This window comes from Deltaproteobacteria bacterium, from assembly GCA_022340465.1.
Taxonomy (GTDB): Bacteria; Desulfobacterota; Desulfobacteria; order Desulfobacterales; family B30-G6; genus JAJDNW01.
In genome coordinates this window covers 1-46,468 of record JAJDNW010000013.1, presented here as the reverse complement: position 1 = coordinate 46,468, position 46,468 = coordinate 1, and the positions used below count along the sequence as shown (strand labels likewise).

Annotated in this window: 42 protein-coding genes and 1 pseudogene; 23 read left to right on the top strand and 20 right to left on the bottom strand. The window is 54.5% G+C overall.

Translation table 11 applies throughout. From position 1 onward, the window contains the following. The 5 genes and pseudogenes from LJE94_02385 to LJE94_02365 form a co-directional block, all read left to right on the top strand. Positions 1-124 (top strand): acetyl-CoA C-acyltransferase (locus tag LJE94_02385; protein MCG6908954.1); only part of this gene is annotated, 124 nt, incomplete at its 5' end. Positions 125-313: 189 nt separating this feature from the next. Then, positions 314-2,137: a hypothetical protein gene (locus LJE94_02380; protein ID MCG6908953.1), complete on the top strand. Its 1,824-nt coding sequence runs from the start codon at positions 314-316 to the stop codon at positions 2,135-2,137. 223 nt (positions 2,138-2,360) lie between these two features. Then, a pseudogene (locus LJE94_02375) lies at positions 2,361-2,519 on the top strand (3-hydroxyacyl-CoA dehydrogenase). Positions 2,520-2,583: 64 nt separating this feature from the next. Then, entirely contained in the window at positions 2,584-3,777 is a 1,194-nt protein-coding gene (locus LJE94_02370) for an acyl-CoA dehydrogenase family protein (protein ID MCG6908952.1), read from the top strand. Between the two features lie 12 nt (positions 3,778-3,789). Further along, complete coding sequence (locus tag LJE94_02365; GenBank protein MCG6908951.1) at positions 3,790-4,947, top strand: acyl-CoA/acyl-ACP dehydrogenase; 1,158 nt, start codon at positions 3,790-3,792, stop codon at positions 4,945-4,947. A 234-nt stretch (positions 4,948-5,181) separates the two neighbouring features. Here the strand turns inward: LJE94_02365 and LJE94_02360 are convergent, their stop codons facing one another. From LJE94_02360 to LJE94_02345, 4 genes are all read right to left on the bottom strand, one after another. Beyond that, positions 5,182-5,739, bottom strand: a complete 558-nt coding sequence (locus LJE94_02360; protein MCG6908950.1) for a nitroreductase family protein — start codon at positions 5,737-5,739, stop codon at positions 5,182-5,184. Between the two features lie 274 nt (positions 5,740-6,013). Beyond that, on the bottom strand, positions 6,014-7,162 hold the full coding sequence (locus LJE94_02355; GenBank protein ID MCG6908949.1) for an acyl-CoA/acyl-ACP dehydrogenase: 1,149 nt from the start codon (positions 7,160-7,162) through the stop codon (positions 6,014-6,016). Between the two features lie 42 nt (positions 7,163-7,204). Next, positions 7,205-8,371, bottom strand: a complete 1,167-nt coding sequence (locus tag LJE94_02350; protein ID MCG6908948.1) for an acyl-CoA dehydrogenase family protein — start codon at positions 8,369-8,371, stop codon at positions 7,205-7,207. 30 nt (positions 8,372-8,401) lie between these two features. Continuing rightward, complete coding sequence (locus LJE94_02345; GenBank protein MCG6908947.1) at positions 8,402-8,716, bottom strand: AMP-binding protein; 315 nt, start codon at positions 8,714-8,716, stop codon at positions 8,402-8,404. Between the two features lie 712 nt (positions 8,717-9,428). Here LJE94_02345 and LJE94_02340 point away from each other — a divergent pair. From LJE94_02340 to LJE94_02310, 7 genes are all read left to right on the top strand, one after another. Next, positions 9,429-10,208, top strand: a complete 780-nt coding sequence (locus LJE94_02340) for an enoyl-CoA hydratase/isomerase family protein (protein MCG6908946.1) — start codon at positions 9,429-9,431, stop codon at positions 10,206-10,208. Between the two features lie 171 nt (positions 10,209-10,379). Beyond that, on the top strand, positions 10,380-10,574 hold the full coding sequence (locus LJE94_02335) for a hypothetical protein (GenBank protein MCG6908945.1): 195 nt from the start codon (positions 10,380-10,382) through the stop codon (positions 10,572-10,574). Between the two features lie 49 nt (positions 10,575-10,623). Then, positions 10,624-11,211, top strand: a complete 588-nt coding sequence (locus LJE94_02330; protein MCG6908944.1) for a metal-dependent transcriptional regulator — start codon at positions 10,624-10,626, stop codon at positions 11,209-11,211. A 148-nt stretch (positions 11,212-11,359) separates the two neighbouring features. Then, the gene (locus LJE94_02325; protein ID MCG6908943.1) at positions 11,360-11,593 is read left to right on the top strand and encodes a ferrous iron transport protein A; all 234 of its coding nucleotides are present in this window, start codon (positions 11,360-11,362) and stop codon (positions 11,591-11,593) included. A gap of 1 nt (position 11,594) precedes the next feature. Beyond that, positions 11,595-13,808, top strand: coding sequence for a ferrous iron transport protein B (gene feoB, locus LJE94_02320; protein MCG6908942.1), 2,214 nt, complete (start codon positions 11,595-11,597; stop codon positions 13,806-13,808). Positions 13,809-13,819: 11 nt separating this feature from the next. Then, complete coding sequence (locus LJE94_02315; GenBank protein MCG6908941.1) at positions 13,820-14,014, top strand: FeoB-associated Cys-rich membrane protein; 195 nt, start codon at positions 13,820-13,822, stop codon at positions 14,012-14,014. Between the two features lie 187 nt (positions 14,015-14,201). Further along, entirely contained in the window at positions 14,202-14,975 is a 774-nt protein-coding gene (locus LJE94_02310; protein ID MCG6908940.1) for a DUF4198 domain-containing protein, read from the top strand. Positions 14,976-15,137: 162 nt separating this feature from the next. Here LJE94_02310 and LJE94_02305 read toward each other — a convergent pair whose 3' ends face one another. Continuing rightward, positions 15,138-15,377 carry a ferrous iron transport protein A gene (locus LJE94_02305; GenBank protein MCG6908939.1) on the bottom strand — a complete coding sequence of 80 codons (240 nt, stop codon included), beginning with the start codon at positions 15,375-15,377 and terminating at the stop codon, positions 15,138-15,140. Between the two features lie 272 nt (positions 15,378-15,649). Between LJE94_02305 and selD the strand changes: the two genes are divergently transcribed. Together selD and LJE94_02295 are read left to right on the top strand one after the other, a co-directional pair. Further along, entirely contained in the window at positions 15,650-16,699 is a 1,050-nt protein-coding gene (selD, locus tag LJE94_02300; protein MCG6908938.1) for a selenide, water dikinase SelD, read from the top strand. 38 nt (positions 16,700-16,737) lie between these two features. Continuing rightward, positions 16,738-17,379 (top strand): HAD-IA family hydrolase, encoded by a 642-nt coding sequence (locus tag LJE94_02295; GenBank protein MCG6908937.1) that lies wholly within the window; start codon positions 16,738-16,740, stop codon positions 17,377-17,379. Positions 17,380-17,688: 309 nt separating this feature from the next. Here LJE94_02295 and gdhA read toward each other — a convergent pair whose 3' ends face one another. The 10 genes from gdhA to LJE94_02245 all read right to left on the bottom strand — a co-directional run bounded on the left by gdhA (position 17,689) and on the right by LJE94_02245 (position 30,500). Then, on the bottom strand, positions 17,689-19,038 hold the full coding sequence (gdhA, locus tag LJE94_02290; protein ID MCG6908936.1) for an NADP-specific glutamate dehydrogenase: 1,350 nt from the start codon (positions 19,036-19,038) through the stop codon (positions 17,689-17,691). A gap of 191 nt (positions 19,039-19,229) precedes the next feature. Then, on the bottom strand, positions 19,230-22,196 hold the full coding sequence (locus LJE94_02285) for a hypothetical protein (protein MCG6908935.1): 2,967 nt from the start codon (positions 22,194-22,196) through the stop codon (positions 19,230-19,232). A 222-nt stretch (positions 22,197-22,418) separates the two neighbouring features. Continuing rightward, positions 22,419-23,798, bottom strand: coding sequence for an aminotransferase class III-fold pyridoxal phosphate-dependent enzyme (locus LJE94_02280; GenBank protein ID MCG6908934.1), 1,380 nt, complete (start codon positions 23,796-23,798; stop codon positions 22,419-22,421). A 17-nt stretch (positions 23,799-23,815) separates the two neighbouring features. Next, on the bottom strand, positions 23,816-24,244 hold the full coding sequence (locus LJE94_02275) for a hypothetical protein (GenBank protein ID MCG6908933.1): 429 nt from the start codon (positions 24,242-24,244) through the stop codon (positions 23,816-23,818). A 130-nt stretch (positions 24,245-24,374) separates the two neighbouring features. Then, positions 24,375-25,829, bottom strand: coding sequence for a CoA-acylating methylmalonate-semialdehyde dehydrogenase (locus tag LJE94_02270; protein ID MCG6908932.1), 1,455 nt, complete (start codon positions 25,827-25,829; stop codon positions 24,375-24,377). Positions 25,830-25,871: 42 nt separating this feature from the next. Next, the gene (locus LJE94_02265; GenBank protein MCG6908931.1) at positions 25,872-26,612 is read right to left on the bottom strand and encodes a FadR family transcriptional regulator; all 741 of its coding nucleotides are present in this window, start codon (positions 26,610-26,612) and stop codon (positions 25,872-25,874) included. A gap of 297 nt (positions 26,613-26,909) precedes the next feature. After that, the gene (locus LJE94_02260) at positions 26,910-27,377 is read right to left on the bottom strand and encodes a hypothetical protein (protein ID MCG6908930.1); all 468 of its coding nucleotides are present in this window, start codon (positions 27,375-27,377) and stop codon (positions 26,910-26,912) included. Positions 27,378-27,398: 21 nt separating this feature from the next. Continuing rightward, positions 27,399-27,764 carry a hypothetical protein gene (locus LJE94_02255; protein MCG6908929.1) on the bottom strand — a complete coding sequence of 122 codons (366 nt, stop codon included), beginning with the start codon at positions 27,762-27,764 and terminating at the stop codon, positions 27,399-27,401. A gap of 135 nt (positions 27,765-27,899) precedes the next feature. Next, on the bottom strand, positions 27,900-29,468 hold the full coding sequence (locus LJE94_02250; protein ID MCG6908928.1) for a purine/pyrimidine permease: 1,569 nt from the start codon (positions 29,466-29,468) through the stop codon (positions 27,900-27,902). 162 nt (positions 29,469-29,630) lie between these two features. Then, the gene (locus LJE94_02245; protein MCG6908927.1) at positions 29,631-30,500 is read right to left on the bottom strand and encodes an acyltransferase; all 870 of its coding nucleotides are present in this window, start codon (positions 30,498-30,500) and stop codon (positions 29,631-29,633) included. Positions 30,501-31,023: 523 nt separating this feature from the next. Between LJE94_02245 and LJE94_02240 the strand changes: the two genes are divergently transcribed. The 3 genes from LJE94_02240 (at position 31,024) to hydA (ending at position 35,214) form a co-directional block, all read left to right on the top strand. Continuing rightward, complete coding sequence (locus LJE94_02240; GenBank protein ID MCG6908926.1) at positions 31,024-32,361, top strand: NAD(P)-dependent oxidoreductase; 1,338 nt, start codon at positions 31,024-31,026, stop codon at positions 32,359-32,361. Between the two features lie 164 nt (positions 32,362-32,525). Continuing rightward, entirely contained in the window at positions 32,526-33,839 is a 1,314-nt protein-coding gene (gene preA, locus LJE94_02235; GenBank protein MCG6908925.1) for an NAD-dependent dihydropyrimidine dehydrogenase subunit PreA, read from the top strand. Beyond that, positions 33,823-35,214 (top strand): dihydropyrimidinase, encoded by a 1,392-nt coding sequence (hydA, locus tag LJE94_02230; GenBank protein ID MCG6908924.1) that lies wholly within the window; start codon positions 33,823-33,825, stop codon positions 35,212-35,214. The genes preA and hydA overlap by 17 nt, the downstream gene beginning before the upstream one ends. A 39-nt stretch (positions 35,215-35,253) precedes the next feature. On the opposite strand, the gene LJE94_02225 is transcribed toward hydA, so the two are convergent. Beyond that, positions 35,254-35,703 (bottom strand): DMT family transporter, encoded by a 450-nt coding sequence (locus tag LJE94_02225; GenBank protein MCG6908923.1) that lies wholly within the window; start codon positions 35,701-35,703, stop codon positions 35,254-35,256. A gap of 92 nt (positions 35,704-35,795) precedes the next feature. Here LJE94_02225 and LJE94_02220 point away from each other — a divergent pair, with 92 nt between their 5' ends. Then, the gene (locus tag LJE94_02220; GenBank protein ID MCG6908922.1) at positions 35,796-36,563 is read left to right on the top strand and encodes an amidinotransferase; all 768 of its coding nucleotides are present in this window, start codon (positions 35,796-35,798) and stop codon (positions 36,561-36,563) included. 106 nt (positions 36,564-36,669) lie between these two features. Here LJE94_02220 and LJE94_02215 read toward each other — a convergent pair whose 3' ends face one another. From LJE94_02215 to gtfA, 4 genes are all read right to left on the bottom strand, one after another. Continuing rightward, complete coding sequence (locus LJE94_02215) at positions 36,670-37,458, bottom strand: sensor histidine kinase (protein MCG6908921.1); 789 nt, start codon at positions 37,456-37,458, stop codon at positions 36,670-36,672. A 122-nt stretch (positions 37,459-37,580) separates the two neighbouring features. Continuing rightward, entirely contained in the window at positions 37,581-38,243 is a 663-nt protein-coding gene (locus LJE94_02210; protein MCG6908920.1) for a response regulator transcription factor, read from the bottom strand. Between the two features lie 180 nt (positions 38,244-38,423). Continuing rightward, positions 38,424-38,813 carry a response regulator gene (locus tag LJE94_02205; GenBank protein ID MCG6908919.1) on the bottom strand — a complete coding sequence of 130 codons (390 nt, stop codon included), beginning with the start codon at positions 38,811-38,813 and terminating at the stop codon, positions 38,424-38,426. 45 nt (positions 38,814-38,858) lie between these two features. Then, on the bottom strand, positions 38,859-40,307 hold the full coding sequence (gene gtfA, locus LJE94_02200) for a sucrose phosphorylase (GenBank protein MCG6908918.1): 1,449 nt from the start codon (positions 40,305-40,307) through the stop codon (positions 38,859-38,861). A gap of 595 nt (positions 40,308-40,902) precedes the next feature. Here gtfA and LJE94_02195 point away from each other — a divergent pair. The 5 genes from LJE94_02195 to LJE94_02175 all read left to right on the top strand — a co-directional run bounded on the left by LJE94_02195 (position 40,903) and on the right by LJE94_02175 (position 46,175). Further along, positions 40,903-41,097 (top strand): hypothetical protein, encoded by a 195-nt coding sequence (locus tag LJE94_02195; protein MCG6908917.1) that lies wholly within the window; start codon positions 40,903-40,905, stop codon positions 41,095-41,097. A 47-nt stretch (positions 41,098-41,144) separates the two neighbouring features. Further along, positions 41,145-41,435, top strand: coding sequence for a hypothetical protein (locus tag LJE94_02190; GenBank protein ID MCG6908916.1), 291 nt, complete (start codon positions 41,145-41,147; stop codon positions 41,433-41,435). Positions 41,436-41,476: 41 nt separating this feature from the next. Further along, positions 41,477-41,920, top strand: coding sequence for a universal stress protein (locus LJE94_02185; protein MCG6908915.1), 444 nt, complete (start codon positions 41,477-41,479; stop codon positions 41,918-41,920). 510 nt (positions 41,921-42,430) lie between these two features. Further along, positions 42,431-43,732: a glycosyltransferase gene (locus tag LJE94_02180; protein MCG6908914.1), complete on the top strand. Its 1,302-nt coding sequence runs from the start codon at positions 42,431-42,433 to the stop codon at positions 43,730-43,732. A 178-nt stretch (positions 43,733-43,910) separates the two neighbouring features. After that, positions 43,911-46,175, top strand: a complete 2,265-nt coding sequence (locus LJE94_02175; protein MCG6908913.1) for a hypothetical protein — start codon at positions 43,911-43,913, stop codon at positions 46,173-46,175. Positions 46,176-46,468: the final 293 nt, after the last annotated feature.

Genomic DNA, 46,468 nt, shown 5'->3' with positions numbered 1-46,468 from the left:
AACCGGCGTCATGCGCATGGTAACGCTGCTGCACGAGATGAAGCGGCGCGAGGCGGCCTACGGGCTGGAGACGATATGCGGCGGCGGCGGCCAAGGCATTGCCGCTATCGTAGGCAGAGGGTAGCGGCGGGAACATTTCAACTACGAATTCCGAAATCCTATATTGGGGTTGGCGGGTTACTTGGGTTAGTTGGTTACTCGGGCTAGCTGTTTTTTTCGGTTAGTGGTGTAACGCAAGGAACCCAACAAACCCAACAAACCCAATAAACCCAATAAACCCAACAAACCCAACAAACTCAATAAAGAGGCACTTATGGATCCTGCTTATCGAGAGATACTGGAACGACGGTTTTTAAGCGATTTGCCCGAGTGCGGGCAGGACAAGCGAACGTCTCTGTCCGAAGCGATTCGTGAGCACGTGCGCCCGGGCCAAAAGATCTACATGGCCCACACCAATTCCAGGCCCTATGCCCTCATGCACGAGCTGATCCGGCAGCACTGGCAGAAGAAGTCCCAATTTGAAATCGCACTCCTTTCGTTTTGCGATTCCTGTGTGGCCCTGTTCGTCGGCGGCATGATGAAGAAAGCGGTCACGACGATCGCCGGGGATTTGTGGCCGTCGCCTTCGCCGAACCCTTTCGTCAATAAGGCCTGGCGTTCCGGAGAAGTCGAGATCGAGCACTGGAGCATTCTTTCCCTGTACCAGCGGTTGCTGGCCGGCGCCATGCGCCTGCCTTTCATGGCGACCACCTCTCTGGTGGGGTCCACCATGGCCGAGGACAACACGGCCGCGGGCGTATACAAGGAGATCGACGACCCCTTCGGTTCCGGACGGAAGATCGGGCTGGTATCGGCCTACCGGCCGGATGTGAGCTTTCTCCATGTGGCCGCCTGCGACCGTGCGGGCAATGCCATTTTGACGACCCCCATGGGCGAGGGCGCCGTGGGCGCCTATGCGGCCAGGGAGGGCGTGATCCTGTCCGCCGAGAAGATCGTTTCCACAGAATACCTGCGACAGCACAACCATCTGGTAAAAATTCCGGCGAGCATCGTCGAGGCCGTGGTCGAGCTTCCCATGGGCAGCCATCCCCGGGGCCTGACCAACGTGGGGGTAACGGAGCTGACCCAGTACGCGGAAGACTACCACGCCATGTACGAGGTGAACAGGGCCGCCCGGGCGGGCAAAGAGGCGCTGATGGCGTGGATCGATGAGTGGATCCTGTCCTGCAAAACCCACGATGAATATGTCGAGAAGCTCGGGGCGGACCGGATCAAACGGCTGCGGGGCAAGGCCCAGGGGTCGGTGTGGTTTGAAGAGACGCTGGCAGCTTCGAGCGGAGAGGTCGGGGAAAACGATCGCCCCGGCAGCCTGAAGACCGAGAGCGACGATTTCCTGGGATCCGAGATGATGCTGGTGGCTGCCGCACGCACGCAGGCCGACATCATTCGGAGGCTGGGTATTAAAAACGTTCTGGCCGGGGTCGGCGTGGCCAACCTTTCGGCCTGGCTGGCGGTACAGAAGGTTCGCGACGAGGGTGGTGAGGTGGCGGTGATGGCCGAAGTGGGCTATTTCGGGTATCAGCCCAGGCCGGGCGATCCCTACATCTTCAACTTCAAGAACACGCCGACCTGTCTGCAGACGACGGACATCCTCACCATTCTGGGCCAGTTTGTCCCCAACGGTAGGAATCTGGGCTCTCTGGGTGCGGCCCAGGTGGATCGATACGGCAATTTCAACGCCACCTGCATTCCCGGAAAGCTGCACCTGCTGGGGTCGGGGGGCGGCAATGACGTGGCCACGAGCTCCAAGGCGGTGGTGGTGACGGCCTACCTGGGGAAGGAAAAATTCAAACGCGAGATCGACTATATCACCTCGCCGGGAACGAATGTGGTCTGCGTGGTCACCGATTGCGGCATTTTCGAGAAAAAACCGGGCTGCAGCGAGCTGGTGCTGACGGCTTACTACACGGCCGGCCCCACCGCTTTTGACAGCGCCGAAGCGGCCGTGGAGGGGATCCGGGCCAATGTGGCGTGGGATCTCAAGGTCAGCGACCAGCTGACGGCCATCGATGCGCCCACCCAGGAAGAGCTGTACATCCTGAGGTTGTACGACCCGTTCGGGCAGTTCCTACGGTGAAGACAGTCAATGTCATTTTTAATCATACACATTAGAAACATGTACACGCACAGAGGGCGTTAATAACCCAGGTTTGAGGGAAAAGAAACCTGCATCTAAATAGAACTAACTGTTTCTAATGAAAGGAAGGTTGCAATGGAAATCAAGGAAATTCGTGCCGTGGTCACCGGCGGAGCCTCGGGGCTGGGTGCAGCAACGACAAGGGCCATTGCCGCCGGCGCCGGTAATCGAGCGGCTGGCCAAACAGGTTCCCTTTCCGCCGCGCCTGGGAAAAGCCGGCGAGTTTGCCAAGCTGGCCTGCCACATCATCGAGAACACCTACCTCAATGGTGAATCGATCCGTCTGGACGGCGGTCTGCGCATGGGGTTTGGGCGCAAGTAATAGCAACGGATACAACGAGGCAGGCGGAACAATTGCCGCATAAAACAGATGGAGATATGGCTGTATGGATTTTCAATTCAGTGAAAAGGCAATGCAATTGCGTAAGGAGATCCGGCAATTCGTAAAAGAGAACATCCCGCCGGATCAGGTGCCCTACCTCGAGGAGCATGACGACGAAGAGTGGAAATTTGCCCTGGAGACGTCCAGGAAGCTGGCCGAAAAAGGGTGGCTCACGATATCCTGGCCCAAAGAATACGGCGGCATGGGCGCGCCGGAGTGGGAGCGGGCCGTCTATCTCGAAGAGGTGGGATACTGGGGGATCCCCGGATACGGCATGGGTGTCAGCGGCGTCCGCTGGGTGGGGCCCTCTCTGATCCTGTTCGGTTCCGAGGAATTGAAGAAAAAGCATTTGCCGCTGATCTCCTCGGGCAGTGGGGACGGTGTGTGGTGCACCGGCTACAGCGAACCGGATGCGGGCAGTGATTTCGCCAACCTGCAGACCCGGGCCGAAAGGAAAGGCGACGAGTATATCGTCAACGGTCAGAAAGTCTGGATGAGCGCGGCACACCGGGCGCGCTGGTGCTGGCTGGCGGTGCGCACAAACCCGAATGCCGCCCGCAAGCATGACGGGATCAGCATTCTGATCGTGGACATGCAAAGCAAAGGGGTGACCGTCCGCCCCCTGATCAGCTTCTACGGCCACCACATCTTCAACGAGGTCTTTTTCGATGACGTGCATGTCCCGGCGGGCAATCTGGTCGGTATTGAAAACAAGGGTTGGGGCCAGTTGATGAGGTCCCTGGCCTTCGAACGGGGTAACGGCGCCCTGGTCTGCTATGGGGAAAACAAGCGGTTGCTGGATGAGCTGATTCAGTATGCCAAGGAGACCGGCAGCATCGAAAGTCCCCCCATCCGCCAGAAGTTGGCCGATGTCGCCATGGATCTCGAAGCCCTCAAGGTGCTGGCCTACGAATCGGTGTGGAAGATGAGCAAGGGCATTCGCCTCGTCTGGGAACCGTCCAGGGAAAAGGCCCTTCGCGACATGTGCAACGATCAGCTGTCCCGGGTGGGGAGTGAAATCCTGGGGGCCTATGCCCAGGTGGACCCCGTTGAAACCGACAGCAAGTGGTCCAAGCTGCGCGGCATGGTCGAGCGGCTTTACTACCGTTGGACCGGCTATGCCAGTGCCGGGGGCACCACGGACAACCAGCGCAACATTATCGGACAATTCGGCCTGCATTTGCCGAAAGCATATTGATGGGGAGGCGAGATGGTGGATTTTGGATATTCAAAAGACCAGGAGATGATTCGAAAGTCGGTACGGAAGTTCCTCGAAAAGGAGTGCCCCATGGACAATGTACGGGCCCTGAAAACCGATGCCAAGGGATACGATGTCAAGGTGTGGAAGAAGATGGTCGATTTGGGTTTTGTGGGCATGGCCGTATCCGAAGCCTACGACGGCATGGGCGGTGAGTACCTCGAACTGATGATTTTCATGGAAGAGGCCGGGCGCAACCTGCTTCCTTCCCCCTATTTTACCAGTGTCGTCCTGTGCGGCCTTCCCATCGAGCGCTTCGGCAGCGCTGCCCAGAAGGAAAGCTGTCTGCCGGCGATTGCCGACGGCCAGATATGGAGCCTGGCGCTCATGGAGGAGGCCGCCGACTACGAAGCACAGCACATCAATTTGGCGGCCGTTCGAGAGGGGGACGTCTACACGCTGAACGGGACCAAACTGTTCGTTCCTTTTGCCGCCGCGGCCGAAAAGCTGCTGGTGGCCGCCAGAACACAGGCCGGAGAGGATTTGCAGGCGGGAATCACCTTCTTCATCGTCGATAGCGACGCAGACGGCGTTTCCATGGAAATGATTCCCACGGCCGCCGGGGACCAGCGTTACGAAATTCGGTTTGACAAGGTCGTGGTGCCTGCTGAAAACATCATCGGCCGGGCGGACGGCGGATGGGAAATCGTCGAGTACCTCCTGTTGTACGCCGCGGTTCTCAAGTGTGCGGAAATGTCCGGCGGCGCCCAGGCTGTTCTGGAAATGACGCGGCGCTATGCCGCGGAACGCATTCAGTTCGACAAGCCCATCGGATCGATGCAGGCCATTCAGCACCGCCTGTCCAACGCTTTCATCGGGGTTCAGGCTTTGAAGAACCTGGTCTACGAGGCCGCCTGGTACCTGAATGCCGGTTTACCGCGTCCCGATCTGGTCTCCATGGCCAAGGTCAAGGCCAATACCGTTTTTCAGAACACGTGTATCGAGGGGATCACCATCCACGGCGCCATCGGCTTCACCGAAGAGATGGACGTGGGCATGTATCATCTGCGCACCAAGGCGATGGAATTCGACCTCGGCGGTTCGGAATTTCATCGTGAACGCATCATGCGGGAACTGGAGCAACAGGTACCGGATTATCTGAGCTTGTGATGGATGAAGACATGAAATACGAAACGATTCTGTTTGAAAAAGAACAGGGCATCGGCACACTCTGCTTGAACGAACACAATTAGTATCGGAACATAGTTGTGACAACCGGTATAAATTTCCCGTAAGGGCCGGATATAAAAATTCCTAACCCTTCAGTTTGCTGCAGGGTTAGGAATTTTAGTCTTTTGTATAGGAGCGACGTAGTCGCGTTTCATAAAATCGTGGAACACGATTTTATCCTTTGTTGCCGAAACGATCCAGGTGTACAAAATCGGCGATTTCCTTGCGCTTGGGCGCCTTGGGGGACTGATCCGGATAGCCCAAGGGGATGAGGGCCACCTGCTGATATCCATCAGGAACACCCAGAACATCGGCGGCTTTGGCTATGTCGTAGAGCCCCACGATGACCGTTCCGAGCCCAAGGGCCCGGGCGGACAGGCAGAGCGTCTGAACGGCGATGCCGAGATCGAACATATACCAGTCGCCCAGCACGGTGGAAGCCTTGTCTTTGTAAAAGCCGGATGCCTTGAGCTTCGCCGCCACCGCCAGCACTACCGGCGCGTTTCCCACGGCTTTAACCGCCGGGTTGCCTTTGGGGGGCAGGGTCTCCTGAAGGCGCTTTTTTATCTCGGGATCCCGGACGGCGACAATTTCCCAACACTGCAAGTTTGTCCACGAGGGTGACCAGCGCACGGCTTCCAGGATGCGGTTTAGGTCGCTTGTGGATACATCCTTGTCTTGAAATTTTCGAATACTTCTTCTGCCTTCGACGATGTCGAAAAATGATTCCATAAAAAAAGTCTCCTATATTTGTTTGCGTTCATCACCTTATTATTCCGGCAATTAAATATCTCAAATCCGTCATTCCTGCGAAGGCAGGGATCCAGAAAACGATTAGCTATATACCCTGGATCCCCGCCTGCGAGGATGTGTCATTATTCACCACATACTGTTACCAGGAATAATTTTCAGGGCTAAAGCCCTGGCCTACATTGGTACCAGTTTGGTTCTATCCGTCTGTTTACCCCATCATGTAACGCAGGGTTTTAACCCTGCCAAGCTTTTTTTACTTTTTTCCAATCAAAGCCTGGAAAATCAGGTCTTTTTGGGTGTGGCGATTGCCGTCAAGGATATCGGCCGTTTTGGAATCCCGGAAGAAGCGCTCGACGTCGTACTCCTGCATGTAGCCGTAGCCGCCCAGCAGTTGGATGGCCTCATCGGAAACCGCCACGGCCGTTCGTGCGGCATGCAGTTTGGCCATGGCGCACATCCGGGCGTCGGCACTGCCGTTGTCGATGGCCCAGGCCGCCTGATAGGTCAGCAGACGGGCCGCCTCGATCTCGGTGGCCATGTCGGCCAGCTTGTGACGGGTTACTTGAAAGTCAACGATTTTTCTCTTGAACTGTTCCCGCTCCCGGACATAAGCAAAGGCGCGCTCGAAGGCGCCCCGGGCCATGCCCAGGGATTGGGCGGCCGACATCAGGCGGGCGTGGTCCATAAAGGCATTGAACTGACGAAGTCCCCGGTTTTCTTTGCCGATCAGATTGGCGAGGGGAACACGGACCGATTCGAAGCGTACTTCCCCCACAGGGACTTGCCGCTGCCCCAGCCTGGCCCCGCTGTCGGACAGCTGCACGCCCGAGCGTTCGGCTTCCACCAGAATCATGCTGAGCCCCTTTTCCGGCGCGTCCGCATCGGCATCGGTCCGGCAAAGAACGATGTAGATTCCCGCCAGGGGCCCGGCATTGCGCACATAGGTCTTGTGACCGTCGATCGCCCACTGATCGCCATCCTTTACCGCCCGGGTTTCAATGGCCGAGGGACCGGTTCCGCCGGCCTCGGCAGCGGCTACACTGGAGAGCGTCCGGGCATTGGCGATTTTCGGCAGCCAGGTTTCTTTTTGCTTTTGGCTACCGTACTGCAGCAGAATATCGGCACCGTAGCCGGCCTGCGTCAGGCACGCGCCAATCGAAGCATCGCCTTTGCACAACTCCTCGGCAATGATGGTTTTTTCGATGGTCCCCAAGCCTTCGCCCTCATATTTCTCCGGGAAAGCGATCCCCGGAAAACCCAGGTCGCTCGATTTTTTCCATATGGATTCTGGATATCTGTTTTCGCGGATCAGATCGTCGATATTTTCCTTTTTCAATTCTCCGCGGACAAAATCCACCACGGCCTTTTTTATCTGTCGCTGCATGGCATTGAATTGGAACATAAAGCGCTCACTCCTCTTGATCAAGTATTGAAATTCTGGTCCTTATCCGGTCTTTTTGCGATTAAGCAGGCTCCTGGAAATGATCAGCCGCTGGATTTCGTTTGTGCCTTCATAAATTCGATACAGCCGGGAATCGCGCAGGTACATCTCGATGAGGTGCCGGGTCAGAAGACCGTCGGTCTCGAACAGGTCCAGGGCCTTTCCGGCGATCTTGCTGGCCATTTCGGTGGCGAACACCTTGAGCATGGACGCCTCGTGGGTGACATTTTCCCCCTGGTCCCGTTTGACGGCTGCATGGTAGAGCATCTGCCGGGCCGCGTGAATCTGGATGGCCATGTCCGCCAGGTCAAAATTCGCGGACTGCAGGTCATTCGCCGTCTCGCCTCGGTCCATGCGCTGATGCACCCGGTCGATGCAGAGTTCCAGAATTCTCTGGGAACCCCCCAGCGCACAGGCTCCCATGGACAGGCGTCCCTTGTCCAGCACCCGCATGGCCGTGTGAAAGCCCTTGCCCACCATGGATTCTCCACCGATGACGTTCTCTTTGGGAATCCGGCAGTTGGTGAAAATCAACTCATGGGTATGCGACCCTCGCAATCCCATCTTAACATCGGCCGGCCCCACCACCAGGCCGGGCATCTCTTTTTCGACGATGAAGGCGGTTACGCCGCCGCGGGCGCGCTTGACTTCGTCCGTCACTGCGATGGTGGTGAACAACTGGGCACAATCGGCATTGGTGATGAACTGCTTGGTTCCGTTGAGAATCCAGCAATCTCCCTCCAGGACCGCGCTGGTGCGGATGCTGGCTGCGTCGGAACCGGCATCCGGCTCGGTCAGGGCAAAGGCCGTCGTCCACTCACCGCTGGCGATGCGCGGCAGGTATTTTCGTTTCTGGGCGTCGGTGCCGTCGTAGAGGATTCCCACGGAACCGATGCCGTTGCTGGTTCCGATACGCGACCGAATGGATGCGTTGGTCCAGGTCAGGAGCTCGTAGGTCATGACTTCTTCGAGGGTCGTCAGCCCCAGGCCGCCGTATTCCCTGGGGATCGGCATGCCGAAGAGGCCGAGTTTGCGGAGCCGGTCCAAAATAGCTTCCGGAATCTCCCCGTTTCGTTCGATCTGCATCGAAAGGGGCTCCATTTCGTTTTCCATTAAATCGCGGATGGTGCCTCTGAGGGCGGTGTAGGCGTCTGATACGTGATAATTCATTCATTGTCTCCCAATAGTTATTGAGCGGGCTTATAAAAGGTTGACGAGTTCTTTTTTCATGATTTTTCTGAACATGGCGATCATAAATTCCGGGTAGTTTCGGGAAAAGATCGCTATCCGGTCCCCCTTGCGGATGTTGAATCGCTGCACGAGGCCGGCGGCAAATCGTCGGCAAAGGCCGTAGCGATGCTCGTAGGACACGATAAAATTGGCCGACTGGTATACCACGGCCGTCGATTCCGGATAAAACCTGACGCCGGACGCCAGCAGGCGGTGAAGCGGGATTTGCGGCGGCGTGTAATCTTCCAGCGCCGAACGAATGGCTGGGGGTAAAATTGAAACCATGGTTTCCGTTTGAGGACGTTGCGATCGGTGATGCATGCCATGGGTATACGTCCTGTCTTTATCGTTTAATTCCAGAGAGAAAATGTATCGCTTTTAATCACGTCGGAGTCAACAGGCTTTGTCCGAATCGGCGCATAAACGCAATAAACACAACGGTAGATTATTTTCTTCAAGAAGAAAATAATCTACACCCAGACGACAACCGGACGCCTCGTCCTTTAGTTCGGCTGTCGCTGCTTGAAGAATTGGCTGCAGTTGATTAAAACTACATGAATTAATAATTAATAATGTATTAATCCCTCATGGGCTCATGGCGCACGCGTATCGTGATCTGAGATGGCTTGTGGGATAAGATCGACCGGATAGATGGCCCCACGCTCCCCTCGTGGCCTTCATTCCGGCATCAATAGTTTATTATCCAATGAATATAAGATGTTAGGTGTTAACTGGCCGGGCGTGTAGAAAATTGTAAACAATCCATTATAAGATTTTCCGTAGAAAAATCCGTTGAATAGCGGGTGTCATGGTATTCGGATACCTTATGTTGGACAGTGTTTGTACCGGAACATATATATGACAACCGGTATAGAGGTTCGATATTGGAGTTTCCGGTTTATCCGGGTTAGGGTATGGAAGCCGGCGGAAAAAATGTTTCGATCAGTTTAAAATGATAATTAGGTAACCTTTGACAAGACAGAAGATGGAGGTAGCAATGACGTATGAAAATTTACTAGTCGAAGAACAGGAGGGGAATTGTACCATCACCCTCAACCGTCCGGAAACGCGCAATGCTCTGGATATGCAGACATTGTCCGAAATTCGAGAGGCGTTTCGTTTTGTCCGCGCCAATGCCGCTGTAACCACCGTGATCATAACCGGTGCGGGCGGCAAGGCGTTTGCTTCCGGCGCCGATATCCGCGCCCTGAAGCAGCGGGGGGTTCTGGAAACCTTTCACAGTGAAACCCAGACGATATTCAACGAGATCGAATCCACGGGCAAACCCGTGATTGCGGCCATCGACGGATTCGCTTTGGGCGGCGGCTGTGAACTGTCCATGGCCTGTGATATCCGCATTGCCACCGCCCGCTCCAAGCTGGGCCTGCCCGAAGTCAATCTGGGCCTCATTCCCGGCGCCGGCGGCACCCAGCGGCTGCAGCGGTATGTGGGCTTTGGAAAGGCCAAGGAACTGATTTTTACCGGCGCCATTATCGGTGCCGAGGAAGCCGAGCGAATCGGCCTGGTCAACCAAGTGGTGGGCACCCCCGAGGCGTTGATGCCGGCCGCCCTGAAGATGGCCGAGACCATTCGATCCAAGGGACCGGTGGCCGTTGCCATGGCGAAGACGACGATCAATTACGGGGCCGGCACCGATCTCAACTCGGGCCTGATCATAGAGAAGCTGGCTCAGACGGTTCTGTTCGGGACGGAAGACCGCATGGAGGGCCTCGATGCCTTCCTGGAGAAAAGGGCCGCCAAATTCAAGGGACGTTAAGGCGTTTTTTGGGTTTATTGAGCTACTTGAATTGATTGAGTTAGCGAGTAGGGGAGCAAGCACAGCAAACAAGCTGAGCAGCACCCTTCCAGGGTGAAACCAGTGCCGGGCCCTACGGGCCCAGATATCTGCTTGGCAACAATTTTAACATACGGAGAACCTCATGCAAGAATGCTATTTAATCGACGCGATTCGAACCCCCGCGGGCGTTTGAGCCGTCCCAAGAAGAATTTTGTCGGCGAACTGGCCAACGTTCACCCCACCACCCTGGGAGCCACGCTGCTTAACGCCATGCTGGACAGGAACCCCTGTCGCCACCAGCCGCACGTGGGTAAAGAATGCTTGACAGATGATGAAAAGAGATGATAGTTAGGTATATCTAATATGTTTTTATCAAGCTAACAAAAGGGGGCGTATGGCAGCAACCCAAACAAGCGCAAGCGTCGCAAAAAAGCCGCTGACGAGCGTCATGGAGGACTACCTGGAAGCGATATTCAACCTGGACCGGGAGAAGAAATTTGTCCGCGTCAGGGACATTGCCAAACGCATGGACGTCAAGATGCCCACGGTGTCCAGCATGCTCAAAACCCTGAACAGCAAAGGGCTGGTCAATTACGAAAAGTATGAATACGTGGAATTGACCAAAAAAGGGGCGGATATCGGCAAAGAGATGCGGCGCAGGCATGGTATTCTATTGAAATTCTTAATGGAAGTGTTAAAGGCCGAGTTCGATACCGCCGATGAAGAGGCCTGTAAAATGGAGCATGCCCTTGGCCCGGACACCCTGGAAAGCCTCGTCGATTTCATGGAGTTTATCCAGACGTGCCCGCGGACCGGGGAAAATTGGCTGGATTATTTCGAAGAATATCGAAAGCATGGCCATGTCCCCGAAAAATGCCAGGCCCGCAGCGAAGCTTTTTCCTGCGGGTTCAAGGACCAGATCGAAGCTCGCCGGGACACCCGTTCGGAGGCGCAGGCGGACGATGGGAACAAGACGTGCTGACCGGTGAAAGTTGATGGACGGACAGGTAATGGTACGATAACCGCCCTTTGGCCGTGACAGGCAGGGCGGTCGTTTTATGAGCTATAAGTTAGAAATGTCTAACAGTACGTTTGAGGACATAAAGGATATTTGGAGGAACGAATATACCATGAGGCTCAACATGCGTCATATGCAAAAGAATCAGCACGGCATGATCGTGCAGGTAAAAGCCGAAGGGGAGTTGGGTCGGCGCATCCGGGACATGGGTCTGGTTCCGGGTACCGAGATCAAGGTTCAGGGCCGGGCCCCGCTAAAGGATCCGGTGGCCCTGCGCGTCAGGGGCTTTACCCTCACCCTTCGCAACCGGGAGGCCGATTTCATTGACGTAGAGGTGGACGGGTAAAATGGAAGCGACAATCGCTTTGGCCGGCAATCCCAATGCGGGAAAGACGACCCTGTTCAACGCCCTGACCGGCGCCCGCCAGCATGTGGGGAATTATCCAGGGGTCACCGTGGAAAAAAAAGAGGGGATCTATCTGCAGGACGGGGCAAGGATGCACATCGTCGACCTGCCCGGCACCTATTCGCTGACGGCCTACTCCACGGAAGAGGTGGTGGCTCGTGATTTCCTGGTGGATGAAAAGCCCGAGGTGGTCATCAACATCGTGGACGCTTCCAACCTGGAGCGCAACCTGTACCTGACGCTTCAGTTCATGGAAATGGGGCTTCCGGTGGTTCTGGCGCTGAACATGGTGGATGTGGCCAAAGGCAGGGGCATCCAGGTGGACGCGGACAAACTGTCGGCATTGCTGGGCGTGCCGGTGGTGCCGACCATCGCCCGCAGCGGCAAAGGCAAAAAGGAATTGATGGCGGCGGCAGCTGAGATGATCGAGGCGCAAAAGCCCCCCAAATCACTCAACATCAGATACGGCAGTGACGTCGATTTGACCCTGCAGGCCATGGCCGCGGAAATCGAATCGAGCGGCTTTCTGGCCCGACGTTACGACAGTCGCTGGGTCGCCTTGAAATACCTGGAAAACGACGAACAGATTCGTGCGCTCGGTCTGAGTGAGGACAGGCCCCTGGCGGAAAAACTGGAGGCCATGGTGGACAAGCTGTCGGCGCACCTCAAGGGGACGCTGGACACCTATCCCGAGGCGGAAATAGCCGATCATCGCTACGGGTATATAACCTCCATTGTCCGGCAGGGCGTCATTTCTTTTGAGAAAGATCAGGATCGGTTGTTCATTTCAGATAATATCGACAAGGTGCTGACCAATCGGTTTGCCGGCCCATTGATCATGGTGGCCGTGATCATGGGGCTGTATCAATTTACCTTTACCTACAGTGAAGTGCCGGTGTCCTGGATGGAAGCCTTCTTCGGTTGGCTGGGGAAACTCACAGAATGGTATCTGCCGGATGGCCTGTTGAAATCCCTCATCGTTTCGGGGGTCATCGACGGCGTCGGCGGCGTTCTCGGTTTTGTTCCCCTGATCATGCTCATGTTTTTGGGTATCGCTTTTCTGGAAGACTCGGGCTATCTGGCCCGCGTGGCCTTCATGCTGGACAGGGTCTTTCGTTTTTTCGGTCTGCACGGCAATTCGGTCATGCCGTTCATCATATCCGGTGGCATTGCGGGCGGGTGTGCCGTGCCCGGTGTCATGGCCGCAAGGACCCTCCGGTCCCCTCGGGAACGGCTGGCAACCATTTTGACGGCGCCGTTCATGAACTGCGGTGCCAAGCTGCCGATCTTCGCCCTCCTGGTGGCGGCCTTTTTTTCCAAAAACGAAGCCATGGCCATGCTCTCGATCACGGCTGTGGCCTGGCTGGGTGCCCTGCTGGTGGCCCGGCTGCTGCGCTCGACCGTTATCAGGGGTGAGACCACCCCCTTTGTCATGGAGCTTCCCCCTTACCGCCTGCCCACACTGAAAGGCCTCTTGATTCACACCTGGGAGCGCACATGGCAGTACATCAAAAAGGCGGGAACGGTTATCCTGGGTATTTCCATTGTACTCTGGGCGTTGATGACCTATCCCTCCCCGCCGGGTGCGGTGACTGAGCGATTTGCAGCCCAGCGCCAGGCGCTGCTGGCCAAGGCGGACCCTGCCGTTGTTGCCGAGCTCGATAAAGCCAAACGGGAGAGGGCGCTTTCAGCGGCAGCGGAAACCCTCAAAAAAGAACTGGCGCGGATAGACGGCCGTGAAGCCGGGGAGGCGCTGCGCCATTCAGTGGCCGGACGGATCGGCACGGCCCTGGAACGATTGAGTTTTCTGGCCGGTTTCGACTGGCGCACCAACATTGCCCTGTTGGGCGGTTTTGTCGCCAAGGAGGTAGTGGTCTCCACCCTGGGTACGGCCTATTCCCTGGGTGAGGTAGATCCTGAAGCGAGCGGGTCGCTTTCCGCCAGGCTGGCGGCGGCACCCGGTTGGAGCCCGCTTACAGCCCTGAGTATGATCGTCTTCATCATTTTTTACGCCCCTTGTTTTGTGACCGTCATATGCATTGTCCGTGAGGCCGGTTCCTGGAAGTGGGGTGTATTTTCCGTCCTTTTCAACACCGCCATGGCATTTGGACTGGCGGCCGGCGTATTTCAAGTCGGCCGCCTGATGGGTTTTTAAGGAGAGCGGTCATGCAAAACATTATCGTGGTCCTCATTGTCATCATTGCCGCCGTTTACCTGGTTCGCCGGTTCTACCGCGGCGTCAAGCGGCCGGGGAAGGACACGTGCGGCTGCGGCTGCTCCGGTTGTTCGCAGACGACGACCTGTGGGCAGGTGCCGGCGTCATCGACCGGGGAACAAAAAGAGGAAACGGATACCTGTTGACAAACCCATTTCAGGTCGTTAAAAACATACCGAAATCCTGTTCGAAAACAGGCCCTTTGATCTGATAATAACTTAGAAATAATTTAAAACCTACGTCAAGCCGCAACGGATAATGACTCTTATGAAAAGAGGCGCCGTCCATGTGGCTTTTTTATTTACCTTTAGGTGAGCGTTTAAGGAGAGTGAAATGAAAAGATACGTTCAAGTCGTCGTTGCGGCCCTGTTTCTGATGATGTCGGCCGGTCCGGCCATCGCCCATTTCGGCATGCTGATTCCTTCCGACAACATGGTTATGCAGGGAGAGGAGAGAACGGTCCACGTGCAGGCCTCCTTCAGCCATCCCATGGAGATGGTCGGCATGGAACTGGTAAAACCCCATGTTTTTCAGGTGGTTGCCAATGGCACACCCCGGGATATGCTAACGGCGCTCAAGCCCGCCAGGGTCATGGGGCATCCCGCCTGGACACTGGATTATCGGATCAAACGCCCCGGGGTGTACCAATTTTATATGGAGCCGCAGCCCTACTGGGAACCTGCCGAAGACTGTTTTATCATTCACTACACCAAAACGGTGGTAGCCGCTTTCGGCGACGACGAAGGCTGGGGTGAGCCCATCGGTTTGAAGACCGAAATCGTCCCGCTTTCCAAACCGTTCGGGCTTTATGCCGGCAACGTGTTTCAGGGCATTGTCCGGGTCGGCGGCAACGTCGTTCCCTATGCCGAGGTCGAAGTCGAATATTACAATCAGCACAACACCGCCCATGCCCCAACGGACTACATGGTCACCCAGACCATCAAGGCCGATCGGAATGGTGTTTTCACCTATGCCGTGCCGCATGCCGGGTGGTGGGGCTTTGCGGCGCTCAACGAAGCGGATTTTACCTTGAAGACGGCCTCAGGGGAGGAAAAAGGGGTCGAACTGGGAGCCGTGATCTGGGTTCATTTCGAAAGCTGGGAATAGCGGGGTGTCCCGCAACTCGCTTTGGCCGGGATCAAGAAGCTATTAGCCATGTTTGCTTCTATCCATTTGTTTGCCCGATCAGGTAGCGCAGGGTTTTAACCCTGCCAAAAGGGCCATTGACATGCCACCTTTTTCAAGGGTGGTGATTGACTTTCCGGGTAGCTACTCTTCGGATGCCGCAGGTTCGTAATCGACCTCGATGCAGGCGGCTTCTTCGTTGCGCAGGGTGAGGCAGCAGTTGCCGATCCGGCACTGGATGGGGTCGCCGAAAGGGGCCTTGCCGATGACGTCTATTTCCGTTTCCGGCAGGAGTCCCAGATCGAGAAAGCGGCGGCGCATGGGACCGGTGGCGTGGTGGTGGCGTATTCTGGCCCGTTTACCGGGTTGAACATCTTTTAACATGCAGCATCCCCTGCATTGTTCCCGGCATCGCTTTCTTTTTCTAAATCCGCGCATCATCGCAACATTTCCAATCGCTTATCACTCGGCGAATTGCCTACCTACAGGATAAAGTAAGGATGGTCAATAAATATTTCAAGGTTCTAACATTTTTTTATTTGTCTTTGAACCGCGCCGCCGAATGTCTTTTCTGTCTTGTGATTAAGGGCAAAACAGATTATGTTGCCCGTGCGAACAAGGTAATCGCACCGTACCAAAACCACACGAGGGGATGTATGAAACGTTTACAGGAAACCCGCTTGACCGGAACGGTCGCCGGGGCCGGCTGAGCCTCCAAGCTGAGTCCGGGGGACCTGGACAAAGCGTTGTGCGGCATGGTGTTTCCCGCCGACGAGAACGTGATTATCGGGCTGGAGCGGGCCGACGACGCCGGTGTTTACAAAATTGCGGACGACCTGGCGCTGATTCAGACGGTCGATTTTTTTACGCCCATCGTGGACGATCCTTACTGGTTCGGGCAGATCGCAGCGGCCAACGCGTTGAGTGATGTCTATGCCATGGGCGGCACGCCGAAGACGGCCATGAACCTGGTGGCCTTCCCCGTCAAGGAGATGGACCTGTCCATCCTGCGGCAGATTATCCAGGGCGGCATCGACAAGATGAAAGAGGCCGGGGTGGTCCTGTTGGGCGGGCACAGCATCGAAGACAAGGAACTCAAGTACGGCCTCTCCGTGACCGGCGTGGTTCACCCGGATCGGGTTCTGGCCAAAAAAACGCTGCGGCCCGGTGATAAACTGGTGCTGACCAAGCCTTTGGGTACCGGCATCATCAACACCGCCGTCAAGGCGGGGATGGTCTCTGCGGAACTGACCGACAGGGTGACACACCTGATGGCCGCCTTGAACCGTTATGCCGCGGAGATCATGATGGATTTCGATGTCAGCGCATGTACGGACGTGACCGGTTTCGGGCTCCTGGGGCATTTGGCCGAAATGATCGAAGGCTCGGGCACCGGCGCAAAGATCGATGCTCAACGGGTGCCGGTCATCGCGGAGGCTCTCGATTTCGCCGCCATGGGCATGATCCCCGGCGGTGGCCACAACAACCGGTCGTTTCGTGAGGCCATGGTCGTCTTCGGTGACGACATCCCCCGTTCCCTGCAGGATGTTCTCTTCGATCCTCAGACATCCGGGGGGCTGCTGATCAGTGTAGATCCGAATCAGGCGCATTCACTGGTGACTGCCTTGAAAGAGGGCGGGGTGGAAGATGCGGTGGTGATCGGCGACGTCGTGACCGATACCCGCGAGATGATAACGGTCGGGTAGCCGCCCATATCCGGATCGGAAAAGAGGACGTGAACGCTATGATCAAGGCCATTCTCTGGGATTTCGGAGGGGTCATCACCACCAGCCCCTTCGAAGCGTTCAATCGTTACGAGGAACGCCACAACATCCCCAGGAATTTCATCAGGGGCATCAATGCAACCAACCCCACGACAAACGCCTGGGCCCAATTCGAGAGCAGCCGGATCGACATGGATGCCTTCGACCGGAAATTCGAGGAGGAGTCCCGCCTGCAGGGCCACGCTATTCCGGGAAAGGACGTTTTGGCCCTGTTGTCGGGAGCTGTCAGACCGCGGATGGTGGACGCTTTGAGGCAATGCCGGCGGCATTTCAAAACCGGGTGCCTCACCAATAACATGAAGGCGGGTGAAGGCGCCGCGATTCCCCAGACAAACCGACAGAAAGCACAGTTTTTGGAGATCATGGCCCTTTTCGACGAGGTCATCGAGTCGAGCCTCGAGGGGGTGCGCAAGCCGGACCCGGAAATCTACCGCATCGCCCTGTCCCGGCTGGACGTAAACGCCGAAGAGTGTGTATTTCTGGACGATCTGGGCATTAACCTCAAACCTGCTCGGGCCATGGGTATGCAAACGATCAAGGTGCTGGGGGTCGATCAGGCGTTGGAAGCATTGGGGACATCCACCGGGCTTTCATTTGCATAAAAAAGAAACTCCCCGAAGGAACGCCGGGGAGTTTTTTTCTATGGTATTTGTCAGAATACCGTTTCGTACGCCCTAAGCGGGTGGAGGGTTTATTTTTCAAAGCGCCATATCAAACCAAGGCATAACCTGTGCCCGCCGGATTGATGATGAAAAAATGCAGATTTTTAATAAAGTCTGACAGCGGAAACATCATCAATCCGTCAGGGCACTACGACAGCTGTGCAGAATATTGATGATATGGTGCCTTGAAAAATAAACCCCCCACCGTCCAATCCAAAGTTGAAACGGAACATATATAGGGCAAATGCTCTATACCAGCCCTTGATCCAGCATGGCGTCCACCACCTTGACAAATGCGGCGATATTGGCCCCGTTCATGTAGTTGCCCGGCGTGCCGTACTGTTCGGCCGTGTTCATACAGGTTTTGTGGATGCTGATCATGATCCGGTGCAGCCTCTCATCGACCTCCTTGCGAGACCAGCCCAGGCGCATGCTGTTCTGGGTCATTTCCAGCCCGGAAACAGATACACCGCCGGCGTTGGCCGCCTTTCCGGGGCCGTACAACAGTTTATTTTCGATAAATATTTCGATACCTTCGGGAACCGTGGGCATGTTGGCGCCCTCGGAGACGGAAGACACCCCGTTGTTGACCAGGTTCTGGGCGTCCTTGGCGTTGATTTCGTTCTGGGTGGCGCTGGGGAAGGCGCAGTCGGCCTTGTGGTCCCACAAGGGGTTGTGGCCCAGGGCCGGGTCAACCGCCGTGTAGACGGCATGGGGGTATTTTTCGGCGTATTCCTTTACCCGGCCGCGGCGGACATTCTTGATCGTCATCAGGTAGGCCAGCTTGTCGCGGTCGATGCCTTCCTCGTCGTAGATATAGCCGCTGGAATCGGAACAGGTGATCACCTTGCCGCCCAGGTCCAGTATTTTTTCGATGGTGTACTGGGCCACGTTTCCCGATCCCGATACCAGGCAGGTTTTGCCGTCCAGCGACATGTTTCTGGTCTTGAGCATTTCGGAAGCAAAGTAGACCGAACCGTATCCGGTGGCTTCCGGCCTGATCAGGCTGCCGCCCCAGCTCAGACCCTTGCCGGTTAAAACCCCGCTGAATTCATTGTGCAGTTTTTTGTACATGCCGAACAGGAAACCGATTTCCCTGGCCCCTACCCCGATGTCGCCGGCGGGCACGTCCGTGTTGGGGCCGATGTGGCGGAAGAGTTCGGCCATGAAGCTCTGACAGAAGCGCATGACCTCGTTGTCGGACTTTCCTTTGGGGTCGAAATCGGACCCGCCCTTGCCGCCGCCCATGGGCAGGGTCGTCAGGGCATTTTTAAAGACCTGTTCGAACGCCAGAAATTTCAGGATGCCCAGGTTGACGGACGGGTGAAACCGCAAGCCTCCCTTGTAGGGGCCGATGGCGCTGTTCATCTCGATGCGAAACCCGCGATTGACCTGGACGTTGCCCTTGTCGTCCATCCAGGGCACCCGGAACATGATGACCCGTTCCGGCTCAACGATTCTTTCCATCACTTTGGCCTGACGGTACTCGGGGTTGCGTTCGATGACCGGTTCGATCGATTCCATGACCTCGGTTACGGCCTGGTGAAACTCAGGCTGGTCCGGGTCCCTGGTTTTTACGAGCTGTACAATGTCGGACATGGTGTTTCCCTCCATAGCTAATGAAATTGGTGTACTGGCGTATTGGTGCATCGGCGTGCTGGAATGCACCAACGGTGGCAGAACGGGATTTTTACATTCAGCCAACCATCACTCCCACACGCCATTCCTCCACTTTGATTGAAATGATTTTTCGTTTATTGCTATCCCTCCTCCCGGAATGACAGCCGCATTCACACGTAGATGACACAGCACGATTTCCTGCCATCGACTTTAATCGTCATGGCCTGGTCAAGCTTTACGTGGGCAACATGCTTCAGGGCATGCCTGATCGGGACGGCAGCCAGCCACTCCCAATCAAAAAAATCGTCGGTTGCATGGGTGATGTTGATGTAGTTTATGCCCATGGTAGTAATGTTGTGAAAAAAGTGCGATCCCTGGGATGGTTCGGCCTTGATCAGATCGGAAGTGGTTTCGACAATGGCGCCGACACCACTGATGTCGGCCCATCCAACCGGTATTCCCAGCCATTGATCCGCGGAGCCCCACCGCCCGGGTCCGACAAGCAGATACTTCCTTTTCTTTTGCAAAAGGATTTTGTTCATTTCACCGATCTCTCGTGCGATCGCGATCGTATTGGCGGGGTCGAAAACATCCGGTTTGACATAGACCACATCCGTGATCTCTTTATTTACGGCATTTCCCAGGGCTTTGTGCGAAATACAGAAGGCCTTCTTGCGTTCTTCCTCATGAATGTCTACGGTTTCCAGTTCCGCCCGGGCGGTCATGGGCCTGAGCTGGAGAACGGCAAACTCCGGTTTGCCGTCGTCCCCCTGACTGAGGTTGACAGAGAATTCCAGCTCTACGGGGCAGCCCATGCCCTCTTCGCCGATGGATAGAAATTCGGAAAGGATATCTGCCAGGGGGAAAGCGTTGTACTTGAGTGTTTGGGCGAAGGTCACCACCCGGTGTCCGGGAACGTGTACGGTGTCCCGGATGCGGTGTTCGGCCGGGATGTAGGTGGATGATTGCATGGCCACCGCCGGCTCCTTTTCGGCATCCGAAATTTCCCTTTTCTCCAGATTCTGACTGTCGTTGATGCCCAGAAGGGGGCAGTCGTTGTTCAGTCTCAGCGAGTAGAAAAAACGCTGGGAATTTTCCAGGATATCCTCCACGGTCGAGCGCTGTGGCAGCAGTTGAGGGTAGCGGGGGGAAAACCGCAGGGTTTTTTCGCCCTCCACAACCATTTTCCCCAGGCCGATGGCAATGGTGGCAATGCCTTGCTCCGGCTTCATGTGCGAAAAGGGGTAGTAGTTGTGGGACTGGGCCACTCCCGAAATGGCAGGGTAAAAATGGCCGTCGTAGTTTCTGCCCACCATCTTCTGAATGATGACGGCCATTTTCTCCTCTTCGGTTCGGTGCCCCACCCGTTGTGAAAAGGATTTCGGCCCGTGAAAGTAGGTGGAGGCATACACGAGTTTGATGGCGGTCAGCAGGTGCTCGAGTCGCATGCTGAAATCCGCGCAGTCGTTTGGCAGCATGTAGGTCCGATAGAGGCCGGCATAGGCCCTGAACTGGGCATCCTCCAGCAGGCTCGAAGAACGGATGGCAATTGGGTAGTCCACCTTTTTCATGTAGGCGATCAGGTCCTCTTTTATCCATCCGGGTATGTCGGCATCGAGGAAAATCTGAGCTATTTTTTCATCCGGTATGTCGCTGTTGGCCAGGTTGATCAGCTTGTTGTTCTCGATGAAAGCATCGAAGCCCTCGGTCGTCACAACCAGTGATTGGGGGACGATGATGCGGGCTTCCGGATGCCTGGCATGCAGGTCGGTCTTGTGCTGCAACAGGCTGGAGGCAAAGGCCAGGCCTCTGGCCTTCCCTCCGAGGGAGCCTTTGCCCACTTTAAAGAATTCGGTTTCGAGATCGAAGTCGTGGGCTTCGAAATTGACGATAATGCCTTTTTGGCGCCTGCTGCGGCGTTCGCGAATGGTGGAAACAAGCCACTCGCGCATGTCGCGGGGGTCATTTGAAAAATCGTCAAAAGTGGCCGGACGCAGCTTAGACGCCAGTACAATTTCCGTACGTGCGAACAGCCAGCGTGAGAAGTCGTTTCTGCTGGCATGCATCAGGAAGGACTCATCTGGAATGGCCTGAATCTTTTTTTCCAGGGTCCTGAGATTGGAGGCCCGGTCTATTTCCCGGCCGTTTTTGTCACGGAAGATGAAATCACCGAACCCGAGGTGGTCGATGAAGAAATTGTGAACCTCGGCGTGCAGGGCCGGTGAGTTTTTGTCCACAAAAAAAGCGGGAATGGGTTTTGCTTTTTTTGCATTTAAAGGTTCCGAGCTGGTGAGCAGCAGCGGTATATCCCAACGGTCGTCTTTTATTTTGGAAAGCAGTTGCACCCCCGCATCGGCACACAGATGTCCGTTCTTGGGAAAACGCACGTCCGAGATGACGCCGATGATATAGGGTTTGTACTTTTCGTATATCTCGATGGCTTCATCGTAGTTTTCGGCAATCAGAATCTTGGGACGAGCACGCATGGCAAGGAGTCGATGCTCCTCGTTCAGGCCCTCTTCCATAACCGCCTGGGTTTGACTCACGAGTTCCCGATACAGGATGGGGAGCAGGGACGAGACGTAAAGGGGGGAGTCTTCCACAAACAGGATCACCCGGATGCCTGCCGACTGGGTGTCGCGTTCGACATTCAACCGGTCCTCGGCACTTTTGATCAAGGCCACGAGAATGTCGGTGTTGCCGGACCAGACAAAGGCCCGGTCGACCCCCTCCGGTTTGGTGTCGCCGGGGTAGAATTCCACCGAGGTGATGGCGCTGTGGGCGAAAAGGACGACCGGCAGACTGGGGTCCCTCTGCTTGATTTGCTTGGCGAGGGCAAGGCAGTCCATGTCGGCCACCCGCGGCATGGTGATCACCATGTCGAACTTTTTTTCATCCAGGGCCTTCAGCGCTTCGTCCGCCATAGACACCCAGGTGAGCCGAGGCGGGTTGCTGAGGTTCAGGCCCCTGTATTCGTGGATGATTCTCTCCGAAAGCCGGACATCCTCTTCCATGATCCAGGCATCGTAGGGCGTCGAAACCAGCAGGACGTCCCGGACCTTGTTGGCCATGAGCTCGTGAAACAGTTTGAAACGCGCATCGAAATCCTTGATGAATGTACCGATGTCCAGCGCCACGCTTTCCGGCCTCCTAAAAAAAAATTTGAGGATTCAGGGGGCCAAGGGGTCGCGAAAAAATCAGCTTACAGGTCATAGCTCATAGCTGATAGCGGACTATGAGCTAAGTACTATCAGCTATGAGCTGTCCCATGAAACCCTGGACCCCTTGGACCCTTTAATTCATCTGCATGGATGAAAACGGCCCGGAGCGAACACCTGATTCACTCCGGGTTGAAAGACCTAATACTCGGTTGACCGTGATACCGGCACAGCCGTGTCCGCAGCGTCCCGGTCGCCGACGGCGAGAGCCCGGTCGAGGATGGCGATGGCGTCGTCGACTTCGGCTTCGCTGATGATCAGGGGCGGCGCTATGGTCAGGGTGTCATACCAGGCAGCGATGTATAAGCCGTTTTGCATGGCTTCACCGGCGATTTTTCCCGCCATCAGTGGTTTGCCGCTGAGCTTGTCGGCCTTGACGTCGAAGGGCTCCCTGGTTTCCCGGTTTTTTACGATTTCGAGGGCGTAGAAATGGCCCAGTCCCCGTACATCGCCTACGCAGGGATGCTTTTCACCCAATTCGAACAGTCTTTCCTTCAAGTAAGGGCCGACTTTTTGGGGCAACCCCGTATCCAAAAGCTTCTTGTACTCTGCCACGGCCGGTTTGACCGCGGAAAGCGACATCGCGTGGAATGCGTAGGTGTGTCCGTGGCAGAAGAATTCGTCTTCAAAGAAATCGGCCACTGACTTGGTGGTTGCGGTGATGCCTAGCGGCATGTAGGCGGAGGTGCACCCCTTGGCCGTGGTCATGATGTCCGGGAGAACGTCCCAGTTCTGCATGGCAAAGGCCGGGCCTGTCCTGTACCAGCCGGTCATGACTTCATCCGCTATGAGCAGTACGTCGTTTTCATCGCAGATCTTGCGCAGAATGGGGAAGTACTCGGGGGGCGGAACCAGGCGGCCGTTGGTGCCCACGACCGGTTCGACGAACACGGCGGCGACATTGCCCTCCTCCTTGATCATGTAGTCCAGGTAGCGGGCGCATTGGACCTTGCAGTCGGGGTAGGTCTGACCGAAGGGGCAGCGGTAGCAGTAGCAGTCGGGGGCGAAGCAGACGCCGTCCACCGTGTAACGCACCCTTTCCACCGGCCATCTGCGCGGGTCACCGGTAAGGGCCATGCCTGCAGGCGTTGCCCCGTGGTAGGAGTGATAGCGCGAGATCACCTTGAAAGACGGTGCCTTGGACTGACGGGTGATTACCAGGGCGCCGTCATTGGCCTCCGTGCCGCTGGTCGAAAAAAAGAATTTATCCAGGCCGGCGGGCATCACCGTTCTCAACGCCTCGATGGCTTCCACGGCGACCTCCGTGGTAAAACCCGGGGCCACATAGGGCAGCTTATCGGCCTGTTTTTTGATGGCGCTGATGATAGCCTGGTTTTTGTGACCCAGATTGGAGCACATCAATTGGGAAGAGAAATCGATGTAGCGTTTGCCGTTCTTGTCGACAATGTAGACGCCTTCGGCGTCGTCGATGAGCAGGGGCGCCTTCCAGTTTTTCTGCCAGTTCCAGGTACCGAAACTGTGGGCGGCCATCTCCTTGACCCTGTTTTCCATATCGCTCATGGCACGATCCTCCTGTTCTATAGGGTATCCAGTTTTCTCAAGTGGGCGGTATGCTTTTTACCGATGGTTTTCAATGCCCGTGACACTTCGGACAGCGCCTTGATTTTAACGGCGGCATCAGTGTAGTAGCGTTCCGCCCTCTTTTCGAGGCAGCGGGCGGAGTCGAGGATGTCCCCGATACTTTCAGCTTCCGCCGGGTCGACCTCTTCGCAATAGGGCGCCCGGGTGAAGTCGTTGATCTTTTCCAGGATCATTTCGGTGACGTTTTCGCGCCGGGTGCGCTGCACGGTTTTGATGTTTTTGCGGGCATCTTTTAAAAATTGTTCGAAGAGGTCCTTTTGATCGGAAAAGGCGGGATTGGCCGCCACGGCGGCATAAAAGTCCTCGTCCTGCTTTTCCAGCTCTTCTGCAAAGCTTAAAATACTCCCGAAATTGATAAGCGGCATGTCATTCTCCTCATACGTTAACCTAATTTGAAACGCTCAACTTGGGTGGAAACAATTCATTTAAGGCGTTCCGGCGGCGGTGGCCCCACCATGCTGCACGGTGGTGGGGCCCGCCACTGTTTCTAATGGATTAGAACCAACGCTGTATGACCACTTTCGTGTCGGTGAAGAAGTTGAATATTTCCTGTCCATGACCCTTGGTGTCGCCGAACATGGAGTTGCCGGAGCCGCCGAAGGGGAAGAAACTCATGGGGGCGGCGATACCGATGTTGATGCCGACCATGCTCGGTTTGACCCGATACTTGAATTCACGCGCCGCTGGCCCGCTATTCGTATAGATGCAGGCGGCGTTGGCATAGCCGCGGGTGTTGATCAGTTCGATGACCTCGTCCAGGTTTTTGGTGCGGACGATGCTCACGACGGGTCCGAAAATTTCTTCTTTGGCGATGGTCATATCCGGGGTGACGTTATCGAATATGGTGGGGCCGACAAAGAAGCCGTTGGGGTAGCCGTCGACTTCATAGTTGCGGCCGTCAAGCACAAGCTCGGCGCCTTCTGCGATGCCTTTTTCAATGTACCCCAGCACCCTTTCCTTGTGGGCGGCACTGATCACGGGGCCCATGAAGGTTTGTTCATCCAGCCCGTCGCCCACCTTGATCTCCTTGACGGCGGCCACGAATTGTTCCTTGAGTTTATCCGCGATATCCCCTACCGGTGCGAGAATCGAACCGGAAAGGCAGCGCTGGCCGGCACAACCGTAAAACGATGTGGTCAGGGAAGGCATACCGGCATTCAAGTCGGCATCCGGCATGATGGCCACGATGTTCTTGGCGCCGCCGAGAGCCTGCACGCGTTTACCGGTTTCGCCGCAGCGCTGGTATATGTATTTGGCCGTGGGGGTCGAGCCGACAAAGGAGATGCCTTCGATATCCGGATGGTCCAGAAGCGCGTTGACCACGTCGCGTGATCCGTGGACCATGTTGACAACACCTTCCGGGAAACCCACCTCTTCCACGATTTCAAATATTTTGGTCTGCGTCATGGGCACCTGCTCGGAGGGTTTGACAATGAAGGTGTTACCGGTGACCAGAGCGTAGGGCAGGAACCACCAGGCGACCATGCCGGGGAAGTTGTAGGGCACGATGGCCGCAAAAACCCCCATGGGCTGGCGATGCCCGTAGCAGTCGATGTCCTTGGCGATATCTTCCAGCGTGTAACCGCACATCAGGGTGGTGACACCGGTGGCGTGTTCCACGTTCTCGATCATGCGGCGGACCTCTCCGCGGGATTCGTCGATCGCTTTGCCCTGTTCGGTGGTGAGTACTCTGGCAATTTCTTCGAAGTTTTCCTCAAACGCGTCCTTGAGGCGGAACAGGTAGCGGGCCCTGGTAAGCGGTGGCGTGGCTCGCCATTCCGGGAAAGCCGCCCTGGCCGCTTTGACGGCCGCATCCACGTCTTCCCTGGTTCCATAGGGCACCTGGGCGATTTTTTCACCCTTGGCCGGGTTCCAAACATCACCGAATGTCGTGGTGTTCGAATCGACCCATTCATCGTTAATGTAGTTTTTAATCACTGGTAAGCTCATGTCGTCCCTCCTGTTTTAAAATTAGGTTTTCTAAATGAAAATTTAGGCTTGTTTGAGACATGCCTGCCACAAGTCGATGCCCTCTTTCAGTTTGGCCAGATGATCTTCGACCTCCTGTACATGGCGATACATCTCGGCGGCGGCTCTTTCGCTATCCTTGTCAGAAATGGCCGCGTATATTCTTTCGTGGGCGTCCAGCACGGATTTGGAAAAATCCATATCGGGTTTGAGAACTTTTTTGAAATCTTCCAGCAGATCTTCGACAAAGTCGAGCAGGAGGACCAGAATGGGGTTGTTGGTTGTCTGGGCAATCACCCGGTGAAAGTCGATTTCGTTGCGACTCATCTCCTGCATGAATTTTTTATCGAGGTTTTCCCAGGCCCTGGCGTTGAGTCCGCCGAGAATGCGAAGGCCCTCTTCGGGCATGGTTTCGGCAGCCCGTCTGGCAGCGTGCGGCTCGATCAGTTTACGCAGTTCGGACAGGTTCTCGATGGTGAGGTCTTTGAAATAGAGGAAATTGGCCAGACTTTGCTTGGTGACCTCGATGTCGACTTCAACGATGTGGGCACCGCCGCCGATGCCTTTGCGGACATCGATCAGGCCCATGTGTTCCAGGGCCCGCAACGATTCCCTGAGGGTCTGCTTGCTCACGCCGAACTGCTCCACCAGTGCCTTTTCCGGCGGCAGAACGTCGCCGGGTTTGAGCCGGCCCTTTAAAATTGCCGTGCGGATTTGTCCGATAATTTTTTGGGTCACCGTGCTGGTTCGCGCTGTTTTAAACATGATGCCTCACAAGGGCTTGGACACTAGGATGAAGACCCGATCAAGTGTCTTTTATCCGCTCAATAAGGTATCCAAAATCCTTTGTCAACCGGAATGTGAGAAATATTTGTATAAAACAAATATTATAAATATTATGATATTTAGATTTATTTATTCAACATATTGATATTAAAAGATAATTATCTTTATCTAAAACCGATGTTTCATAAGGCACAAGGCGCAGTGCCCGTTTCACAGCCTCACGCTTCACGTCTAACGTCTAACGATTCACTGCTTACGCCTTACGTCGGATTTCGTTTAATCTTGCGGGGGGGGCGTATTTTTCAACAGATTGTTTTCTATGGCACGGATCCACTGGGGCGGGTAAGGAACTTTGAAGGCGACGCTGTCCCGGTCGCGGTTTTCGTTGATGAAGTCGATTTTCATGACGGACTGATGCAGCTCGACGCCTTTGATGCTGCTGTCCGGGTACACGCGGGCGATGTTTTGCCCGATAATTTCCAGTTCCAGCCGGGCGGTCCGGCTGCGGTAAAACAGCCGGTCTTCGAGGAGCAGCAGGAACCCGCTGCTTTTCCCCGGCTTTCCCGGTTCGGCCTCGCGGCCGAAATAGTTCACTCCGAAACTCATGGCCAGAATTTTGGCATGACCGAACCGCTTTTCGATCCACTGGCGGTCGCGCCAGCGGATGAAGGCGATATAGCCGATGATGCCGAAAAAGATAAGGGCGATGTAGACCCATTGCTGATTGGCGTAGAGATTTTGCATGATGACCAGTGGTTACCTTATTTACGTATACTGAGCCAAGTACACCACCAGCTTCTTGCGCGTCAGCTTGTGGCGGTAGCCGCCGCGGCTGCCCATGGCCTCCAGGATCGAATCGGCAATCTCTTCATCGGAGTGCCCCGCGGCGCGCATCTCCCGAATGCGCTCCCCGTTCAATTCGATCAGATTGCGAAATCCTTCGCTGTCACGGTTGAAGAACACCACGAAGCCGAGCACGAAAACGATCAGCGAAGATACCATGGCGACGGTGACGTCCCAGGACGGATCGGGAAACAACGATCTGAGCAGGCTGTCGGGGTTGCCGGCATTCAGAATGGCATACATGGCCACGAGGCCGAAGGCGATCAGTAATGTGTATACAAATTTCATAAACGGCATCGAGCGTATCGTCGTGAGGCGTGGAATGAAATAACGAACGGAGGGCAGGCCGAAAGGGTCTGCCCTCCGTATAGGCTCCAACAGCGGCGAAGCCGCGGGCACCAAAAGAACGCCGTTCTTTTAGGTTTAGATGGGCCTCATCTCGCCTTCTTTCATGGCGGCCCACTGGGCCTCGGCCTCTTCCCAGGCTTCATCGGAGGCTTCGCTCTCCCAGATTTCCAGGCCTCTTTCGGCGCGGGTGGCGCCGGGAAGCAGGTTGTCCAGGATAATGCCGATGATGGCGGTAACGGCCATACCCGTGCTTATGATGGCCTGGATGATGTTGCCGATGACGTTGATGAAGCTGCCCGGGGTCCCCCATGCGAGAGCGCCGCTGACGATCTGACCCGTTCCCGCATCAACATGGGCGGTGAACCAGAAGGGGACGCTGAGGCCGGCAAAGAAGCTGAGGCCGATGATGAACAGGTTCCGTGAGTTGTTCAGGTTGACGATCTGCAGGTTGGAAAGACCCACCGAGGCGATCATACCGAAGAGGCCCACGAACATGGCCCCGACAACCGGCATGGGCAACGTGGCCAAAACGGCCCCGAATTTGCCGATGATCGGAATGATCAGCATGACGGCCGCCCCGCAGCGCACCACGCGCCGGCTGGCGACCTTGGTCAGGCCGATGGAGCCGATGTTCTCGGAGTAGGTGGTCGTGCCGTTGGCCGTCTGCATGATCCCGGCCACCAGGCAGCCCAGGCCCTCGGCGCCCAGGCCCCTGGAAATCATATTGCCCGTGGGCACGGGGGCTTCGGAGATGCGGGCGCAGGCGTAGTAGTCGCCGATGGATTCGATCATGGAGGCCAGGTAACCGGCCAGCATGCCGAAAACGCCGGCCCACAGCACGGAACTGCCGAAGTTCGGGAAACCCCACTTGAACGGCATCATGGGCATGAAGCTGATCCAGGATGCCGAACCGATCAAGCCGAGCTTGCCGGTCAGGTTGGCGGCGTTGCCGTCTGGAATCAGGCCGGTGATGGTTCCCAGAAGCGAGAGGATCCAGCCCGTGGCAATGGCCAGCAGCACCGGAAACAGCATGAACACTCTCGATTTCTGGGAAAACACCTGCGAGTAGAGAATCAGGGAGATCAAGGTGACGAGAGAGATGACCCAGTTGGTGGCCATCCAGGGGGCGCCGATACCGAAAAGCGCCAGACCGATCATGGCGATGGTGGGGCCGATGACGATGGGGCTGATCAGCTTGCGCACCTGGCCCATAATGCCCGTGTAGCCCAGCACGATTTCAACCACGGATGCGATCATGATGGCGCCGGCAACCATCTGGATTTTCAACTGCCACAAGGGGATGCCTGCACTGGTAGCCAATTCGGCGGTGCACAGGCCGAGTATCGCGAATGTGGGCCCTAAAAAAGAAAACGTCCCGCCCTGAATAACCGGCAGCTTGTTGCCGAGGGGGGACTGCTGAATGAGGGTGCACAATCCCGAGGTAAAAAAGATGGTGGAGATCAACAACGCCAGTTGATGGGGGGGCAGCCCCATAGCGCCGCCGACGATGAAGGGGATCAGTACGGTCGCCCCGAACATGGTCAGGTACTGCTGGATACCCAGTAGTATGGCGAGGCCCCATTTGGGCTTGCTCCCGATAGGGTAAACGATCCAGTGTTTGTGTTCCTTCTGTTCTTCGCTCATAGGTTCTCCTTTCCTCCTTCCATGGTTGTCCCGCACACGGGATTATTTGGATATAACATATCAGATCTTGATCGCTTGCCGAAGCAGGTGTTTTCAGGCTGCTCACGATGCTTGTCGAGGTAGCGGCGCAGCCGCGTTTCATGACAGTGCACAGCGATGTTATTATGGCAATTGCTGACAGATTTCCGTGTACATTTCCGGCCGTCGGTCCCGGAAGAATTGCCATCCGTCCCTGACTTCGCGAATCAACTCCAGATCCAGATCCGCGATCACCACCTCGTCCTTGTCCTCGCTGCCTCTGACCATAATCTCGCCGCGCGGGTCGACAAAGTAGCTGGAGCCGTAAAAGCGGCCGAATTCCCATGGTTTTTCAAGCCCGACCCGATTGTTGGCACCGATAAAGACCCCGTTGGCCACGGCTTGGGCCGGTTGCTCCAGTTCCCAGAGGTACTGGGATTTTCCCGCGGTGGTCGCCGAGGGGTTAAACAGGATTTCAGCGCCGTTGAGGGCCAGGACACGGGCGCATTCGGGAAAATGGCGGTCATAGCAGATGAATATGCCGATTTTAGCGTAAGCGGTCTGAAACACCGGGAATCCGAGGTTGCCGGGCTTGAAATAGAACTTTTCCCAGAAGCCGGGCCAGGTGTGCGGTATCTGAACCTTCCTGAACTTGCCCAGGTATTTACCGTCGGCATCCACTACGGCGGCGGTATTGTAGTACACGCCATCCAAGGCCATTTCGTATACCGGAATGACCATCACCATGTTGTACGTTTTGGCATATTCGGCCAACCTGTCGGTGGTGGGCCCGGGAACCGTTTCGGCCGTGGCATACCACTTGGTGTCCTGTTCGGCGCAGAAATAGGGGCCGTAGAATATTTCCTGCAGGCAGAGGATGTTGACCCCTTTCTCACCGGCTTCCTCGATAAGCGGGATGTGTTTTTCGATCATGGCCGCCTTGATGTCCGCAGGGCTGCCATCGTGTTTGGCGTTGGAGGCTTGGATGTGGGCGCATTTGACGATTCTTGACATGACGAACCCCTTTCATGGTCGTAATGTGTTGGTTTTCAGCCTGCGGTCAGCCATCCGAATAGGTTTGTCCTATATCGAGAAAGCCTGCCGCTAGCTGTCTTTGTGATTGGAACATAAACGATCGGAGACGTGGTGTCTTTGAAGCATGCCGCCTGCGGGAAGCTCCGAGCCCCTGCATGACGGATGATCACCTATATGTAGCTATAATTTGTCCGTTTTGTAACCTAGGAATCGAGCGGTCGTCAAGGTTTTTTAGGGGCAGGGCGACAATAAAAAAAACCGATTGCCTTGGACGCCTGTCCACACCCTGCGGTGGGGTCTGGGCAGCGTCGTGAACGTTCACCCCGATCAGTGATAGATTAAATTTTTTTATTGTCATCCCAAAGAGATTGAATTATAATTACTTTTTTTATTCAGGCTTAAATTGCCCTTGTAGCGACAAGCGGGGGGCGTGATGCGTAACCGTTGCATCAGGCAAAGAATTCAGTAGATCTCTAAAGAGACAGAGACAAGGAGGGAGCCTGTGAGTTACCTGGAAAAGTTCAGCAAAATGAAAGAAGGGTTCGACCTGGGGCAGGCCATCGCCGAGGCAGACCGCTGTCTGCTATGCCATGACGCACCGTGTTCCAAGGGATGCCCCGCGGAAACCGATCCGGCAACTTTCATCAGGAAGCTGCGATTCCGCAATGTGGTTGGTGCTGTCCGCACCGTAAAAACCAACAATGTTTTGGGAGGGGCCTGTGGGGTATTATGCCCGACCGCCGAGCTGTGTGAAAAGGAGTGCAGCGCGACAGGTATCGGGAAGCCCATCGCCATCGGCAAAATTCAACGCTTCCTGATCGAGCATGCCCGGAATACGGGTATCACCGTGCTCGAAAAGGGGGACGCGCGACCGGAAAAAGTGGCGGTCGTAGGGTCGGGTCCGGCTGGGCTGAGTTGCGCCGCCGAACTGGCCAAAGAAGGCTACCCGGTCACGGTTTTCGAAGCGCGCCCGGAGCCGGGGGGCGTCCTGCGCTACGGGGTGGTATCCTACCGGTTTGACATGGATTTCCTGGCCGGCGAGATGGAGGACATTAAAAAACTGGGCGTCGAGTTCAAGTGCTCGGCTCCGATAGATGCGGAGAACGGGGCTGAAGACCTTCTCGAGAAAGGCTACCGGGCCGTTTTCCTGGCACCGGGTTTGTGGGATGCCGTGCGTCTCAAAGACGGCGGTGCGGATGTGGAGGGCCTATACAGTTCGGTGGCCTACCTCCAAGGGCTGCGCGACGGGAGCATCGATGCATACGCCCGCAAAATCGAAAACAAGACCGTGGCGGTGGTCGGCGGCGGCTCCGTGGCCATGGACTGTGTGGGATCGGCCATCCGGCTGGGCGCCAGGGATGTTTATCTCGTTTACCGGCGCTCCTATACCCAGATGCCGGCCGAAGAGGATGAAAAGATGGATGCGCTTCAGGAAGGCGTTCACTTTCTGCTGTTGAACCAGCCCGTGGATATCGTGGCGGACGACAACGGACGCGTTACAGGCCTCAAACTCGTCCGCACGGCCCTGGGGGAAGCGGACGCGTCCGGGCGGCGGGCACCGGTCAACATCGAGGGATCCGAATGGGTCCTGGCGGCCGACCTGGTCATCGAAGCGATCGGCAACAAGGCCGACGAAGCCTCACCGGCTTGGTACCCCAACGTCGATTTGGACGCTAAAAAGTTGATCCGGGTCGATGCCGGTACCGGCAAGACCTCGGTGGCGGGTATCTTTGCCGGCGGCGACATCGTCAGGGGGCCCGCCCTGGTGGTCAAAGCCGTCCAGGACGGAAAGGTGGCGGCAAGGTCCATTAGCGCTTACTTGAACGAGACCTCAATTTAGGTGGGAAAAATATAAAAAGCTAAATCCCAACCCGGGAAAAATTGGAAATTCCAATATCTAAATTCTAAATAATTTCAAATGACTCAATATATCCATGCAAATGAAAGCGGAGAAAAAATCCTGTGCAAACATGATGGGGTTTTCAGTAAATAGGAGGAGATAGCATGTCCAATCAATCCATAGATCTTTCCATCGAATTTTGCGGAAAAACCTTTAAAAATCCGTTTCTGCTTTCCTCGTCTCCGGTGTCCAACAGCGCCGAGATGGTGGCACGGTCGTTTGAAGCCGGCTGGGCCGGGGTGGTCTTCAAAACCTTGAATTCGGATCGTCTGCCCATCATCCACCCCTCTCCGAGAATGAACGCTTTTCACTACGGGGCCAAAAGAGTGGTGGGGGTTCAGAACGTCGAGCAGATATCCGACCGGCCGCTGAAGGACAACCTGGCGGACTTTCTTTACCTGAAAAAACACTATCCGGATCATGTGCTCATTTCCAGCATCATGGGTTTTTCCAACGACGAGTGGGCCTATCTGGCCAAAGTGGCCGAGGACAACGGCGCCGACATGCTGGAGCTCAATTTTTCATGCCCCCACATGTGCATCGAGGGAAGCGGCCACCACGTGGGCCAGGCGTTCGACCTGATTGAAAAATTCACGACAACGGTCAAGAACACCGTTTCCATACCGGTCATCGCCAAGATGACGCCCAACATCACCGACATGAAGGAGCCCGCCCTGCACGCCAAAAACGGCGGGGCCGACGCCATATCGGCCATCAACACGGTGAGCGGCATTTCCGAAATCGGCCTGGATGACCTGGTCCCCAAGCCCAATATTTTCGGTATCGGCGCCGTCAGCGGCACCTCCGGCCCGGCCATCAAGCCCATCGGTCTGCATTTCATCGCCGACATGGCCCAGTGCATGGACCTGGCCCTGCCGCTTTCCGGAATCGGCGGCATCGAAACCTGGATAGACGCTCTGGAATACATCCTGCTGGGGGCGTCGACGATCCAGGTGACCACCGGGATCATGCACTACGGGTACAGGATTGTCGAGGATATGATCGAGGGATTGTCCGACTTCATGGCCCAGCGAGGGGTCGGCAAGGTCAGCGAGTTGGTGGGCAAGGCGCTGCCGAACCTGAAAACCACGGATCATTTCGACCTGGCGCGCCAGGGCATTACCCAGTACGATCTCGAAAAGTGCATTGGCTGCGGGCAATGCTACATCGTTTGCAACGATGCCGCCGGCCAGGCCCTCGAGTGGGATGCCGCGCAGCGCCGGCCGACCTTGATCGAAGACAAGTGCCTCAGTTGCATGATTTGCAGCTTCGTGTGTCCGGTGCCGGGACTGATCACTTTCAAGGAGATGCCCGCAACGTGGCGCCGCAAGGAAACCCAGGTGATGGACAAGAGCCTGGAGAGTGAGATAACGCTAGAACCTTTTACCAAGGAGGGACCCAATGAGTGTACTTGTTAAAGGAGGTACCATCGTAACCTCTACCGGGCGTTATGTCGCCGATGTTTATGCCGAAGGTGACAAGATCAAAACCATCGGCAAGGACCTCGATCAACCCGCGGACGAAGTGGTGGATGCATCGGGAAAATATGTTTTGCCGGGGGCCATCGATCCCCACACTCACATTTCCATGCCGTTCATGGGCACCAGCGCCCAGGATGATTATGAAACCGGAACCGTTGCGGCGGCCTGTGGCGGTGTGACCACGGTGGTGGACTTCGACCTCCAGCAGAAGGGGGAATCCCTGCTCGAGGCCATCGAGAGAAAACAGTCCTGGGCGGCGGGAAAGGTCGCCGTGGACTACTCTTTGCACCCGGCGGTCATGGATCCCCGACCGGAAGTGATTGCCGAGGTGAAAAAAGCGGTGCTGGATTACGGGACGCCCAGTTTCAAGATATTCATGGTGTATGATTTCAGGGTGGATGATGCCACCATGATCAAGTTGCTGGAGGAAACCAAAAAATACGGCGGCCTGGTACAGGTCCACGCCGAGAACGTTTACATCATCCAGCACATGAACGAGGTTCTGGAAAAAGAGGGCAAACTGGCCCCCTATTACCATGCCGTCAGCCGGCCCAACATCGCCGAAGAAGAGGCCATCGCCAGGGCCGCAAAAATGGTGGAACTGACAGGGTCGCGCATTTACATCGTCCACCTGTCCTCCAAAGAGGGCCTTGCCAAGGTGCGGGAAGCCCGCGACAGGGGCGTCGATGTGTTTGCGGAAACCTGTCCGCAGTACCTTCTGATGGATGAAGAGCGCTACAAGGAGCCCGACTTTGCCGGCGCCAAATACGTGATGTCACCGCCGCTCAGGACCACCGAAAGCCTCGAGGCCCTGTGGGGCGGTTTGAACAGCGGGGACCTGCAGGTGGTGGCGACGGATCACTGCCCCTTTGATTTTAAAGGGAAGAAGGACATGTTCGGCAAGGACGACTACAAAAAAATACCCAATGGTGCGCCGGGAATCGAGACCCTGCTGATGCTCATGCATTCGGAGGGTGTAGTCAAGGGGCGCATCAGCCTCGAACGCATGGTGGACCTCGTCTCCACCGGGACGGCGCGCATGTTCGGCCTCAAGGACAAGGGGGAGATAAAGGTGGGCAAGGATGCCGATCTGGTGGTTTTCGACCCGGAGCAGAAGTTCACCATAACCCAGGAGAAGCTGCATCAGAATGTGGACTACACCCCCTATGAGGGAATGGAGATGACCGGAATGCCCTCTATCGTCTATTCCCGGGGAAAAAAGGTTGCCGAGTGGCAGAACGATCGTGTGGCGTTCGTCGGCGAGGTCGGCCGCGGCCGTTTCGTGAAACGCGAGCCCTTTGAAGGCTTCTAAAACCGAATCCACCCAGCCGTTTTCGGCTGGGTGGATGTTTTAGTTCGTACTGATCAGCACCACGCCTCCCACCAGCAGGGCGACCCCCACGATCCGCAGGCCGTTTACCGCGTGGACGGGGTAGCCTACCAATCCGAAATGATCGAGCACGATGGAGGTCAACATCTGGCCGGCTATGATCAGCGCAACCATGGTGCCGGCACTCAACCGGGGGGCCAGGACAACCGTGGCAGCGACCAGAAAAGCGCCCAGAAATCCACCCGACCAGACCCACCATGGGTGTTGGCCCGCACCGGAGAGGCTGGGTACGGGCACGCGCAATACGACGGCGTAGATGACAAGGGCGGCCGTTCCAACGGCAAAGGAAATGGCTGCCGCCAGAATCGGGGATTGGGTCCAGAGGTTAAGCCGGGAGTTGATGCCCGCCTGCGTTGGCAGACAGAATCCTGCTGCGATGGCCAGAGCGAAATAGGGTAGCTGTGAGTTCATGCGTCATGGGGTCCTTATTGGGCAAAGTTAAAAAACAACGGTCGAGAGCCTATCGCTTTTAGAAATACAAAATCCACCTTTTTTTTACAATTATGAAAACCGAATTCACGCGTGCCATCGTCAGAAAGCCCGGCCCCAATTTCGCAGACGGCCTGACAACATCGGACCTGGGCAGGCCGGACTTCGATCTGATGAATACCCAGCACGATGCCTACGTACGCATGCTGAGGGAATTGGGCCTGGCGGTCACCGTCCTGCCGCCTGAAACCGGGTTTCCGGACGCCCACTTCGTAGAGGATACCGCGGTGGTGACTCCCGACATCGCCGTGATCACCAACCCCGGAGCGCCGGCCCGGCAGGGTGAAGAAAAGACCGTCGAAGCGGCGCTCGCGGGTTATCGCACCCTCGCACGGATCGAGCCTCCCGGGACTCTGGACGGCGGAGATGTACTCATGGTAGGCTCGCACTTTTTTATCGGCATTTCGGAAAGAACCAACCGTTCCGGGGCGGAACAGCTGGGCGGCGTTCTGAGCCGCTACGGCAACACCTGGATGCCGGTGTCGGTGGGCGACGGCCTGCACCTCAAGTCGGGCGTGAACATCGTTGGCCCCAACACGCTTCTCCTGACGGAGACGTTCGCCCGTATGGATGCGTTTGCCGCGTATGAGAAAATTCTGCTCGATCCGGATGAATCGTACGCGGGCAACAGCCTGTTGATCAACGGGCATCTGATCGTGCCCCAGGGCTTTCCGCGAACGCAGGCCAAACTCGAATCTTTGGGCATCCCCCTCCACGTGCTGGATGTGAGTGAAGTCCGCAAGATGGACGGCGGGTTGACGTGTCTGTCCCTCCGCTTTTAAGTCGTCCTGAAACGGGCTTAAGCTTACGTATCGGTCCTTAAGGAGGGTCAGCATGTTTTCCGAATCAGTACGGAAAGGTTAAGATGTAAAAGACCCCATGCAGGCATCAGGCAGGAAGAATGGCAGTGACTACGGTTCCCTGACCTGGTTCAGAGTCGATATGGAAGCTACCGCCGTATATTTGGCAGCGTTCCTGCATGGCAAAGAGGCCGTAACCGCTGAGCGGATCCTTATCAGATAATACCTCGGCAACATCGAAACCAAGACCGTTGTCTTCAATTTTGAGACAGATGGAACGATGGTCCTCGCTATATCGCAAGCGTAACCTGACGATATCTGCCTGACTGTGTTTCTCGGCATTAGTGAGCCCTTCCTGGATGATACGGTAAAGGATAATTTTCACATCTTCGGATATATCCCCTTCCCCGATTTCTGGTGTATACTCAATGCGGATCTTTCCATACATTTGTTTGAACTGGCGCAGGTACCATTCGATGGTCGCCATCAGTCCCAGATCATCCAGGGTGGTGGGCCGCAAATGAGCTGAAATACGTTTGGTTTCTTTAATAATATTGAAAAGATAGGTGATCTCCTGATCCAGGGACTCATCCAAGTGGCCGTTATTCTCCTTTCGCATCGATTCCTTTTCTTCGAGACTGAACTTGATAGCCGCCAGGCTGGTACCGATGCTGTCATGGAGTTCCTTGGAAATTGTTCTACGGTCTGCCTCCAACATACTCAGACTTCGTTTGGAAAGCTGTTTTATTCGTTCACGGGAAAGGGTCGGTGCTGTGGCGGTATGCTGATGACCGGTGATTTCCCTTTTCAGTTCGGAAACAACAGCATGGATGTCTCTCTCTCTAATGAGCGAGGATGGTTTCACCTGGTCTGTCACATCTTCCTGGTGGCGCTTTTTATCATATGGTATCTGTCGCCTTTTTGTCATAATCGGTGTCGCGTTCAGAGGTTCATGCCCGATGCTTCAATGCTGACGGCTGTCCGGCAGGCAGTGTGAGATTATTTCGGGGTCTCGACCAGACCTTTTTGGATGGCATAGGCCGTTAGTTGGGCAACATTGTGTAAATCGAGTTTGCCGATCAGGTTGGCGCGGTGTTTCTCAACGGTTTTGACACTGATGTGCAGAAGTTCTCCGATTTCAATGTTGGTGCAGCCTTCTGCCACCAGTTTTAAAACTTCGCGTTCACGCTGCGTAACGCTCTGCCAGCGTGACTTCTTTTTCAGTTTTTTCTGACTTGATAAAAAGCCCTCCATAACCTGATTTGAAATACCCGGGCTGATATATGTTTTCCCTTGTAAAACACTGTCGATTGCCAGCATTAACTCCTGGCGGCTGGAATCCTTGATGCAATAGCCATCAGCGCCTGCTTCGAAGGCCTCCAGAACATGCTGATCGGATTCATGAATGGTCAACAGGAGGATGTGCGTGTCCGGCAATTCGCGTTTGACATCTTTCAACACAGAAATTCCCCCCATTTTAGGCATGGATAGATCCAGCAAGACCATATCCGGTTTTAACTTTCGAATCAGCTTTACAGCTTCGATACCGTCTTCAGCTTCGCCTACAATCTGAATGTCCGCACGTTTGTTGAGCATCGATTTGAGACCATCACGAAAGAGCTGATGGTCCTCGACTATTATCAGTGTTTGTTTTTGTTCCATTTGCGGGCCTTATCGGTCTATGTATCGATGATGGCTGAAAAAGGCAGATATGTGTGAGATCTCACATACGACGCCTATCATTTCAGATTAGAATAGCAGCTAAGGGTGTGTAACCCTATAGTATATAATCCCTCCTGTCAAATTCCAAATTATGCCCAGCGCAAGGTGTGGCTACTATTTTTATGTCGTATTGGCTGTTGGATTGTTTTTTTCGATAAACTCGACCAAACGCTGATAACTTGAATAATTCTTTGAGAAAAAAAAGTCCGCACCGGCATTGAGGATGGCTTGCTCGTATTCTTCGCAATCATCCACCGCAACCACCACAATTTGGGTTTTGGGCAGCTTGCGTCTGATCGTTTTGATCGTCGCAATACAACTTGCGAAAGCGATGGAACTGTCAATGAATACGAGATTCGGTGGGGCGGCTTCCAGACAGCTGTTTGCCTGATCGAGGCGCTCTATTTGGGTAATATCAGCTCGCGGGTATTTTTTCTGAATCATCTTGGCCAACAGTTGGCCAAAGATTTTGCAAGGATCGATAATCCACACGTTTTGGCGGTTTGGCATCAAGAAAAAGTCCTCAATTATGCTTCAACAGTATTATTTTATATATCAAAACGTAACTGTTTTATTGTGGTGGGTCTCGTTATCATAATACACGACTTGATTGTCGTAGTTGTCGAGGTCAATTCTCGCTTTGGCGTGGAAAACACCGTTATTCCATTTTAGCACGACTTGATTTTCGGGAGAGTCCTCTACATGAAACTCGCCATCGAACGCGGGGTAGTTGTTTCTAAACTGCATTAGACGTATCAGCCTTTTTACGATTGGCTTTTTCATTTCAAGATCAATTTCGTCCACCCCGTAATTATGCCGGTTAATGTTACGGCCGGATTTGGTTTTTTCGACCAATTCAATGTCGTTTTTTCCGGCCAGTAACCCCACGTAATATACCTGGGGTATGCCGGGGGCAAAAAATTGAATGATTCTCGCACAAATGTATGAATCATCATTGCATTCGAGAGCTGAGTAGTAGGTTGTGTTCATCTGGTATATGTCTAAATTGTTGTATTTGGCATTATTGTAGTGGCGCTTGGCGTTGGAACCCTTGTCGTACAACTCTTGCAACGTGCGATGGATTTCATCCTGGGACATCAATTCATGGACATCAACGATACCAATTCCATCGTGGGTATCTAAAGTGGTGATCTGTTTTCGAGGACATATGTGCAACCAGTTTATCAAGCACTTGTTGCTGTGGTGGTAAAGCGTGTGAATCACAAGCATGGGCAGGGCAAAATCGTAAACCCAGTAACCTTTTTCACTCATTTTGATCTGATAGGAATAGTGCTCGTGAACCTCCGGCAGGATCTCGACTTGAAAGGGAGAAACACAGTCGTCTAACCAATCAAGCAGCTCCCAAACATCGGGTTCCAAGAAAAAACTGCGCGTTCCAATCTTTATGGTAGTGTAAGCGAATGCATCCAAGCGGATCATGCCAATGTTCCCGCCGGCTAGCTGAATTAAGAATTTGCGCATGATCTTTCTGGTAACGGGTGATTGCCAGTCCAAGTCGATTTGCTCGTTATCAAAGGTCGACCATATCTTCTCTTTGGTGCCGTCGGCACGCTCAATAGTCATATAGGGCGGGCTTGGCTTGCGTGTATAAACCTTTTCAAGGTCCTCCTGGGTGACATTCCCATTGGGGGCTAGTTTGTCGAAGCTTAAGAACATATCTGCATAGGGTGACCGTGATCCATTTTTCAGATAGTCCTGGAAATAAATCGATTGCCTTGAAATGTGATTCACCATGAAGTCGATGATTAGGTCGTATTCCCGGCCAATTCTATCAATATCGGTCCAGGATCCGAAATGTGGGTCGACCTTTTCGTAAGTGATCGGCGAGAATCCCCTGTCTGCGGAGGAAGGATAAAAGGGCAGCAGGTGAATACCGCTGATGGCGTCATGAAGATATTTTTTCAGTGTATAGTGCAGTTCGGGTAGATTTCGTCCCAGACTGTCCGGATAGGTGATTAGTTGGACACCATTTTTTATTGGCATGATCAGAACTCCAATAGATGTGCGAAGAGCTGCCGATAATAGGTCTTTTTATAGTTCAATGTCTATTCTTTGAATCATCATCCTGCCCATCCTGCTCATCGAATGAAAAATATCCAATATGCAGCACGTATCCTCCTTTCGCAATACTCTCTCCCGACGTAATTTCTGTTAAAATCAATACTGCCATATCTGATAATACTATAGTGCAGGTCATCAATACTTAAATAGGGTCGTCCCGGTATTTTACGTACCTGTTGCAAGTATACAGGCAATTTTGGCCGGTGGTTAATCGAAACCAGCGGTATGGGAAAAACCCGGCGGATAGGCTGATTACCAGCATCATAGTCTGGTTCCTCCTATGACAAGGCTTCGACGGCACGAGTTTAGAGCACGTATACATGCACGCTATGCGGCATCTACGGGTTTGCACCCATTTCATTGTCGGCTAAAAATCACTATATTAATCAACACTCGCCAGCGCAACGGCGCAGTGAGCGGATTAATTATAATGCGGCGCTTGCCTGGCGGTCATGATGGGCATGAGTGGTGTACGGATATTAATAATCAACAACTAAGAACATGGAGGCGCATGAAAATGACTGACATGCCAAAAAGAGACATCACTGGAGAATGCGAAGGCGAATGCAAAGACCAGGTTTCAGATCTGCGGAAGGAGCAGCAGGAAAAACTGGATGCAGAGGAGATGGAACATTCAACTGCCGAAACACCCACGGTGGAACATGCCAAGAGCCGTGACAATGCACCTGGCGACTTGGGTGGACATGTGTGATTCGCCTGCTCAGATTCGTCAGGTATCAGGCATAGGGGGAATGCAATGTGATGGAGTTCAGGAACTTACGACGTAACATACTCTCCCGGATCGGACATAAGTGGCTTCGGTCCAATGGGAAAAAACCCATTTTTCTGGATGGCCTCCTATCTGCCTACAATGATATTCCAGAAAAAGAGGTGGAAGGGGCCATCCAGTCGTTAAAAGAGAACGGCTCCATCCTGATTTCCAATGAAAACCAATCGGTTCGATTAACCCGAAAAGGTCTGAAGCAGTTGCAGCTCGTCAAAAAGCCTAACAACAATGAAGCGGTCGTTGTGGCCGGAAAAATTGATTAACGCATAGAACGCTGTACGTGTTTTAAAATGGAGAAAAAACGATGTATAAAAAGATTCTGGTACCTTTGGATGGATCGAAGCTGGCTGAAATTGCTTTGTCGCACGCAGAGTCTCTTGCCGTCCGTTACAAAGCAGACCTTGTCTTCTTGACGGTCATCGATCCGCCAAAAATGGCCGGCAGGAACGGGGCTGCCGTGGATTTGTTTCGGCAAGAAATGGACACAAAAATGCAAGAAGCTGAAATGTATCTAAAGGTGTTGAAAGGCAAGTTTGAAAAGAAAAAGATTCAAGCGAAAATTGTGGTAAGTCTGGGGTCGGTGGTCAAGAACATCATTGATACAGCCGAAAGCGAATCGGTGGACCTGGTGTTAATAGCCAGCCATGGTCGCACCGGCTTACAGCGGGTCTTTTTTGGAAGCGCTGCAGCGGGCGTGCTCAACCGCATCGAACAACCCCTAATGGTCATTCGAAAGCCCCCTGAATAATGAAAGGAGCGAATGTAACATGCCACCAGCATTTCAAACCGAATTACGATGCAGCGGCAGAAAGACGGGCATAACGACGCCCCGGAGATCTCCGTTGAAAGAACCGCCCAATCGACCGCAAAAACCACCGGTCGAGGAGCCCGGAGACGCTCCCGGGGAACCGCCCCCAGAAAACCCACCGCCGGTGGAGGAGCCACCCAATGAACCCAAAGACCCACCCATCAAGGAGCCGCCACGAGAGAATCCAGATCCCAAGGTGCCGGAGCATCCGCCCATGCGGTTAATTGGCGCTTTTGAATACACACCTTTTATAGCCCTTCGCGCTTGCGGGCTGGTGAATAGATGCCCCTTTATCACCAATACTTCGGCCGGCCGTAAAAATCATACATTGTTTGCCATATAATGCTTTCCACCCATAGTAAAATTGCGTTTAATCAGTAGTGTGTATATGTATCAGTGGTGAAACGTTAACCGGCTGGATGCATAAAGGGCGTCCGTATGAATGTTTGCATGTTTACCAATACCTATCTTCCCCATGTCGGCGGCGTGGCCCGATCGATTTCCACCTTTACCCAGGATTTGAGAAATGCCGGGCATGAGGTTATGATCGTGGCGCCGACATTCCCTGGCCATGAAATGCATGACGAAATGGATGCAGGGGTTTTCCGTGTGCCCGCTATTCAGAATTTCAACGGCAGCGATTTTTCCGTCCGCATCCCGATTCCTTTTCTCATTGATGAACAAATTGAGGCATTTTGCCCTGACATTATCCACAGTCATCACCCCTATCTCATGGGGGATGCGGCTTTGAGATCTGCCCGACGCCGAAATTTGCCCCTTATTTTTACGCACCATACGCTTTATGAGGAATACACCCACTACATTGCAGAGAACCCGGAAAAAATGAAACGATTCGCTGCTTTCCTGGCCACCAACTATGCCAATCTTTGCGATGCGGTCGTAGCTCCCAGTGAAAGCGTCAAAAATCTGATAATCGAGCGCGGGGTCAGCGTACCGGTCTCTGAAATTCCAACCGGCGTGGATGTGTCTTTTTTTGGAAACGGGAATGGGAACGTTTTTCGAAAAAAACACCGGATCCCTTCGACCTCTTTTGTGATCGGTCACGTGGGCAGGCTTGCTCCTGAAAAAAACCTAGATTACCTGACGCGGGCAATTGCCCGAACCATGGAAAATCATGCGAATATGTACTTTTTAGTGGTGGGTGAAGGCCCCAGCCAGGAAAGGATTCTCAATATCTTAAAAAAGAAGGCGTTTGAGGATCGTTTGACCATTACAGGCAGTCTGACCGGACAAACCCTTGTGGACGCCTACCATGCCATGAATCTATTTGCCTTTGCGTCCCAAACCGAAACCCAGGGAATGGTTTTAACCGAAGCAATGGCTGCCGGTGTTCCAGTGATAGCATTGGACGCGCCTGGTGCCCGCGAGGTGATCCGCGATGGGCGGAACGGAAGCTTGCTCGAAGGTAGCGCCTCTGTGGAGCGTTTTTCCGACGCGCTGGCTTGGATTGTCGGCATGCCGAAAGATGTAACCAAATGGTCGCAGCATGCCAGAAAAACCGCCCAGAAATTTAGCCGGAAAAGAAGCGCAGATAAACTGTCAGAATTGTATGCGTATGTTGGAGATGCCGTCGGGGGTGAAAAAGGGCCTAACGCCCGTCCCCTTGATCCCTGGGATAAATTTTTGCATGCCTGTCGCGCGGAATGGGAGCTGGTGAGTGAAAAAGCAGAAAGCATTTTTCAGACGACGAGCAATAAGGAGGACGTTGCCGGGATCAATGAGATGGATTGATCTTTCCGTGAAGGGTATTGAGCTCATGCTAAAACTTTTCCCAGACATGTGTGTGTCGTGAGGCTCCTGAACCTGCCACGCTGTATTGGGACAGACAATGAAAAAACGCCTGTCCCCTTTTTATCAGCCGAAAAGTTCGCAAGAGATACAATCAGTTGACGTGATCAGGAGATAAAAAATGTGGTTAAAAAAGTGGTTGCCTTGGAAATTCATCATCAAAAAGGCGGTCCGAAGCTATGGCTTTATTGATCCGTTTACCTTGATCGCCAGGCTGCGTCGCTTTGGACACCCTTCGGAGGTGCACGAACCCATTGAATTGTTGCGAGCCGGTGTGATTTTTCATGCCAGGGGCCTGATCAACACACGGGTGATCCAGTACAATCTGGACTGGGTCTGGCCGTTCTGGATCGTTAAACAATTCAAGCCCAACGATCGATCCTTTATTCCCAGGGGATTTGCATTTAGTCACATCAATTTGACCCACCGCAACTGGACCGCTGTGGGACATCCGGAGATGCCTCATTATCCCATTGTCGATCCCAGAGGGCTGATAACCCCCTACCTCGATGGATGGTCTGTCGACTTTTGGATTCTATCCGGCAAACAGTTGTTGGTGCCCGCAAAAGTCGACGGTGCAAAGCAGAGCATGGACTTGGAAAGTGAACAGATTAACGTATCCACACACACCGAGGCGTCGGGCTTGCGGCTTGAGACAACCGTGTGGGTTGCCGAGAGCCCGCAGGGATTTAAGATCTGTGTCCACGCCCGTGGATTTGCGAAAAAAGGCGGGTGGCTGGTTTTGTCGTTGCGCCCATACAATCCGGAGGGGGTGCAGTTTATCGATGAGATCGACTATGATCGCGAGCGGGGTTGTTTCCGAGTCAATAAAGCGACCAACCTCCAGCTGAGTCGGAAGCCCGAAAAGGTACTTTTTTCCACCTATGAGAAGGGTGATGTCGCAAACAATTTGGACGATGTACAGAACGAGAGCTCGGTCTTTTGTGAAATCGGTATGGCCACGGGTGCAGCCTTGTTCCCCATTAAAGAGCGGGAAAGCGTCGATCTGACCGTTACCGCACCGCTGGAGAACACTTCCGCCAAAAAAGCAGACCCCGCGTCCCCCGTTGAAGCCCCATCACATGAAAACTGGCAAACATGGGTTGCTAGATCCGCTCAGCTACGGGTGCCGGACAGCAGGATTCAATTTCTCTATGACGCAGCTGTCCGGACCGTGCTCTTGTTGAGTGCCGGGGAAATTTATCCGGGTCCTTATACGTACAAGCGATTTTGGTTCCGGGATGCCTGTTTCATGCTCAATGCGCTTCTGGGTATCAACCTGCCGGAGCGAGTCAAAAACGTGATTCAAAGGTTTCCGGAAAGGCAGACCCTATCGGGATATTTTCGGTCCCAAGAGGGCGAATGGGACTCCAACGGGCAGGTACTGTGGATTTGCGGTAGGTTTCATGAACTCACCGGAATCGCTTATGACAAGCCGTTCTTGAAAAATTTGTTAAAGGGTGCGGAATGGATTGCTAAGAAGCGCACCATGCCCGGTGAAGGCGTGCCGCATCACGGTTTGTTGCCGGCCGGATTTAGCGCGGAACATCTGGGCCCAAACGACTATTATTACTGGGATGACTTCTGGGGATTGGCCGGATTGAACCAGGCGGCATACCTGGCCACCGAGCATCACTTACCGGGCAAGCATGCCGTTCTGAAGGATCAGGCAGCCCATTTCCGACAGTGCATTTTTGACAGCATTCGGGGGATTCCTGAGAGAAAACGACCGGGTGGGATCCCAGCTTCGCCCTATCGCCGCATGGACGCCGGTGCCATCGGATCCTTGGTCGCGGACTATCCCCTGCAACTGACGGCGCCCGGGGATCCGGACATCGTGAATACCGTCGCCTACTTGATGGAAAACTGTTTTCACTCCAACGCCTTTTTTCAAGACATGATCCATGCAGGGATCAATATTTACCTTACCCTATCCCTTGCTCAAACCCTTTTAAGGGCCAACAACCCGGTTTTCCGGCGGTTGGTGAGAACTGTGGCAGACCTGGCTTCGCCGACCGGGCAGTGGCCTGAGGCGATCCATCCCTTTACCAAGGGCGGTTGCATGGGGGACGGTCAGCACGGCTGGGCGGCGGCAGAATGGTTGATGATGGTGCGCAATATGTTCGTGCGGGAGGAGGGCCGACATATCGTCATCGGTTCCGGCATTTTTCCCGAATGGATTGAAAGCGGTCATGAAATTTCCTTCGGACCGACCCTTGTTGCTGGAGGAACACTGAAGGTTAGCTTACGAAAGTCAGGTGCCGCCGTTTTGCTGAATCTGGACAGCGATCAGCAAACGCTCGGCGGAGAGATAGATATAAATCTGCCGGGATACAAGCGACAGGTGCTAAAGCGTATGCAGAGGACGGTGAGGATTCTAAGCTAAAACGCTTCGACCCTTCATGCATTTTCCTGCCGGCGTAAGAAAGCAAACCGAAAATCAGAAGCCAAAGGACGCGGCTTGTGATTGATGGTCGGTGCTCCCTACATTGCCGGTGGGGTCTGTCTTTAAGCGGCCCTTGATGTCACTCCCTTTCATTGTTTCCTCTTCACAATATGTAATTGGCTATTACGGCCCAGGTTAAAAGTCCCAGAATAATCCAGAATACAGTGCCCAGCGTCAGATACGTCATCTTTTCAAGGTGTTTCTCTTCAGCCATATCGTCCAGTTGGTCCAGT

Coding starts and splice junctions, on each gene's coding strand:
- LJE94_02380 (MCG6908953.1), top strand. CDS start 314: ATGGATCCTGCTTATCGAGAGATACTGGAACGACGGTTTTTAAGCGAT.
- LJE94_02370 (MCG6908952.1), top strand. CDS start 2,584: ATGGATTTTCAATTCAGTGAAAAGGCAATGCAATTGCGTAAGGAGATC.
- LJE94_02365 (MCG6908951.1), top strand. CDS start 3,790: ATGGTGGATTTTGGATATTCAAAAGACCAGGAGATGATTCGAAAGTCG.
- LJE94_02360 (MCG6908950.1), bottom strand. CDS start 5,739: ATGGAATCATTTTTCGACATCGTCGAAGGCAGAAGAAGTATTCGAAAA.
- LJE94_02355 (MCG6908949.1), bottom strand. CDS start 7,162: ATGTTCCAATTCAATGCCATGCAGCGACAGATAAAAAAGGCCGTGGTG.
- LJE94_02350 (MCG6908948.1), bottom strand. CDS start 8,371: ATGAATTATCACGTATCAGACGCCTACACCGCCCTCAGAGGCACCATC.
- LJE94_02345 (MCG6908947.1), bottom strand. CDS start 8,716: ATGGTTTCAATTTTACCCCCAGCCATTCGTTCGGCGCTGGAAGATTAC.
- LJE94_02340 (MCG6908946.1), top strand. CDS start 9,429: ATGACGTATGAAAATTTACTAGTCGAAGAACAGGAGGGGAATTGTACC.
- LJE94_02335 (MCG6908945.1), top strand. CDS start 10,380: ATGCTATTTAATCGACGCGATTCGAACCCCCGCGGGCGTTTGAGCCGT.
- LJE94_02330 (MCG6908944.1), top strand. CDS start 10,624: ATGGCAGCAACCCAAACAAGCGCAAGCGTCGCAAAAAAGCCGCTGACG.
- LJE94_02325 (MCG6908943.1), top strand. CDS start 11,360: ATGAGGCTCAACATGCGTCATATGCAAAAGAATCAGCACGGCATGATC.
- feoB (MCG6908942.1), top strand. CDS start 11,595: ATGGAAGCGACAATCGCTTTGGCCGGCAATCCCAATGCGGGAAAGACG.
- LJE94_02315 (MCG6908941.1), top strand. CDS start 13,820: ATGCAAAACATTATCGTGGTCCTCATTGTCATCATTGCCGCCGTTTAC.
- LJE94_02310 (MCG6908940.1), top strand. CDS start 14,202: ATGAAAAGATACGTTCAAGTCGTCGTTGCGGCCCTGTTTCTGATGATG.
- LJE94_02305 (MCG6908939.1), bottom strand. CDS start 15,377: ATGTTAAAAGATGTTCAACCCGGTAAACGGGCCAGAATACGCCACCAC.
- LJE94_02295 (MCG6908937.1), top strand. CDS start 16,738: ATGATCAAGGCCATTCTCTGGGATTTCGGAGGGGTCATCACCACCAGC.
- gdhA (MCG6908936.1), bottom strand. CDS start 19,038: ATGTCCGACATTGTACAGCTCGTAAAAACCAGGGACCCGGACCAGCCT.
- LJE94_02280 (MCG6908934.1), bottom strand. CDS start 23,798: ATGAGCGATATGGAAAACAGGGTCAAGGAGATGGCCGCCCACAGTTTC.
- LJE94_02275 (MCG6908933.1), bottom strand. CDS start 24,244: ATGCCGCTTATCAATTTCGGGAGTATTTTAAGCTTTGCAGAAGAGCTG.
- LJE94_02270 (MCG6908932.1), bottom strand. CDS start 25,829: ATGAGCTTACCAGTGATTAAAAACTACATTAACGATGAATGGGTCGAT.
- LJE94_02265 (MCG6908931.1), bottom strand. CDS start 26,612: ATGTTTAAAACAGCGCGAACCAGCACGGTGACCCAAAAAATTATCGGA.
- LJE94_02260 (MCG6908930.1), bottom strand. CDS start 27,377: ATGCAAAATCTCTACGCCAATCAGCAATGGGTCTACATCGCCCTTATC.
- LJE94_02255 (MCG6908929.1), bottom strand. CDS start 27,764: ATGAAATTTGTATACACATTACTGATCGCCTTCGGCCTCGTGGCCATG.
- LJE94_02250 (MCG6908928.1), bottom strand. CDS start 29,468: ATGAGCGAAGAACAGAAGGAACACAAACACTGGATCGTTTACCCTATC.
- LJE94_02245 (MCG6908927.1), bottom strand. CDS start 30,500: ATGTCAAGAATCGTCAAATGCGCCCACATCCAAGCCTCCAACGCCAAA.
- preA (MCG6908925.1), top strand. CDS start 32,526: ATGTCCAATCAATCCATAGATCTTTCCATCGAATTTTGCGGAAAAACC.
- hydA (MCG6908924.1), top strand. CDS start 33,823: ATGAGTGTACTTGTTAAAGGAGGTACCATCGTAACCTCTACCGGGCGT.
- LJE94_02225 (MCG6908923.1), bottom strand. CDS start 35,703: ATGAACTCACAGCTACCCTATTTCGCTCTGGCCATCGCAGCAGGATTC.
- LJE94_02220 (MCG6908922.1), top strand. CDS start 35,796: ATGAAAACCGAATTCACGCGTGCCATCGTCAGAAAGCCCGGCCCCAAT.
- LJE94_02210 (MCG6908920.1), bottom strand. CDS start 38,243: ATGGAACAAAAACAAACACTGATAATAGTCGAGGACCATCAGCTCTTT.
- LJE94_02205 (MCG6908919.1), bottom strand. CDS start 38,813: ATGCCAAACCGCCAAAACGTGTGGATTATCGATCCTTGCAAAATCTTT.
- gtfA (MCG6908918.1), bottom strand. CDS start 40,307: ATGCCAATAAAAAATGGTGTCCAACTAATCACCTATCCGGACAGTCTG.
- LJE94_02195 (MCG6908917.1), top strand. CDS start 40,903: ATGACTGACATGCCAAAAAGAGACATCACTGGAGAATGCGAAGGCGAA.
- LJE94_02185 (MCG6908915.1), top strand. CDS start 41,477: ATGTATAAAAAGATTCTGGTACCTTTGGATGGATCGAAGCTGGCTGAA.
- LJE94_02180 (MCG6908914.1), top strand. CDS start 42,431: ATGTTTACCAATACCTATCTTCCCCATGTCGGCGGCGTGGCCCGATCG.
- LJE94_02175 (MCG6908913.1), top strand. CDS start 43,911: ATGTGGTTAAAAAAGTGGTTGCCTTGGAAATTCATCATCAAAAAGGCG.